Origin of the sequence: Ensifer meliloti (assembly GCF_030064585.1) — a bacterium.
GTDB lineage: Bacteria > Pseudomonadota > Alphaproteobacteria > Rhizobiales > Rhizobiaceae > Sinorhizobium > Sinorhizobium meliloti.
This window is the reverse complement of sequence record NZ_CP120366.1, coordinates 966197-1021497: the sequence shown is the minus strand read 5'-3', so window position 1 is coordinate 1021497 and position 55301 is coordinate 966197. Positions and strand designations below refer to the sequence as shown.

At 61.1% G+C, this 55301-nt stretch carries 57 protein-coding genes and 5 pseudogenes (2 of these 62 running past the window's edge); 22 read left to right on the top strand and 40 right to left on the bottom strand.

The genetic code is table 11. The features are described from left to right. The 3 genes from PZL22_RS29505 to PZL22_RS29495 all read left to right on the top strand — a co-directional run. Positions 1-774: the 3' portion of a CmpA/NrtA family ABC transporter substrate-binding protein gene (locus PZL22_RS29505; protein ID WP_010967301.1), read on the top strand. The gene continues 519 nt to the left of window position 1, outside the view; only the last 774 of its 1293 coding nucleotides appear in the window; the start codon falls outside the window, past its left edge; it ends in the stop codon at positions 772-774. 62 nt (positions 775-836) lie between these two features. Continuing rightward, positions 837-1730, top strand: a complete 894-nt coding sequence (gene ntrB / locus PZL22_RS29500; protein ID WP_010967300.1) for a nitrate ABC transporter permease — start codon at positions 837-839, stop codon at positions 1728-1730. A 13-nt stretch (positions 1731-1743) separates the two neighbouring features. Then, a complete protein-coding gene (locus tag PZL22_RS29495) occupies positions 1744-2544 on the top strand; it encodes an ABC transporter ATP-binding protein (RefSeq protein ID WP_010967299.1) in 801 nt (266 codons plus the stop codon). A 435-nt stretch (positions 2545-2979) separates the two neighbouring features. Here PZL22_RS29495 and PZL22_RS29490 read toward each other — a convergent pair whose 3' ends face one another. Together PZL22_RS29490 and PZL22_RS29485 are read right to left on the bottom strand one after the other, a co-directional pair. Further along, entirely contained in the window at positions 2980-5439 is a 2460-nt protein-coding gene (locus tag PZL22_RS29490) for an adenylate/guanylate cyclase domain-containing protein (RefSeq protein ID WP_127700894.1), read from the bottom strand. A gap of 190 nt (positions 5440-5629) precedes the next feature. Beyond that, the gene (locus tag PZL22_RS29485) at positions 5630-6721 is read right to left on the bottom strand and encodes a branched-chain amino acid ABC transporter substrate-binding protein (protein WP_015445411.1); all 1092 of its coding nucleotides are present in this window, start codon (positions 6719-6721) and stop codon (positions 5630-5632) included. A gap of 406 nt (positions 6722-7127) precedes the next feature. On the opposite strand from PZL22_RS29485, the gene PZL22_RS29480 reads away from it, so the two are divergent. Next, positions 7128-7841 (top strand): 3-keto-5-aminohexanoate cleavage protein, encoded by a 714-nt coding sequence (locus tag PZL22_RS29480; RefSeq protein ID WP_010967295.1) that lies wholly within the window; start codon positions 7128-7130, stop codon positions 7839-7841. A 247-nt stretch (positions 7842-8088) separates the two neighbouring features. Here the strand turns inward: PZL22_RS29480 and PZL22_RS29475 are convergent, their stop codons facing one another. Both PZL22_RS29475 and PZL22_RS29470 read right to left on the bottom strand, forming a co-directional pair. Next, positions 8089-8412, bottom strand: coding sequence for a type II toxin-antitoxin system RelE/ParE family toxin (locus tag PZL22_RS29475; protein WP_010967294.1), 324 nt, complete (start codon positions 8410-8412; stop codon positions 8089-8091). After that, a complete protein-coding gene (locus tag PZL22_RS29470; RefSeq protein WP_080606042.1) occupies positions 8409-8684 on the bottom strand; it encodes a type II toxin-antitoxin system ParD family antitoxin in 276 nt (91 codons plus the stop codon). The genes PZL22_RS29475 and PZL22_RS29470 overlap by 4 nt, the downstream gene beginning before the upstream one ends. Positions 8685-9202: 518 nt before the next feature. Between PZL22_RS29470 and PZL22_RS29465 the strand changes: the two genes are divergently transcribed. Next, the gene (locus tag PZL22_RS29465; protein WP_127700897.1) at positions 9203-11092 is read left to right on the top strand and encodes an adenylate/guanylate cyclase domain-containing protein; all 1890 of its coding nucleotides are present in this window, start codon (positions 9203-9205) and stop codon (positions 11090-11092) included. A gap of 122 nt (positions 11093-11214) precedes the next feature. On the opposite strand, the pseudogene PZL22_RS29460 reads toward PZL22_RS29465, so the two are convergent. The 7 genes and pseudogenes from PZL22_RS29460 to PZL22_RS29430 all read right to left on the bottom strand — a co-directional run. Further along, positions 11215-11622: pseudogene (locus PZL22_RS29460) on the bottom strand (AMP-binding enzyme); the annotation flags it as partial. 285 nt (positions 11623-11907) lie between these two features. Then, a complete protein-coding gene (locus tag PZL22_RS29455; RefSeq protein ID WP_127700899.1) occupies positions 11908-12387 on the bottom strand; it encodes a (R)-mandelonitrile lyase in 480 nt (159 codons plus the stop codon). Between the two features lie 83 nt (positions 12388-12470). Next, positions 12471-13574 carry a PQQ-dependent sugar dehydrogenase gene (locus tag PZL22_RS29450; protein ID WP_127700914.1) on the bottom strand — a complete coding sequence of 368 codons (1104 nt, stop codon included), beginning with the start codon at positions 13572-13574 and terminating at the stop codon, positions 12471-12473. Between the two features lie 65 nt (positions 13575-13639). After that, the gene (locus PZL22_RS29445) at positions 13640-14629 is read right to left on the bottom strand and encodes an aldo/keto reductase (RefSeq protein ID WP_010967289.1); all 990 of its coding nucleotides are present in this window, start codon (positions 14627-14629) and stop codon (positions 13640-13642) included. 10 nt (positions 14630-14639) lie between these two features. Continuing rightward, complete coding sequence (locus tag PZL22_RS29440; RefSeq protein WP_013845058.1) at positions 14640-15014, bottom strand: DUF2255 family protein; 375 nt, start codon at positions 15012-15014, stop codon at positions 14640-14642. A gap of 152 nt (positions 15015-15166) precedes the next feature. Continuing rightward, positions 15167-15946 carry a carboxymuconolactone decarboxylase family protein gene (locus PZL22_RS29435; RefSeq protein ID WP_013845059.1) on the bottom strand — a complete coding sequence of 260 codons (780 nt, stop codon included), beginning with the start codon at positions 15944-15946 and terminating at the stop codon, positions 15167-15169. Positions 15947-15967: 21 nt separating this feature from the next. Next, entirely contained in the window at positions 15968-16360 is a 393-nt protein-coding gene (locus tag PZL22_RS29430) for a putative quinol monooxygenase (protein ID WP_127700903.1), read from the bottom strand. 123 nt (positions 16361-16483) lie between these two features. On the opposite strand from PZL22_RS29430, the gene PZL22_RS29425 reads away from it, so the two are divergent. Next, positions 16484-17371 carry a LysR family transcriptional regulator gene (locus PZL22_RS29425; protein WP_010967285.1) on the top strand — a complete coding sequence of 296 codons (888 nt, stop codon included), beginning with the start codon at positions 16484-16486 and terminating at the stop codon, positions 17369-17371. Positions 17372-18089: 718 nt separating this feature from the next. Here the strand turns inward: PZL22_RS29425 and PZL22_RS29420 are convergent. From PZL22_RS29420 to PZL22_RS31730, 4 genes and pseudogenes are all read right to left on the bottom strand, one after another. After that, positions 18090-18959: a hypothetical protein gene (locus PZL22_RS29420; RefSeq protein WP_234842986.1), complete on the bottom strand. Its 870-nt coding sequence runs from the start codon at positions 18957-18959 to the stop codon at positions 18090-18092. After that, a complete protein-coding gene (locus PZL22_RS29415) occupies positions 18865-19452 on the bottom strand; it encodes an amidohydrolase family protein (RefSeq protein ID WP_234842987.1) in 588 nt (195 codons plus the stop codon). The genes PZL22_RS29420 and PZL22_RS29415 overlap by 95 nt, the downstream gene beginning before the upstream one ends. After that, a complete protein-coding gene (locus PZL22_RS29410; RefSeq protein ID WP_234838793.1) occupies positions 19449-20735 on the bottom strand; it encodes a chlorohydrolase family protein in 1287 nt (428 codons plus the stop codon). Before PZL22_RS29410 ends, PZL22_RS29415 begins: the two co-directional genes overlap by 4 nt. Positions 20736-20743: 8 nt before the next feature. Then, positions 20744-20832: pseudogene (locus PZL22_RS31730) on the bottom strand (DUF1419 domain-containing protein); the annotation flags it as partial. A gap of 248 nt (positions 20833-21080) precedes the next feature. Here PZL22_RS31730 and PZL22_RS29400 point away from each other — a divergent pair. Both PZL22_RS29400 and PZL22_RS29395 read left to right on the top strand, forming a co-directional pair. After that, a complete protein-coding gene (locus PZL22_RS29400) occupies positions 21081-21320 on the top strand; it encodes a FitA-like ribbon-helix-helix domain-containing protein (RefSeq protein ID WP_010967281.1) in 240 nt (79 codons plus the stop codon). Beyond that, positions 21320-21760 carry a type II toxin-antitoxin system VapC family toxin gene (locus PZL22_RS29395; RefSeq protein ID WP_010967280.1) on the top strand — a complete coding sequence of 147 codons (441 nt, stop codon included), beginning with the start codon at positions 21320-21322 and terminating at the stop codon, positions 21758-21760. Before PZL22_RS29400 ends, PZL22_RS29395 begins: the two co-directional genes overlap by 1 nt. Positions 21761-22730: 970 nt before the next feature. On the opposite strand, the gene PZL22_RS29390 is transcribed toward PZL22_RS29395, so the two are convergent. Then, positions 22731-23126, bottom strand: a complete 396-nt coding sequence (locus tag PZL22_RS29390) for a PRC-barrel domain-containing protein (protein ID WP_014528751.1) — start codon at positions 23124-23126, stop codon at positions 22731-22733. 393 nt (positions 23127-23519) lie between these two features. Between PZL22_RS29390 and PZL22_RS29385 the strand changes: the two genes are divergently transcribed. Then, the gene (locus PZL22_RS29385; protein ID WP_041170027.1) at positions 23520-23780 is read left to right on the top strand and encodes a hypothetical protein; all 261 of its coding nucleotides are present in this window, start codon (positions 23520-23522) and stop codon (positions 23778-23780) included. A gap of 475 nt (positions 23781-24255) precedes the next feature. Here PZL22_RS29385 and PZL22_RS29380 read toward each other — a convergent pair whose 3' ends face one another. Both PZL22_RS29380 and PZL22_RS29375 read right to left on the bottom strand, forming a co-directional pair. Further along, on the bottom strand, positions 24256-24618 hold the full coding sequence (locus tag PZL22_RS29380) for a nuclear transport factor 2 family protein (protein ID WP_127700906.1): 363 nt from the start codon (positions 24616-24618) through the stop codon (positions 24256-24258). A gap of 4 nt (positions 24619-24622) precedes the next feature. After that, entirely contained in the window at positions 24623-25036 is a 414-nt protein-coding gene (locus PZL22_RS29375) for a YybH family protein (protein WP_010967276.1), read from the bottom strand. Positions 25037-25075: 39 nt separating this feature from the next. On the opposite strand from PZL22_RS29375, the gene PZL22_RS29370 reads away from it, so the two are divergent. The 3 genes from PZL22_RS29370 to PZL22_RS29360 are packed head-to-tail and all read left to right on the top strand — an operon-like array spanning position 25076 to position 26040. Further along, positions 25076-25387 carry an AsnC family transcriptional regulator gene (locus PZL22_RS29370; RefSeq protein WP_080606022.1) on the top strand — a complete coding sequence of 104 codons (312 nt, stop codon included), beginning with the start codon at positions 25076-25078 and terminating at the stop codon, positions 25385-25387. Beyond that, positions 25318-25557, top strand: coding sequence for an Lrp/AsnC ligand binding domain-containing protein (locus tag PZL22_RS29365; RefSeq protein WP_010967275.1), 240 nt, complete (start codon positions 25318-25320; stop codon positions 25555-25557). The genes PZL22_RS29370 and PZL22_RS29365 overlap by 70 nt, the downstream gene beginning before the upstream one ends. A 51-nt stretch (positions 25558-25608) precedes the next feature. Beyond that, positions 25609-26040 (top strand): SAM-dependent methyltransferase, encoded by a 432-nt coding sequence (locus PZL22_RS29360; protein WP_010967274.1) that lies wholly within the window; start codon positions 25609-25611, stop codon positions 26038-26040. A gap of 700 nt (positions 26041-26740) precedes the next feature. Here the strand turns inward: PZL22_RS29360 and PZL22_RS29355 are convergent. The 16 genes from PZL22_RS29355 to PZL22_RS31725 form a co-directional block, all read right to left on the bottom strand. Continuing rightward, positions 26741-27340: a histidine phosphatase family protein gene (locus PZL22_RS29355; RefSeq protein ID WP_010967273.1), complete on the bottom strand. Its 600-nt coding sequence runs from the start codon at positions 27338-27340 to the stop codon at positions 26741-26743. Then, positions 27337-28383: an ABC transporter ATP-binding protein gene (locus PZL22_RS29350; protein ID WP_010967272.1), complete on the bottom strand. Its 1047-nt coding sequence runs from the start codon at positions 28381-28383 to the stop codon at positions 27337-27339. Before PZL22_RS29350 ends, PZL22_RS29355 begins: the two co-directional genes overlap by 4 nt. Beyond that, positions 28380-30185 carry an ABC transporter permease gene (locus tag PZL22_RS29345; RefSeq protein WP_014528756.1) on the bottom strand — a complete coding sequence of 602 codons (1806 nt, stop codon included), beginning with the start codon at positions 30183-30185 and terminating at the stop codon, positions 28380-28382. Before PZL22_RS29345 ends, PZL22_RS29350 begins: the two co-directional genes overlap by 4 nt. Further along, positions 30182-31297, bottom strand: coding sequence for an ABC transporter substrate-binding protein (locus PZL22_RS29340; RefSeq protein ID WP_014528757.1), 1116 nt, complete (start codon positions 31295-31297; stop codon positions 30182-30184). The genes PZL22_RS29345 and PZL22_RS29340 overlap by 4 nt, the downstream gene beginning before the upstream one ends. 128 nt (positions 31298-31425) lie before the next feature. Then, positions 31426-32268, bottom strand: coding sequence for a MurR/RpiR family transcriptional regulator (locus tag PZL22_RS29335; protein ID WP_010967268.1), 843 nt, complete (start codon positions 32266-32268; stop codon positions 31426-31428). A gap of 357 nt (positions 32269-32625) precedes the next feature. Then, entirely contained in the window at positions 32626-32958 is a 333-nt protein-coding gene (locus PZL22_RS29325) for a hypothetical protein (protein WP_010967267.1), read from the bottom strand. Further along, a complete protein-coding gene (locus PZL22_RS29320) occupies positions 32955-33842 on the bottom strand; it encodes an NAD(P)-dependent oxidoreductase (RefSeq protein ID WP_010967266.1) in 888 nt (295 codons plus the stop codon). Before PZL22_RS29320 ends, PZL22_RS29325 begins: the two co-directional genes overlap by 4 nt. Continuing rightward, positions 33839-34357: a gluconokinase, GntK/IdnK-type gene (locus PZL22_RS29315; RefSeq protein WP_010967265.1), complete on the bottom strand. Its 519-nt coding sequence runs from the start codon at positions 34355-34357 to the stop codon at positions 33839-33841. Before PZL22_RS29315 ends, PZL22_RS29320 begins: the two co-directional genes overlap by 4 nt. 1 nt (position 34358) lies before the next feature. After that, positions 34359-35114, bottom strand: a complete 756-nt coding sequence (locus PZL22_RS29310) for an SDR family oxidoreductase (RefSeq protein WP_010967264.1) — start codon at positions 35112-35114, stop codon at positions 34359-34361. Positions 35115-35183: 69 nt separating this feature from the next. Further along, positions 35184-36215 (bottom strand): L-idonate 5-dehydrogenase, encoded by a 1032-nt coding sequence (locus tag PZL22_RS29305; protein WP_010967263.1) that lies wholly within the window; start codon positions 36213-36215, stop codon positions 35184-35186. Between the two features lie 10 nt (positions 36216-36225). After that, complete coding sequence (locus PZL22_RS29300) at positions 36226-37173, bottom strand: 2-hydroxyacid dehydrogenase (protein WP_010967262.1); 948 nt, start codon at positions 37171-37173, stop codon at positions 36226-36228. Positions 37174-37245: 72 nt separating this feature from the next. Then, positions 37246-37977, bottom strand: coding sequence for an amino acid ABC transporter ATP-binding protein (locus PZL22_RS29295; RefSeq protein WP_014528759.1), 732 nt, complete (start codon positions 37975-37977; stop codon positions 37246-37248). Positions 37978-38026: 49 nt separating this feature from the next. Continuing rightward, complete coding sequence (locus PZL22_RS29290; RefSeq protein WP_234843030.1) at positions 38027-38707, bottom strand: transporter substrate-binding domain-containing protein; 681 nt, start codon at positions 38705-38707, stop codon at positions 38027-38029. Positions 38708-38880: 173 nt separating this feature from the next. Then, a complete protein-coding gene (locus PZL22_RS29285; RefSeq protein WP_010967259.1) occupies positions 38881-39537 on the bottom strand; it encodes an amino acid ABC transporter permease in 657 nt (218 codons plus the stop codon). A 1-nt stretch (position 39538) separates the two neighbouring features. Further along, positions 39539-40225 carry an amino acid ABC transporter permease gene (locus PZL22_RS29280; protein WP_014532010.1) on the bottom strand — a complete coding sequence of 229 codons (687 nt, stop codon included), beginning with the start codon at positions 40223-40225 and terminating at the stop codon, positions 39539-39541. 42 nt (positions 40226-40267) lie between these two features. Continuing rightward, positions 40268-40438 (bottom strand): hypothetical protein, encoded by a 171-nt coding sequence (locus PZL22_RS31725; protein WP_234843031.1) that lies wholly within the window; start codon positions 40436-40438, stop codon positions 40268-40270. A 280-nt stretch (positions 40439-40718) separates the two neighbouring features. Here PZL22_RS31725 and PZL22_RS29270 point away from each other — a divergent pair, with 280 nt between their 5' ends. Beyond that, positions 40719-41618, top strand: a complete 900-nt coding sequence (locus PZL22_RS29270) for a LysR family transcriptional regulator (RefSeq protein ID WP_127701628.1) — start codon at positions 40719-40721, stop codon at positions 41616-41618. A 77-nt stretch (positions 41619-41695) separates the two neighbouring features. Here PZL22_RS29270 and PZL22_RS29265 read toward each other — a convergent pair whose 3' ends face one another. Further along, positions 41696-42364, bottom strand: a complete 669-nt coding sequence (locus PZL22_RS29265; RefSeq protein ID WP_010967255.1) for a helix-turn-helix transcriptional regulator — start codon at positions 42362-42364, stop codon at positions 41696-41698. A gap of 193 nt (positions 42365-42557) precedes the next feature. Here PZL22_RS29265 and PZL22_RS29260 point away from each other — a divergent pair, with 193 nt between their 5' ends. Genes PZL22_RS29260 through PZL22_RS29250 form a run of 3 tightly spaced genes read left to right on the top strand, consistent with a single transcriptional unit; the run spans position 42558 to position 44797 of the window. Continuing rightward, positions 42558-43376: an ABC transporter substrate-binding protein gene (locus tag PZL22_RS29260; protein ID WP_010967254.1), complete on the top strand. Its 819-nt coding sequence runs from the start codon at positions 42558-42560 to the stop codon at positions 43374-43376. Positions 43377-43415: 39 nt separating this feature from the next. Continuing rightward, positions 43416-44114: an ABC transporter permease gene (locus tag PZL22_RS29255; protein WP_010967253.1), complete on the top strand. Its 699-nt coding sequence runs from the start codon at positions 43416-43418 to the stop codon at positions 44112-44114. Further along, a complete protein-coding gene (locus PZL22_RS29250; protein ID WP_127701629.1) occupies positions 44111-44797 on the top strand; it encodes an ABC transporter permease in 687 nt (228 codons plus the stop codon). The genes PZL22_RS29255 and PZL22_RS29250 overlap by 4 nt, the downstream gene beginning before the upstream one ends. Here PZL22_RS29250 and PZL22_RS29245 read toward each other — a convergent pair. Next, a pseudogene (locus PZL22_RS29245) lies at positions 44760-45287 on the bottom strand (amino acid ABC transporter ATP-binding protein); the annotation flags it as partial. The gene PZL22_RS29250 and the pseudogene PZL22_RS29245 overlap by 38 nt on opposite strands. A gap of 61 nt (positions 45288-45348) precedes the next feature. On the opposite strand from PZL22_RS29245, the pseudogene glnQ reads away from it, so the two are divergent. The 4 genes and pseudogenes from glnQ to hisN form a co-directional block, all read left to right on the top strand. Further along, positions 45349-45573 (top strand): annotated as a pseudogene (gene glnQ, locus PZL22_RS29240) (glutamine ABC transporter ATP-binding protein GlnQ); the annotation flags it as partial. Positions 45574-45767: 194 nt separating this feature from the next. After that, positions 45768-46670, top strand: a complete 903-nt coding sequence (locus tag PZL22_RS29235) for an ornithine cyclodeaminase family protein (RefSeq protein ID WP_127701630.1) — start codon at positions 45768-45770, stop codon at positions 46668-46670. A 31-nt stretch (positions 46671-46701) separates the two neighbouring features. Next, a complete protein-coding gene (gene thrC / locus PZL22_RS29230; RefSeq protein ID WP_227692169.1) occupies positions 46702-48189 on the top strand; it encodes a threonine synthase in 1488 nt (495 codons plus the stop codon). 202 nt (positions 48190-48391) lie between these two features. Further along, a complete protein-coding gene (gene hisN / locus PZL22_RS29225; RefSeq protein ID WP_014528764.1) occupies positions 48392-49168 on the top strand; it encodes a histidinol-phosphatase in 777 nt (258 codons plus the stop codon). A 377-nt stretch (positions 49169-49545) separates the two neighbouring features. On the opposite strand, the pseudogene PZL22_RS29220 reads toward hisN, so the two are convergent. Continuing rightward, positions 49546-50120, bottom strand: a pseudogene (locus PZL22_RS29220) (plasmid partitioning protein RepB C-terminal domain-containing protein). Positions 50121-50712: 592 nt separating this feature from the next. Between PZL22_RS29220 and PZL22_RS29210 the strand changes: the two are divergent. Further along, positions 50713-51912 carry an NAD-dependent formate dehydrogenase gene (locus PZL22_RS29210; RefSeq protein ID WP_028005114.1) on the top strand — a complete coding sequence of 400 codons (1200 nt, stop codon included), beginning with the start codon at positions 50713-50715 and terminating at the stop codon, positions 51910-51912. A 365-nt stretch (positions 51913-52277) separates the two neighbouring features. Next, complete coding sequence (locus tag PZL22_RS29205; protein WP_284718729.1) at positions 52278-53612, top strand: ISNCY-like element ISRm17 family transposase; 1335 nt, start codon at positions 52278-52280, stop codon at positions 53610-53612. 209 nt (positions 53613-53821) lie between these two features. Here PZL22_RS29205 and PZL22_RS29200 read toward each other — a convergent pair. The 3 genes from PZL22_RS29200 to PZL22_RS29190 all read right to left on the bottom strand — a co-directional run. Beyond that, positions 53822-54768, bottom strand: a protein-coding gene (locus PZL22_RS29200) for an IS630-like element ISRm2011-2 family transposase (RefSeq protein WP_088895623.1) whose coding sequence is annotated in 2 segments (ribosomal slippage) — positions 53822-54429 and positions 54429-54768 — 948 coding nt in all. Because the reading frame shifts where the segments join, the coding sequence is not laid out codon by codon here. A gap of 136 nt (positions 54769-54904) precedes the next feature. Beyond that, positions 54905-55198: a type II toxin-antitoxin system RelE/ParE family toxin gene (locus PZL22_RS29195; RefSeq protein WP_010967243.1), complete on the bottom strand. Its 294-nt coding sequence runs from the start codon at positions 55196-55198 to the stop codon at positions 54905-54907. Beyond that, positions 55195-55301, bottom strand: the end of a protein-coding gene (locus PZL22_RS29190) for a type II toxin-antitoxin system RelB/DinJ family antitoxin (RefSeq protein WP_010967242.1). 202 nt of this gene lie beyond the right edge of the window; only the last 107 of its 309 coding nucleotides appear in the window; its start codon lies beyond the right edge, outside the window; it ends in the stop codon at positions 55195-55197. Before PZL22_RS29190 ends, PZL22_RS29195 begins: the two co-directional genes overlap by 4 nt.

Here is a 55301-nt window from a genome sequence, read left to right as displayed (position 1 = left end):
AAGGTCGCCATGACCTTCCCGGGCGGTACACACGACCTCTGGATCCGCTATTGGCTCGCCGCCGCCGGCATCGACCCGGACAAGGATGTCGAGACCATCGTCGTCCCGCCGCCGCAGATGGTCGCCAACATGAAGGTCGGCACCATGGACTGTTTCTGCGTCGGCGAACCCTGGAACGAGCAACTCGTCAACCAGAAGATCGGCTACACCGCTGTCAACACCGCCGAGATCTGGGCGGAGCATCCGGAGAAGTCCTTCGCCATGCGCGCCGACTGGGTCGAGAAGAACCCGCGCGCCGTCAAGGCGCTGGTCATGGCCATCGAGGAAGCCGCGCAGTGGTGCGACGATATGGCGAACAAGGACGAACTCGCCAAGATCGTCGGCAAGCGCAGCTGGTTCAACGTGCCGCCAAAGGACATCGTCGATCGGCTGAAAGGTGAATACGACTACGGCAACGGCAAGATCGTGGAGAACAGCCCCCACTTCATGAAATTCTGGCGCGAACACGCGTCCTACCCGTTCCAGAGCCATGACGCCTGGTTCCTCACCGAGAATATCCGCTGGGGCAAGCTTGCATCGGATACGGACATCAAGGGGCTGATCGCCAAGGTCAACCGTGAGGACATCTGGCGCGAAGCGGCAAAGGACCTCGGCATCTCCGACATCCCCGCCTCCACTTCGCGCGGGCCGGAGACCTTCTTCGACGGCAAGGTCTTCGATCCCGCAAATCCCGAAACGTACCTGAAGAGCCTGGCAATCAGCCGCATCGCCTGATGCCGCATCGGCAGCCGGGTCCCTTCCCGGCCGCCTTCGATTAACCCCCCTAGGAGAACGGCATGTCCGTCACCAATCTCAAGCTCAAACCCCAGGCGACTCCGCAGACCGCCGCTCAGGTCATCGCTCTCGGGCAGACGGCGAGCCGCGGCATCGATGGCCGTCTGTCGCGCTTTGTCACCCAGACGGTCACCAACCTCTTGCCGCTGCTCGTCACACTGACGTTCTTCACCCTTGCCTGGCAGCTCATCTGCTCGTCGCCTGAATCGAGCCTTCCGGCCCCGTCGCGTGTCCTCGAGGAAAGCTGGGAACTGATCGCACATCCCTTCTACATCGGTCAGGGTGTCGATCAGGGTCTGTTCTGGCACGTGTTCGCCAGCCTGCAGCGCGTCGCGCTGGGCTACGCGATGGCTGCGGCGGTCGGCGTCGCGCTTGGGACGCTCGTCGGCCAGAGCGCGCTCGCGATGCGCGGCCTCGATCCGATCTTCCAGGTGCTTCGCACCGTGCCGCCGCTCGCCTGGCTGCCGCTTTCACTCGCCGCCTTCCAGGATGGCACCCCTTCGGCAATCTTCGTCATCTTCATCACGGCGATCTGGCCGATCATCATCAACACCGCGGTCGGCATCCGCAACATTCCGCAGGATTACCAAAACGTCGCCAAGGTGCTGCGACTGAACAGCTTCGAATATTTCGGCAAGATCATGCTGCCGGCCGCTGCCCCCTACATCTTCACCGGTCTTAGGATCGGCATCGGTCTCTCCTGGCTGGCGATCGTGGCGGCCGAGATGCTGATCGGCGGCGTCGGCATCGGCTTCTTCATCTGGGATGCGTGGAACTCGTCGCTGATCAGCGACATCATCGTGGCGCTCATCTATGTCGGCATTGTCGGCTTTCTCCTCGACCGCCTCATCGCACTCGTCGGCCGCGCCGTCACCCGCGGCACTGCAAACGCTTAGAGAGGGAAGCCCGATGACCAAGAGCTATCTTTCACTTGAACTGCTGGACAAGAGCTTCGAACGCGGCGGAACACGCACCGAGGTTCTCAAACAGGTCTCACTTACAGTCGACAAGGGTGAATTCATCTCGATCATCGGCCATTCTGGCTGCGGCAAGTCGACCCTGCTTAACATCGTCGGTGGGCTGACACAGGCGACGACCGGCGTCGTCCTCCTCGACGGCAAGGTCGTCGACGAACCTGGACCGGACCGCGCCGTCGTCTTCCAGAACCACTCGCTGCTGCCGTGGCTCACGGTCTACGAAAACGTCCGGCTGGCCGTCGACAAGGTGTTTTCGAGAACCCGCAACAAGCAGGAACGCCATGAATGGACGATGCGCAACCTCGAGCTAGTGCAGATGGCGCATGCCGCCGAGAAGCACCCCTCAGAGGTCTCCGGCGGCATGAAGCAGCGCGTCGGCATCGCCCGGGCGCTTGCCATGGAACCGAAGGTGCTGCTTCTCGACGAGCCCTTCGGGGCGCTCGACGCCCTGACCCGCGCGCATCTGCAGGACCAGGTCATGCAGATTCACGCGACGCTCGGCAATACGGTGCTGATGATCACGCATGACGTCGACGAAGCGGTCCTGCTTTCGGACCGCATCGTCATGATGACCAATGGACCCTCTGCACGAGTCGGTGAAATCCTCGACGTGCCGCTCGCGCGTCCGCGTCGTCGCATTGAGCTCGCCTCCGATCGAACTTACCTGACATGTCGCGAGTCGGTGCTGAAGTTCCTCTACGAACGCCACCGCTTCGTCGAAGCTGCAGAGTGATTATTCCGAACGGAACTCGATCTCGGTAAAGGCTCTCACCAGCGGCAATCTTCTACAGCCTGCGGTATCTTAGTTGTGTCGTCCCCTGCCCTGCAACGATCAACAGTACGCGGCGGTTTGGGTCAGTTTTGGGTGGCGAAGGCTTCCTTCCGGGCCCGATCGGACTGTTCCAGCCGCACCGCGTGCTTCGATGGAGCCATCAAAGGTGCGCTTGTCGGCGCAACCAAACCTGAGCCGCGCAGCCGCCAGACGTCGGCTCTCCAGCTCGCCGACGGCTTCGTTCGCGGTTAGGGCCGAGCTTATCCCTCGCCTTGACCGGGTCCGAACCATGGGCCACTTAAATCTTCCGCACCAGCGCCGGTGGAGGTACCTTTGGTCCTGCGAACAAGCACGCGATTAGCGAGAATCTGGTTCGTTCTGCGCTGGCAACTATGGCTAACGACGGAGTCGGTCGAGTGTTTCGCGAAGGGCGGTTATCGCCACTTCGCGCTCGCCGGTCGACATGAGTTCCGGCTCCGCCTCGAGCCTTAGATGGGGCAGCTCGGTTCGAATGGCATTGCAGCTCTTGGTCAGATTGGCCTTGAAGTCGACGACGCGATAAGTCGCGACCGGATAGGCTATTCCCCTGATCTGGACACGTCCCGTCTCCTCACAGTGGATCAGGTCCTTTACCTGCGCGAAGGTCTCGTAGGAGATGAGCACTGAGCCGGGGGCGGCCTCCTCTTCAAGTCGGGCGGCGAGGTTTACGGCGCCGCCGATGATCGTATAGTCCATCCGGTCCTCGCTGCCGAAATTGCCGACCGTGCAGTAGTCAGTATGAATGCCGATCCGGCAGCGCAGTGGCATCTCTATGCCGACGCTGCGCCAGGTTTCGCCGAGTTCGCCCATCCGCTCCTGCATGGCGAGTGCCATCGAGACACAGGCGATCGCGTCCTCCCTAATGCCGCGTGTTTCGGGGTCGCCGAAGAACATCAATATGGCGTCGCCTACGTACTTATCGATCGTAGCCCCGAAGGACAGAGCAATCTTCGACATTTCCGTCAGATACTGATTGAGGAGTTGGGTCAGTTCCTCGGACTCCATCTTGTCGGTTGTTTCCGTGAATGCCGCAATGTCGGAGAAACAGATCGTCAGCTTCTTCCTCCGGCTTTCGATCCTAACGTCCTGTTTGCCGCTGAAGATCGAGTTATAGACCTGCGGCGCGAGGTATTTGGCAAGCTTGGCGGAGAGCGCCTCGAGCGCAACTGATTTTTCGGAGAGGTCCTGCTCACGGCGCTTGAGCTCCGTGATGTCGGAATAGACCGCGACGGTGCCGCCGCCCGAAATCCGGCGTTCGCTGATCTGGATCCAGCGATCTGGACCGCGCTGCTGAAGGAGTGTTCCGGTCGGATTGCGATGTGCTTCGAGGCGCTCGGCGAGCCATTCTTGCTCCCGCCCGATCGCATCCTCTATCAAGCCACGCTCCGCTGCCGCGCGGATGATCGCCTCGAAATGGGTTCCGGAAACGACTGTGTCATCCATCCCCGGGTAAAGAATGTCGCGATATCGACTGTTGCAGACGAGAAGCCGATCTTCGCTGTCATAAAAGGCGAAGCCCTCCGATATGCTTTCAATCGCGTCGATAAGGCGCTGGCGGGCTTCAGCCACAGTGCGCAGGTTCTTCTCCTCGACCTCGATCGCCGTATCGCGGAATACGCGAAGAGCCTTGGCCATACGGCCGATCTCGTCGCCACGGGTCTGCGGTAACGGCACCCGAAGGTCGCCAGCGGCGATGGCAAGCATGCTATGGCTTAGGCCAGTAAGGCGTGCAAGAAGATTGCGGTCGACATAGAGCCAGACGATCAGGACCGAACTCAAGAGGCTCAGAAGGGCGGAGCCAAGCACGACCCCAGTACCATAGCGCCGAACCGTTGCGGCTTCCGAGCCCGCCTCGGCGATGTCGCCTTTGGCCGCCGCCACCAGGCGGTCCACGGCCAGAGTGAGCTTCCGCGACAGCTTATCGTTCTCCACCACTAACTTCTCGCCCTCTGCCACAACCGCGAGCTCTTCGTTACGCGCGTTCGGGATGCTTCTCTGGCCGTCGATCAGCGCCTCGAACTGGTCTACGAGCTGCTGAAAACGCTTGCGCAATTGCTCATCGAATTCGGGGGTCACCGACTCGAGCGTCTCGATCGAGCGCCGAAGGGGGAATGAAATCAGCGACAGGTCGCCTGGCGTCGGCGCGACAGCGGCCTGCAGAAGCGTGTCATTGATTGCCGCGATCTCCCGCTGCGCGGTCTGCTGTGGGATGTAGGCGGCGATCGCTCGCGCCAGGTCTCTTGTGGCCGCGGCCTCTGCCTCTGGCGTCGTCACTGCATCGGCTGTGGCTGCCCGCCATCGCGGCACTTTGGAATTCATAACGAGAATACCGGGCGCGACGAGGCGCTGGCTAGCATTTGTCGTTGCCGACAGGCGACGCAGAAGTTCCTCCTTGCGTGCGACGGCAGCAAGGCGGACGGTGACGAGCTCGTCGAGAGCATGCAAGTTGCGCCTGAGCCCGACCACCGCGTCTTCGATCTCGCTGACCACCCCCGAGCTCAGTGTCGCTCCCTTTAGAGCCGCTAATAGCTCTTCGAGTCGCGCCATCTCGCTGCCTATCGCGGCCGAGACCTCGCTGTGCCGGGCCCTACTGGTCGAAGCCAGGAAAGCCGGCGCGGTGGCGGCGACACGTTCAGCATGGCGGGAGAGTTCGAGGGACGCGAGCGCGGACGGGGCCCGGCGCTCCGTTACTCGTTCGAGCACCTGACTGAGCTCAAGAAAGGCATACAAGGCGCCTACGGTCGCAAGCACCGCAAAGGCGCTGATGCCGAAGAAAGCGAACAACAATCTGCCACGAACGCCGAGACGGTCAAACATCGCGGCACCCCCTAGCTTCCGGCTGAAGGCGGCCAACATGGTCCGCAAGGAACTCTTCTCATAAGGCGAGCTGCTGCGATCAGCGCCTACAGCGCCGTCGTGTCTTCGGACGCACCGAGCTCGCCGTAGCTTCTTCAGTTGCTACATGTTTTTTACCCTTTGATCGGCTCCAATTAGGCAAACCTGCGGGTTACTCAACAGGCACGTACTCGCCACTTTTCCAAACATACCATACCCAGCTTTGGACTGTGAGATCGCCCTTCTTATCAAAGTCGATCCGGCCCAGCACCGTATCGAATTGGTCTTCGCGCAGCGCCGCTATCACCGCCTGAAGGTCAAGCGAGTTCGCCTTCGTGACCGCTTGAGCCCAGATCTCGGCAGCGCCGTAGCTGTGGAGCGTCCAGGAATCCGGCTCGAAGTTTTCAGCCCTAAAGCGCTCGACGACCTCCGCGGCCTCAGCATTTCGACGCGGGTCGGCGACAAAGGTGAAGAGCGTCCCCTCGGCGGCAGGGCCGGCAATAAGGCCAAATGCCTCGGTCGCGGTGTCGTCGCCCGAGATAAGCTGGACCGGGTAGGCGCGGTCGCGCGCGGCGCGGACCATAAGGGCTGCTTCCGTATGATAACCCCCAAGATAAAGCACCGCGATATGTGCCGTCTGCAACGCGGCGACCTCAACCGAGTAATCGTCCTTTCCGGGCGTGTAGCTTTGATAAACCGCTTCGGTCACGCCCCGCATGTTGAGTTGCTTCTTCGTCTCGTCGGCAAGTCCCTTCCCATAGGTCGTGTTGTCGTGAAGGATCGCAATCTTGCTGTCGCCCCAGTGGTCGGCCAGATAGTTGCCGGCCTTGTGGCCCTGGGCATCGTCGCGACTGCAGACGCGGAAGACATTGGCGTGCCCTTGCTCAGTCAACATCGGATTGGTCGAGGACGGCGAAATCTGCAGAACGCCAGCGGCCGCATAGATCTTCGATGCAGGGATGGAGGCTCCGGAGCAGTAATGCCCGATGACGAAGACTGCACCGTCTGCGACCAGCTTCTCGGCGGCCGCAAGCGCCTGCCGAGGATCGCAGAAGTCGTCGGCCACGATCAGCCGAACCTGCTGGCCGAGCACACCGCCTGCGGCATTGATATTGGCAACGGCCATCTCCGCACCGCGCCTAAGCTGGGTGCCGGTCCAGGCGAGCTTACCGCTCATCGGGCCAGCGACGCCGATCAGGACTTCCGCCTCACTCTGGGATGCAAGCGCGAATGCAAGTGCAGCAGCGGCGAAAAGATGGCGCATGGAGGCCCCTCCCCGTTTGCATTTTACTCTTTACGGATGGGGACCGCCACCGTGCATGACGGCAGTGGTCAAGCGAAGCGGGTCGCAGGATCCGGCTCTTGGCCGATAAGCGTGCTCCGGTGGCTCAAGGGCGGCGGCTCGGTTATGAGCGTTGTCGGCGCTTTCGGCACGGCGCCGACAACGCGCCGGAGCTCCACGAGCAAACCGCTGTTCCAGGCGATACAATATGCGATCTTCTTAGCCCAGAACGTGAACATCCTCGCAACGAGCCGTGCACAGGGCTCGTGACGAACGGCTCCCTTCGCCCGCAAGTGGTCGTCAGCGATGGGCGCAATGAGCGGCTCGAATGAGCCCATTGCAGACCTTCTCTCTACAGCTAACATGCCCACAAATACTGGAGACCAACATGATCGTCCAAGCCTGCCTTAACGGTGCACGTCCTAGCGACTATCACCCGCGGCTACCGCTCACGGCGGATGCCATTGCCCTCGACGGTGCGGCATGCATCTCCGCGGGGGCTGCCGAACTTCACATACACCCCCGCGGCCCGGACGGACGTGAGAGCCTCCTGGCGGTCGATGAGGCGATATACGCCGTGCGGCGCGCTTGTCCGGGAAGTCTTGTCGGAGTGTCAACGGGCGCGTGGATAGAACGCGACGAGAAGCAGACGCGAGACTGCATCTCTGCTTGGCGGCAGCTGCCCGACTACGCCTCCGTCAATATCTCCGAGCGAGATGCTCCAGCGGTTATCGCGTTGCTGCACCGCATGGGTGTCGGCGTCGAAGCGGGATTGGCCACGGTCGCGGATGCCGAGCGATTTGTCACGCTTCCGGATTGCCATCGAGCTTTCCGCATCCTCATCGAGATCGAAGAACAGGACCTCGGAAAGGCTGACGCAATCGCGGATGGGATCGCGCAAGTTCTTGAGCGCGCGAATATCCTACGACCAGTCCTTCTACACGGCTTGGACGCGACCGCTTGGCACTTCGTCAACCGCGCGCATCAACGGCGCTGGTCTACGCGAGTTGGATTGGAGGATGGGTGCCAACTTACGAATGGTGAAATAGCGGGTGGGAACGCCGACCTCGTGGCAGATGCGCTTCAAATCTTTCGCTCGTAACATGCCAGATTGGCCTTCCATTCAGCACGGTAACACCTCGCTCGAATGGCAGCTTCGTCCGCATTTCGGCGGTCCCGTGTGCTGGCCATGGGCGACTTCTCACCACCCATTGCGGTCTCCGAGGTGAGTTTCGATCTCTCGCCTTGAAAGAAGCAGAACCTGAGACCCCCGTCGTTTGACGTCTGACGCAGTTGAGAGGATACGAACCGCCGGCCCACCAATAGCTTCGGCGGGAATGTCCGAGCGGTCAGTGATTGTTCGGCTCCTGCATCCATTGCGGATTGTCTCGCTTGGCATGTAGCACGCGCCACACATCGACATGATCTGGCTGGTCGCGATAGAAAATGAGATAGGGATATCGCTTCAGAGAGACACTCCGTAGGTCAGGCAATCCCAATTCGTATGCATATCGCAACGATCCTGCCTCCGGATGGCTCGCGATCGAAGCGTACGCCGCTTGAAGTGCGCCGATAAATCCGTGCGTGACCTCGGTTCCTGCTTCGCGTGCATAATAGTCAATGGCCGCCTCGACATCGCTGCGCGCCAACTGCCGCGGGATAATAGTCTTCACTTGCTGTGCTCACCACGAACTCGATCGCGCAGACTGGTGAAATAATCCGCGTCGACCGGCTCAGTTGGTGCGGACGAGGCTCCGTCAAGCAACAGCCTGCGTAACGCGAGGCGATCCTGATCTCGACGTATCAACTCCCGAATATACTCACTACTTGTCCCATAACCCCGTCCGGCGACTTGCTCATCGACGAAGCTCTTAAGGTGGTCCGGCAGGGAAATGTTCATTGTGCCCATGCAAGTGACTGTACCGGTTTTGGCAAAAATTGGCAAGACCGCTCGCTTCCCTTCGACCACGAGACCGACGCCGCAATGCCGAATCCGCAGCATGGCAGTGACGCAGGTTCCCGTCGATACATTATGCGATTTCTCTAGCACAACCTTTAAGCTCGACTTGTGACTCCCTTTCTGCTCCATTGGACGCAAGGACGGAGCATTCCGAAAGGGTGGCCCATTTGATCTTGACGTTTCTGGAGCGTCCGTGACCGCTTCTAGCGCTTCTTCGTATTCAGATCGACGTCGGCAACGTGAACTTTCCACCCATTTGCGACGGATGGGAACCGGACAAATCGACCCGTTGCTGTCATTGCCCAAGGCACGCTCCAATGTCTGGTGAAGCCGAAAGTGCGACATTGAAGGGCTAAGAGACTCGCCGTGACCATCTGCCACGCGTGTTGAAGCAGTCCGCCCTTACCGATGCGCAAGTGAGATCGTGTAGGTGCGATGGTCGGGCCAGTCATTTCATTTTGATGCGACCAATCCTATAATGCGCCGGGGAAAGGGCAATCCCGATGGAACGCAAGCTTTGTGCTATCCTCGCCGCCGACGTCGTGGGCTATTCCGCCCTGATGGAGCGCGACGAGGCCGGGACATTCGAGCGTCTTCATGCCGGACGCAAGGAGCTGTTTGAGCCCGAAATTGCCCGCCACCACGGCAAGGTTTTCAAGCTTATGGGCGACGGGCTGCTCGCCGAATTCGGCAGCGTCGTTGACGCCGTGGAATGCGCGGTCTCGCTACAGCGCGGGCTAACGGAGCGGAACGCCGCCGTTCCCCATGATCAGCGGATACGGGTGAGGATCGGCATCAATCTCGGCGAGGTGATTGTCGAGAGGGAAGACCGGTATGGCGAAGGCGTCAATGTCGCGGCCAGGCTTCAACAATTGGCGGAGCCGGGTGGCATCTGTGTCTCGGGAAAGGTAGCCCGGGAGGTCGAGAAGAAGCTGGCCTTCGGTTTCGAGCCAATGGGCGAACAGAAGGTGAAGAACATCATCGAACCAGTGCAAGCGTTCCGCATCACCATCGAACGGCAAGCCAGACGCCGACCGGTGATACGGTTTCAACGGTATTGGGTTGGGACAGGAACAGCGGTGCTAGCCCTTCTTCTTGTTTTGGCAGGCGCAGCCTGGCAGTTTTGGCCGACGGCCACGGTGAGCGGTAAGCCTTCTGTAGCGGTGTTGCCGTTCGACAACTATGGCGGCGACGAGGCAAGCGGACGCCTCGCTGACGGCCTCACCGAAGACATCATCACCGATCTGGCGCGGTTTCCGGAATTTAAGGTCATCGCCCGAAACTCGACCGAGACTTACAAGGGAAAGGCGATAGATGTCCGCGAGATCGGCAAGGCGCTCGATGTCGGCTTTGTGGTTGAGGGCTCGATCGCGCGCGAAGCTGACCGCGTACGCGTCACTGCGCAGCTCATCGACTCGAAGCAAGGCCGCCACCTTTGGTCGCAGCGGTGGGATCGGCCGGACAAGGAGGTATTCGTCATTCAGGCCGAGATCGCCGAGCAGATCGCGAACCGTCTTGGAGGCGGCGCCGGGCTGGTCCAGGAGAGCGGCCGGATCGCGGCCCATCGCAAGGTGCCCGGCAATCTTAACGCCTATGAGCTCTATCTCCTCGGCACCGAAAGGCTGGAGCAGTTAGACCAGGCGAATCTCGAGGCGGCACTCTCGCTCCTCACTCAAGCGGTTCAGTCCGACCCCGGACTCGCCCGCGGCTGGGTCGAGCTCTTCCACACGCACGACCTGCTCGCCGGTCTCGGGATTGAGCCGGAGCGGAATCGGGCCCTGGCTGATGCGGCCGCGGAGCGCGCGCTTACGCTCGATCCAAGCGATCCGGAGGCCCACGCTGTCTACGGCAGCAGTCTCGGCATGCGTGGCGACTTCGCAAGGGCGGAGGCCGAGTATGAAGCGGCCCTGCGCATGGCGCCAAACGCCGCCGAAATCCTGATCTTTTATATCGGCTGGGCGTCTACCTTCGGGAAGCCCGAGCGCGGCGCCGATCTAGTCGAGCGGGCGATCCAGCTCGACCCGAACTACCCCGGCTGGGCCAACAGGCCCTTCGGCCTTGCCTATTTCATGGCCGGGCGCTACCCCGAGGCGGTAACGATGTTCGAACGGCTGGGGATCGAGCGGCACAACCGCTGGAGTTGGGCGGCGCACGCAGGGGCGCTGGCCGCAGCGGAGCGGCGGACGGAGGCGGCAGCGCTCGTCGCACGGGCGATGGCGGCGCATCCCGATCTCAGCATCGAGTTGATAGCGAACGAACCCGGTTGGAGTGACGCCGAGCGTCGTCGCTTCATCAATACGATGCGACTTGCCGGCTTTCCCGCCTGCACCAAACCCGAGGTTCTTGCAAAGATTGAAAAACCGTTGAGGCTTCCTGAATGCGCGTCCCTTTGATCTTCGAGCGACATAATAACTCGCGGTCGTCCTACATAAACGCGAGGCGCAACTTCAAGACGGCCTGACAAACAGGCCTGCCGTGCCGCAGAAGTGTCGCGGCAGCCGTTGTCACTCAAACGCATTGCCACAAACTGGTCAAGCGCTTCCGGATTTGCCAGCGCTTCCTTGTTGACAACAGGGCGACCGTGGTCAACGTCGCGAACCGCCAGTTCGACAATCTTTCCAGACTTCGTCCTTGGAATATCGGACACCTGGACGATCTTTGTCGGAACGTGGCGCGGCGAGGCTCCCGTTCTAATCTTCGCCTTGATCTTGGCCTGAAGCTCCTCTGTGAGGTCAAAGCCATCGCGGAGCAGCACGAACAGTATGACGCGTATGTCATCGTCCCAATCCTGGCCGATACACAGGGATTCGGCGACCTCATGCAACTGCTCGACCTGACTGTAGATTTCGGCCGTGCCGATCCTCACGCCGCCCGGATTCAAGGTCGCATCCGATCGTCCATGGATGACAATTCCGCCGTGCTGGCTAACATCAAATGCGGGCTCGGCGACCTGGTCAATTCGCGCGCTTTCATCACTGTATGAAGATCGAAATTCTAAATATGAAGTCGTCTCAAAGAATGAATTGATACTCAGCCCACGCAGCGAACTCCTCAAGCCGCTCCAATGCCCTTGCCGCGTCCGTGCGAGTCTTTGCCCGAGCCGTATTGCACTTCGAGGAGGGTTCGCAAGTTTGACTCCTGCTTTGCAGGCAATGCTTTCCTCAATGCCGCTTTTAGTAGCTTGATGACGGCCTGATGATCGCCCTGATTAATCTCGCGGCGGAACTTGGCCTACGAACTCCTCATCAGTGACGAGCTTGCCCCATTCGACGTTCTTGCCCTCCTTCATGTAGGAAATCGCGATGTGGCCCATGCCGGTCTTGTTGGTTGCCCCATGCCAGTGATTGACGCCTACCGGAATCCAGACGACATCGCCGGAGTTGATCTCCCGCTTTTCGCCGCCTTCCTGCTGCACCCATCCCTTGCCAGAGGTGACGATCAGCATCTGGCCGGCGGGATGCGTGTGCCAGGCGGTCCGAGCCCCCGGTGCGAAGGTTACATGGCCGCCGGTGCCGTGCGTGAACTCGTTAGCCGGAAACAGCGAGGCGACGACGACCTGCCCACTGAACAGCTTGGCGTCGCCTAGTGCGGATGGCGCCGATGCATTCGGTGTGATCTCGATCGTCTGTGCACGAGCAATTGCGGTCGACAGGATGACAAGCGATGCGGCTGCGATCAGTTTCTTCATCTCGTTTCCTTTCTGGAGCTTAATAGTCCATGATGGTCAAACACCTCGGGATTGCCGAAGTCTCAGGCTGAGCGCAGCGGCCGTCAGTTCTGCGCGGATAGTCTGACCAGTCGGTCCTTCGAAGGTCCTTGTCCTCGTGGTGATCGATTGGTGGTGATGAGCAGGAGATCGTCGCCGACTGGAAGCACATGCCGGACACGCTCACCCAGACTGACGACGGGCTGGAGCGTTCGGGCTTGCCGATCGAGCACATAAAGTCCGCGCCCCTGGAGGGCCGTTACCAGGAGTTCGTTGCCGGCGAACGCTATTCCCGACGGCGCCCAGGTGTCGCCGCCCGAATGGACGAACGGCGGCTGCATACCCTCCTGGGTTTCATCGCCCGAGATGATCGGCCAGCCGTAATTGGCGCCGGGCGCAATCAGATTGATCTCATCGAGAGCGGCCTGACCGTGTTCGGAGACGAACAGCTCACCCTCAGCATTCCATGCCAGACCTTGCGGATTGCGATGGCCAAAGGAATACACCAACGAGCCCTGAAACGGATTGTCTTCGGGAACGCCACCGGCAAGCGTCAGGCGGAGAACTTTTCCGGCGAGACTTTGGAGATCCTGCGGGCGCTCGTAATTTTCGGTCCACCCCGTCGTGACATAGAGACGGTCGTCAGGACCGATGGCGATGCGGCCGCCATTGTATAGTCGATGACCAGGGATGGCGTCGACGAGCACAGCGGTTTCACGCCACGTGTTCCCGTCGAATCTGGCGGCAACGATCCGGTTGGCTGGTTCCGAGCCGGAAGAATAGGAATAATAGAAGAATGCCTGACCGCTATCGGCGAAGTCCGGCGCAAGCGCGATGCCAAGCAGCCCCGCACCGCCTTCGGTTCTCAGCGGATCGGATGTTTGGAGGGTGGACCGCTGAACGTTCCCGCCCTCGATAATCACGACGGTACCAGCTTTTTCGGTGAGGATCAGCCGTTCGCCGTCGCGAACAATGTCCCAAGGGTAGTCAAGGCCGTCGGCCAGGACGCTGGAGCTCCATGCACCCTCACCACGGTCCAGGATAGGTGTGGAGGCATCCTGCGCCATCGATGTGCCAGATAGACAGCATCCCCCCACTAAGATCGACAGTGTGGTGCAAATCAGTCGCTTCCTCATGCGTGTCCTTCTCTTCTCCGGCAAGATGGGCATGCGTAACCCTTTCCCCGCCAAGCAAGCGTGAGGCGGTAGAGCGGTTTCCTCGGGTGCGTTGCCCGCTATCGACCTGATCGCCGCAACATCTCCTCAGGGTATCGCGCCCCTTCGATCCTGATGGCGGCTGCTCCGCTTTCGATTTGCTCGAGGTCGTCGTCCGAGAGCGTCACCGATAGAGCGCCGAGATTTTCTTCAAGCCGTTCGAGCTTGCGCGTGCCGAACAGCGGTACGATCCACGGCTTCTGTGCCATGAGCCAAGCGAGCGCCACCTGGGCAGGCGTCGCACTACGGCGTTCGCCGACGGAACGGATCAGATCGACAAGCGCCTGATTGGCCTCACGCGCCTCTGGCGCGAAACGCGGGATCTGGCTGCGGAAGTCGTTCGCGGCAAACGCCGTGCTCGCGTCGATCTTGCCGGCGAGGAAGCCCTTTCCGAGCGGGCTGAAGGGGACGAGGCCAATGCCGAGTTCTTCCAGCGTGGGGATGATCTCGGCCTCCGGCTCACGCGTCCACAGCGAATATTCGCTCTGCAGCGCAGCCACCGGCTGGACGGCGTGAGCGCGGCGGATCGACTCAGCACCAGCCTCCGACAGCCCGAAATACCGGACCTTGCCTTCGGCTATCAGGTCCTTAACCGTGCCGGCGACATCTTCCATCGGCACGTCGGGATCGACGCGATGCTGGTAGAGGAGATCGATAAAGTCCGTACGGAGCCGCTTGAGGCTTCCCTCGACCGCGCTGCGGATCTGGGTCGGCTTGCTGTTGACGCCACCACCGTGCTCTCCAGTGGACTGGTCGATGTCCCAGCCAAACTTCGTTGCGATCTTCACCTTGTCCCGCATGCCGGCGAACGCTTCGCCGACCATTTCTTCATTCGTCCAGGGACCATAGACCTCCGCGGTGTCGAAGAAATCCATGCCGAGATCGACCGCCCTGCGCAGCAGTTCGATCATCTGTGGCCTGTCAGGGATGTCGCGGGCCTTTCCATAGCCCATGCAGCCAAGAGAAAGGGCTGAAACCTCAAGACCCTGACCGAGTTTGCGCTTTTGCATCTTGGCGTCCTCAATCCTTCGGGGTGATTTTTACGGTTGCCGCGCGGGCGCGTTCACCGATCATCGGCGCGAGATAACGGCTCGTGGCGTATTTGCGGCGGTAGCCTTCATCGATCTGGTCGTTGATTGCGCCTTCGACCGGCTCGAACGAAACCTCCTTCGTCATGCCGGCGGCCGTGATGCGGCCCGCCTTCTGACGGATCGCGGCCTGATACCAACGCGACTGTTGGCCGTTGTAGCCGCGAACATAGAGTTCGCCATCAACCACAACCGACCAGATCCAGGTGAGCGTGCCATAGGTCCTGCCGTTCTCGCGGAACGGGGCGATGTGCAGGTCGTCGCTTTCGGCGATCTGCCGCAATTCGTCCGTGGGCCATATGTTCATTGGAAGCACTCCTGATCATGGGCACAGCAGCGCCTTGCAGCGCGCCGGCGAAGAAGATCCTTCGAGCATCGGGCATGGCATCACGCTGCATACTGCTCGTCTGACACATGCTCGAGGCAGTCCACGACCTTGCCATCCTTGTCGCCGCCAGATTAGCCGCGCCGCTTTTCAAAGACGGCCTTCGCCACCGGCAACGCCGACATCGCGTTGGGCCAGCCTGCGTAGAAAGCCAGATGCGTGATGACTTCGGCGGCCTGTTCTTCGCTCAGCCCATTGTCCAGGGCTTTGTTCAGGTGGAAGGTGATCTGTTCGACCTGGCCAACTGAGATCAGTGCAGCGATTGTCACAAGGCTGCGATCGCGCGGCGCCAGGTCGGGGCGCAGCCATAGGTCACGGAAGAGATAGTCCGTCGTGTACTGAACGAGGCCGGGGGCAACGCTGCCGAACTGGTTGCCGACAGTGGTTGCGCGTTGTGCTTCCGCCTCTTCGTCCAGCGGCAACGGCGTGGATTCGACGGCGGCGAGCTGATCCTGACCGATGCCGCGCTTGGCGAAGGCTTCACTCACCGGACCGACCGTGGCCATGGCTTTTCCCCAACCCGAATAATACGCCAGATGCGTGATCGTCTCCGAGATCTCGGAAGGCTTCACTCCGTTCTCAAGCGCTTGATCGGCGTAGTAGGTGAGAGCCGGGGCTTCTCCCCGCGCAATCAGCGCGGCGATCGTGACAAGGCTGCGATCGCGCCGATTGAGGCCGGGGCGCTGCCAGACGTCGCCATAGAGGCGTTGTTGCGTGTACTGCTCGAGGGCGGGCGCCACCGATCGAACCTGATCGGGCGAGAAACGGCGACCTTCAACATTGGGCTGTTGAGCCCCTGCATTCGAGGTGGTCATCATCATGACTCCCATGAGAGGTGCGATTAGGCGTTTCATCTGGGTCTCCGTTTCACCCGCTCAAAGCAGCTTGGCGCTTAGCTGGAAGTTGTCAGTCTCGAGAAGCTTGCGGGACGTGATCATGTCCTTGGTGGTCTCGACGTATTTCCTAAAATGCGGAGATTCCCGGTGGGACTCGTAGGCGGCCTGATCGGCATACATCTCGAAGAATCTGAGATGGTGGGGCTGGCCCTTGATCGACACCGCATAGAGCGCCAGGACGCCCGGCTCGACGCGCATGGATTCCTCCATCTCCTCTTTCACGGCAGCCGAGTAGGCGGCCATCTGCGCCGGGTCGATTTCTAGTTCCGCGATCCGGATCACGGGACCCTTCGCCTCCTGTGCGACGACCTGTTGGACGGGAAGCGGAGCGATGATCGAAGCAGCGATGATGAGAAGCCTTTTCAAACCCATGACACAGCTCCAAATTGTTTGGTTTGCAAAGACGCCAGAGCTCCTTGCGAGGGAAATATAGACTTCACCGTTTGTTTCGATTAGACGCCAATATGAGATTGTACTTATATCGAGGATCAATAAATGCAGCGGGAAGAACTCGGAGACCTGCTGGCCTTTCTCGCCGTTGCCGAGGAGGAGAGTTTCACGAAGGCTGCGGCCCGGCTTGGCACGTCGCAGTCTTCGCTCAGTCTGATTATCAAGCGTCTGGAGGCACGGCTCGGCGTTCGCCTGCTAACCCGAACGACACGAAGCGTTGCCCCGACCGAAGCGGGAGAACAGCTATTTTCCACCCTCGCTCCAGCGTTCGGCACCATCGAAGCCCAGTTGTCGGCGCTGAGCGAGTTCAGAGACAAGCCGGCGGGGAACTTCCGGATCACTGCGGGCCAGCATTCGATCGACACGATCCTTTGGCCTAAACTATCCGCATTCCTCCTCGCTTATCCCGATATCAAGGTCGAGCTCGTCGCCGAGTCGGCGCTGACGGACATCGTGGCCGAGCGGTTCGATGCCGGAGTCCGGCTGGGCGACCAAGTCGAGAAGGATATGATCGCGGTCCGCATCGGGCCGCCGGCGCGTATGATCGTCGTTGGAGCCCCTTCGTGCTTGAGGGATCGGCCGCCACCGAAGACGCCGCAGGAACTGACGACGCACCGCTGCATCAACCTGCGCCTGCCTAGCTATGGTGGATTCTATGCGTGGGAATTCGAACGCGACGGACACGAGGTCCGGGTCAGGGTCGACGGTCAGGTGGCGTTCAACGGCGTGCCGCAGATCGTGAAAGCCGCCCTGGATGGATTCGGCCTCACCTACGTTCACGAGGACGTCGTTCGGGAGTATCTCAAGAACGGACGGCTTGTGCAGATCCTAGACGACTGGACGCCGCCGTTTCCCGGATATCATCTCTACTATCCCTCGCGCCGGCACCCCTCGCCCGCGTTCACCTTGCTGGTGGAGGCCTTGAAAGAGTGATCGCTCGGCAAAAAGACCAGAAGCGCTCACCCAAAGGCGACGTAGTGGCAACACCGTCAAAACACGGTCGCTGTCAGCTGACAACTCGCGGTGCTACTGGAGCATCGGCCGCGAGATCTCGGCACGCCGGATCACCGAGGATGGGGCGCCCGCGCCATCGATCGGCCCGCCCACCAATCTTCAGCGCGATTTTCCCGAGACAGGGATTTTGCCACGGATATGGCCCTAGGTGTTTGTGCAACAAGTTGTTGCACGATCCGTTCACGCCTCAGCAAAGGCGCATATATATTTGAGGTTCCACAGAGGACTGCCAGCGTTCGTTGTTCCAGGCGATACATTATGCGATCTTCTTGGCCAGACCGTGAATATCTTGGCAACAAGCCGTGCACGGGCCTCGTGGAAGAACGGTTCTCCCCCACGCCTAAGCGACGTCCACGCTTAAGTCTGTGAACGGCAGCCCTGCGCCTTTCAAGTCGTTTCGAACCAGTCTGCCTGGCCCGAAAGCGGCAGTTCATCCGCGGGTGCGGCAAACCGACTACAATGACGAACTGACGGGAATGCTGGCTTTCGACGGATCAATCTGTGCGCGCGAGCTGCGGCTTGAGGGCAAAATCGGTCGAAATGTCGCGGCGACGGACGAAGTACCACTTCTATCCCGCCTGGTTAAGAGGCGATCGAAGAGCACTTTTGGGAGGACCGAACAGGCTGCCGCTGCGCTTCAAAGCGATCGAGAGCCGGCGCTCAATTGCTCGCCCACTCCGCTCGATTCAAGCCAGGGACCGAGCACCTCAGCGGTTTGCTCGATCAGCACTAACGGGTAGCGCTGCGGAGCGCGCAGGCGGGCCAAGGCCTCACCTAGCTCGGCACCGTCGATGGATTCATCTTCTGCGGCGTGGGCCACGGCATTCTGAAGCCACAGTGCCACCTCCTCCATCCGCGCGCCGCCATTGCCGAACCAGTAGGCGAAATGCAGCCAAACGTGCCCGCGCAGCATAGGAAACTCCAGCGCGGCGAGGTATTGGTCGAGATCGAGCGCAAACTCGTAGAACGATGCCATCCCCTCGAGCAGTTGCCAGCGATCGGGCCTCGTCAGCCAACCTCCAAGCCGTGCAGGCTGTTCAAGCACCCGACGGAATTCATCGATATGGGTGTCGAACACATAGAAACCGTCGAGCAATTCGATGAAGTATCCAATCACATCGTTGGAAATGAAGCGAGCGTTAAGGTGGAGGAATTGGCGATAGGCCGCGTCGAAGCCTTCCTGCTCCAGCTCAGCCTGCCACTGCGAACGATAGGTATCGGGTAGCCGCCCGTCTCCTGCGGCACGTAACAACAGCGGCGGCGCGAACGGGTAGTGCCGTTCATAGTAGGCGATCACGGCAGGATGGCACAGCAACTCCCAGACGAACTGGCCCTCAGGATCGCGCCAGATCTCCGCGCCCTCGGCCTGCAGTCCGCCGATATGGAGCGCTGACAGCGCTCCAAGCAGGAGGTCAAGTTGCTCCCGCCAAACCACGTCCTCCCCCTCTACAATGTCGTTCGCGATAGAAGCCGACCACCCCACCACGCCTGAGATCAGCAAGGTCATCTAGGTTGTCGTCGACCAGTCCTCCCCAGAGGGCATAGTCGATATGGCTTTGTTTGGCGGCTGCCTTCTTCATGACGAGTGCAGCGGCGTCGATAGTGGCCGGCTGGGCGTTCAGTGGCATTTCCACAAAGGTCGTGATGCCACCCGCAGCGGCCGCTCGGCTTCCGGTCTCGAAGCCCTCCCAATGACCGCGTCCGGGCTCGGAAAAATGCACATGGGCGTCGACCAGTCCGGGAAGCAACAGCAGACCGCTGGCGTCGATAATCTGCCGGGCGGCGGCGATTTCCCGTTGGCCTACCACCAACTCATCGATTCGGCCGTTCGACACACTGATCCCACCGTCGAACGTGCGCTCCTCAGTAACGACCGTGGCATTGCGGACAAAGAGGTCGCACATAGCTGTACCTTGGAAAGTGGTCATCGCGTCGATTGACGGGTTACCTTTTCTGTCGCGCGCAACCGGCCGTTTGCGCTGAAAATTGGATGAACTCACGTTCTTGTCACTTCATAGCTGGGAGGGAAGATCGATTGAACCGCAGGGTGTCGCCATGTACGGCGCGGATACTGGGCCACCAGTCTCTCGAACTGGGCTCCGGCACGCGCATGGGCTTCGGCGAAATCAAAACCGGGAATTGTACCTTCTGACATGACACGACGCCCGGCGATGAAGACGGTGCGGACGTCGCGCCCGTTCGCCGACGCCACTAGGCCAGCGATGGGGTCCCTCACTTGGCCGAGATGGTGAGCGGCGAGATCGATGACCACGATGTCGGCCGCGGCGCCGGCCTGCAGGCGGCCGAGATCTGGGCGGCCTCGCGCATCAGCTCCGCCCAATGTCGCTACATCGTAGAGATCGGCCGAGCTGGGGCTGTCGAGCTCTCCACCCATTACCCGGCCTAGCATGAGCCCGATCTGCATATTAAGGATCATGTCCGGCGGCCAGGTGTCGGTTCCCATGCCGAGACGCAAGCCCGCTCGCCGCAGATCGCCGAAGTGGTTCAATGCGGCACCGTGGCGCGCCATCACCAAAGGGCAATGCACCACTGTGGCACCCGAGTCAGCAATGATGCGGAGACCTTCACGGTCGGTATGCGTGCCGTGCGGGAGCAGTGCCCGCTCGGACAGGAAGCCGATGTCATGTCGCCATTCAGCCGAGCCCGTTCCGAAGCTGCGGCGAATCGTTTCCACCTCGAACGTAGATTGACAGCAGTGAAGGCGAACTGGCACGCCGAGGTCGCGCGCGACACCAGCCGTCCGTTTCAACAAGTCCGCGGTCCAGTACTCAACGCGATCCGGGGCCAGCATGGCGCGCACCAACCCCCCATGGGTGTTGTCGTGAGCGGCGCAGAAGGCAATTGCCGCGTCCAAGCCGGCGCGTCCCCGAGCCGCGTCGATCTCGACTGTGAGCGTGCCGTCGGCTTCAATGACCGAATGGCCAGCGCGGAACGCCGGACCGAGATACACGCGCAGGCCTAGGTCCGCAGCGCTTTCCGCGGCGGAGGCGAATTCCTCGGGCGTTTCGTTCCAAGCGCGGTAGAAAAGAGAGGCGATTGGCAGCGCCGTGGTGATGCCGTTCCGAATTAAGTGGGCAAAGGCGTAGCGTTTCTGAAATGCAAGCTCCTCGGGCGTTAGCATTTCCACGGGCCCCTCCTCGACATAGTCGCGCGGCCAAACGCGCCCTTTTTTCCAGCCGGGCTGATGGTCGAGGCCAAGAACGCCTGTATCGATGTCGGATAGAGCGTCGAGATCGATGAAGCCAGGCCCAATCAGTGCCATACCCACCCGCCTTCCCAACGATTCGGGCGGCGCGCGTCGCGGTCGAACATTCGGAACATCTGGCGCCGGTCGGCGACGCCTTGGAAACCTTGCGGATGGGAGAGAGGGCAGGCTCGTCGGGCTGGAGCGCGGCTCCCCGCCTCGGGGAACGCCATCTTCGCCTCGTCAGCCCTCGTGACCCCTCCTCCGCGGCCGCCTCTTCATCCGGCCGGGTCAAGGGCCGCGGCACGCGGGCGAAGCCGGATTTTCTTTCGGTCTTCTTTCGTTTCCTCCTCCCTTCCTTCCTTGCGCTGCTTCACTCCAATTGCTATCATTGCTCTCATTGAGACCAATGGAGCCATACCGATGCCCGGAAACCTGCACGTCCGCAATCTGGACGACGACCTGATTTCGAAGCTGAAGATCCGAGCGGCCCGCCATGGACGCTCGGCGGAAGCGGAACATCGCGAAATCCTGCGCCAGGCCTTGGCAAGCGAGGGCGGACCCGATTTCGAAGAACTTGCGGCCGATTTGCGGAAGCTGACCGCATCCCGCAAGCAGACGCCCTCTGAAGTCCTGCTGCGCGAAAGCCGAGACGAGCGCTGATGGAGACGCTCGTCGCCGACGCCAGCATCGCGATCAAGTGGGTCGTGGAGGAGGAAGGAACCGACAGCGCCGTTGAGCTGCGGTCGCGTTTCCGATTTGCGGCACCTGAGCTTCTCATTCCGGAATGCGCCAACATTCTCTGGAAGAAGGTTCAGCGTGGCGAGCTTTCGCGCGACGAAGCCGTGCTTGCCGCAAAGTTGCTCGAGCGTTCCGGCATCGACTTCGTTTCGATGACAGGGTTGCTCGAAGAGGCCACGAACCTTTCCATCGTGCTTTCGCATCCGGCGTATGACTGCACCTACCTGATAGCGGCGCAGAGGACCGGATCAAGGTTCGTCACGGCTGATATGCGCCTGCTGCGCATCGTTTCCGAGCGCGCGCCAGGCGAAATTGCACGGCTGTGTGTATCACTCCCGGATGCCCGGAATGATGCGCATTAGGGGTCGGACCCGTCCGTAATTCGTCTTTCCAGTCGACGTCCTTCGATCGAAGGCGCTCAAAGCTTCGCCATCTCAGGCGGTCCGCATATTTATCGCCCTGGACATTGTTGTCAGTCGCCGCGACCAAGCGCGCCCCTCCGGCTCAAGAGCGCTCGGATCACCGTCACGAGCAGTCGGTCGACGCACACGGCGTCCTCGATCAAGGACCTGCAGACGCTTCTCAGCCAAGAGGCTGGCGATCTAAAGATTATGCGGGAAATCCTCCACCGCATCGAAGGCAGCTTGATGCGGCGAAATTGAAAGGAAGCGCCCCCGGAGGTAGGGCGCTGTCCCGTTCGTCACGCGGATCGATTCCCTGGCTGGCGAAATCGATCTGCTCGTCAGCGTCGATGCCGATTCAATCGACAGTGTCGAGGACGTGCGCCGCAGGTAGCTTCCGTTCCCGGCATTGCGACCGTTACCACCGCGCTTGTCCTGCGTCGCCATCTGTGAGCCGCACGCGCGGCTTGACACGTTATTGTTCCGCCGCTGGCAGCCAAATCGAGAAGGTCGCCGCGCTCGCCGATCTCGGGACGCGTCCCGCACATTCCGTCTGTCCAAGAGCAGACTCCGACGATCAGAACCGTGAGTTAACCTACTGCGCGGGCTGCGTGTTGGGCGGCTGAGTGGTTGATGGTTGCGGCGCCGGCGTCGTTGGGGCTGGCTCGGTCGTCGGAGGAGGAGCGCTCGTCGAAGGTTGAGGAGTCGTCGGCTCAGTCGTGGTAGCCGGCGGTGTCGCTGTTTCCGTCGCATCTTCGTCGGTTCCGGGCATCAGCAACGCGACAGCTACCAAATAATCACGATGCCTATTGCTACCGCGATGTAGGTGTTCCGATTCACGCCGGGTCCTCCTGAGCTGTCTCGGCCTTTGGGACGTCCAATGCGGGCGATGGAGCTCCCGAGCTACCTAGAGCGTAGCCGTCTTTCGGGATTAGCGTTTCCAGCGGCCTTCGTATTTGAACTCGGGGGCCGCCTTGAGCTGATCCTTGGTCGCGTCCATCACAGCCGTCCATTTCTTGTCGTTTTCGACGTAGGTGATTTTGACAGCCTTCGGGCTGACAACCACGTAGCGCTCGCCCATCCCGAGGACACCTCCGACCGACAGGATATATCCGGCCAGCTGACCTTCCGAGAGGACCAGATCCTTGATCTCCCCGATCGACTCGTTGGCAGTGTTGGTGACGTTGAGATTGATGAGATTGTAGCTCAGCACGTCGGTCGGCTTGGCGGTGACGAAGGTTTCGGTGGTCGTGGTTTCCGCCGTCTGTGCGGCAGCCGCTCCAACAATCGTCGTGGTCGCAGCAAGAGCAATCAGAATACGTCGCATGGTCCCAACCCTTTGAGGATGCTCAGGAACCCGGAAACGCCATGATGCAATCGAAAGTTCCAACGACCTCAGCGAATTGGGCAGCCTTCGAGCTGGTCGCGTTTAAATGCCGTTTATGAAGATCACCGGCGCTGTCGATCCCCGAACTGCCACCGGGCAAGATGGACGCTTTCCTCATAGAGAGTGACATTCGATATTCTTATCGTGCCTTCCGCCTCGTGATGACCGACCACCCCAACTTCGGTCATCGAGGCGCGGAAGACAGCGGCTGTGACTGGCGTAGCACAACGACACGAGGCAACGGATCTTTGTACGCGGATCTTTGGATGAATGTCGGCAACTGGAACAACGTTGGTTCCTTAGCGTTTGCTATTTGAGGTTAGGGAGGGTGCCATGGTCCTGGTCACACATGATCCAAGCCGGCAGAGTTGCCAAGGCTCCGACTCGGCGTCCCTCATTGCATCTGTCCGTTGCGCGATTGCATCGGAAGTGCCATTCGCCGTGACGAATTTATCGTACCGTGTTTTGGGCGACAGCATTGTAATCGAAGGCAATGTGATTAAGCGAAGCAACGCCGAGCTGATCCACCGAATTGCCGAGGACATTGCCGGTCACGGGCGTGTAATTTTGGGGGTCGGCGGCATAAACCTCTAGGGCCGCGGTTCAGGTCGGCTTCGGACTCCGATAATCCCCTCAAGTTGACACGGGAAGGGTCGGGATAGACCTAGGTAACCCGAAATGCGCGAACGCACCTGATCAACTCCGCATCTGCTTCAACGAGGGCTTCAGTCCTGCGTTGTTCGCCTTAGCGTTGCTTGGCGTACTTTCAACGCGATGTCCTCAAAGCCAGTCGAGATCGAGCTCTATGACATCGCGCCATGCCCGCTGGGCTTCCTCCCTTGACCAGGCCGCGAAAACGGCGTCAACCGCCGGTCCAGATCCTTCGTCAGATCGACGGTTCCTTCAATGATGCTCATGTTCCTGTCCTTCCGTTTCCGTGTTTCAGACCCGACATTGGACCGGAAGGACGGCGAAGGTCAGCGGCAGACTCGACGGCTGCGGGGCATTTGTGCCAAACTTGGATGGTACCGATACCCCCCACGCCCTACCGGATCCCGGCAAGCCGGGATCAGGCGCTCGCGGTCTGCTGGTGTGCCGCCACGCGCCAACGTCCATCGCGCTCGACGTAGACGGTCAGGCAGTCGACCGCCTCGGCGGTTGGCTGATCGTTCCATCGGGCGTCGGCGTGATACGCCACCAAGCAGGTCCCGGCCGCGACCTCAACCGCCGTCTCGGCCGAGAAAGAGACCTCGGCCCAGTGACGGCCCGCGGCGTTTTCGCCGCGGATCGCCTCGACTGCCGTATCGAGGTCGATGCGGCCGATGCCGGGGAAGATGAGCACGGCCTGCGGCAGGTAGGTGGCGGCATAGACGTCTGCATCGTTACGCCAGAGCCGCCGTTCAATCTCCAGAATCTCGTCCAACAGCGCCATCGCGTCAGCCCACCACCTTCTCGTTGAACGACGTCGGCTCGGAACTGTGTTCGTGGACGATATACCAGCCGTTGGGCGTTTTCGCCAGGCCGAGCGTCAGCCTCAGGGTATATTCGGCGGGTCGGCCGCCTTCGGTGCCGCCGCAGTCCAGGAGGCCGGTGGCAAAGGCGATGTCGCCGCCGGCGTGAACGGAAAGCTCGCGCAACGCGAACTTCCCGGTTCCGCCATGCCAAGGAAAAAACTCGTCCTCCCACGCCCGGCGATAAAGCGCCTTGCCCTCGCGCTGCAATTGCCCCACCACGTCGAAGACGAGCAACGGGTCCGCGTAGCAGACGGCTTCAATGTCGCACGCTGCGACAGCACCCGCCCACGACCGGATCGTATCCTCTGCTGTGATTGGTGCTTTCGTATGTGTCATCGCTTCAGCCTCACCTTCTTGGGGAAGCCATTTTGACCTATGATGCCGCAGGTTTCCGCCAGTAATACGCCGGATGCGCAGGAAAATCGCCGGAGCGAGGACTTGGACGAGAAAGATCTGAAGCTGATATCACTGTTGCGTAGGAACGCCCGCGCCCCGATCGTTGCGCTGGCGCGGCACATCGGGTTGTCGCGCAGCGCCACGCAGGATCGGATGGCTCGTCTGGAAGGAAGCGGGGCGATGGCGGCTATAGGGTCGTCGAGGGAACGCCCGGCACCATCGTGCAGGCCGCACATCTTGTTGCCCGCTTCGAGAGCGGCAAAACGTGCGACCAAATCGCGCCGCGGGTGAAAGCGATCCCGTTCGTCACGCGGATCGATTCCCTGGCCGGCGAAATCGATCTGCTCGTCAGCGTCGATGCCGATTCAATCGACAGTGTCGAGGACGTGCGCCGCCAGGTCGCTTCCGTTCCCGGCATCGCGACCGTTACCACCGCTCTGGTCCTGCGTCGCCATCTGTGAGTCGCACGCGAATGGATGCAATATCTGGCGAGCCAGGCGAAGGAGAGTTGAATGGCTAAAGACCTGTCGCCGCGGCTTCTCGCCATCGTGGATGCGCTGCCGCTGCGGCGGGGCATGCGTGTGCTGGAGATCGGCTGCGGGCCTGGTGCGATGGCCCGCGAGATCGCGGGCCGGATTGGCGACGGGCACGTTCTCGCCATCGACCGATCGGCCAAGGCGATCGCGCAGGCACAAGCCGCATCCCAGGCGGAGATCGGATCCGGAAGGCTGAGCTTGCGCCAGGTTGCCGCTGAGGATTTCGAGCTGGAAGCGGGTGAGATGCCTTACGATATCGCAGTCGCCGTGCGCGTCGGTGCGCTGGATGGACGCCATCCCGAAGCGGGGCGACGGGCCAAACGCCGTGTTGCGGCGGCGTTGACGCCGCAGGGGCAACTGCTCATCGACGGCGGCGATCCCCTGCGCAGGCTCTTGCTAGACGATTGATTGTTCGCTCACCACTGTCTCGCGACATTCGGATTTCGTACAACGCCCAAGTTCTTGCGGCAGGTATTAAGTCAAACCCTCTGCCCTGAGCGACTTTTGTACCGACGGCCGCGCCTCGACCCGCTCGGCATAGGCGGTCAGCCTGTCCGGAAGCTCGAGGCCCGAATCGCGCGACCAGCGAACCATTTCGTACCCAAGCGCGTCGCCAGTGGCGAAAGCGTCGCAGAGCAGATAGTCGCCTTCCAGCTGTTTTCGCGATCAGCGCCGGCGTTCGGCGATCGCCTGGCGCGCTGCCTGTTGCGAGACCGTCCGAGACCGCGTTCAGGCGCAAGGTGCGGTGTCTCTCCCGCGACCCAATCCAAAATCGCTACATTCTCGGTCAGCACCTGACGGCGATGAGATCGTCGCCGTACTCGGTGCGCCGCGTTCGCCACGTTCCAGTTTGACGGCTGAGATCGTCCGGAAGTCAGGCCGCCTGGACGATCTGGTCCAAGCCATAGAGCCTCTCGACCTCATCTTGGATGATGCAGTTAAGTGGCGCGAGTTGATCAGCTCTGACGTAAGATCATCTACTCACTCGAAAGGAATCGATCCGCAGACCACGGGCGGTGAAGAGCCATGTCCCTACGCCAATGGTCGACGCTCGCGCCGGCGGTTCCCTTCAATACAACGCCGACCCCAGAGACATTGCGGGTTTCAATCAATCCGGAGCGTCGAACACGGGGCCATCAGGGCTGAAATTGAAGGTCTCCAGGCGCATGCCACCGGGCTTGTCGGCAAGCACTGTAACACTTGCGGGCCCGACGGGTATGATCCGCTTCGGCGGCAGGCCCAGCAATCCATCAAGCAAGGCGCGAATGACGCCACCGTGGCAAACGACAAGCAGCCTTTCTCCCGGGATGGAAACCGCTTTGCCGAGCCCGGCTGTCACCCGGTCACGGAATTCCTGCCACCTCTCCCCTCCTCTCGGCGCATAGGTGCCCGCGCGCCAGCCAAGATAGGCATCCTGATCTTCAGCCATCAGGTCGCCGATGGCACGGCCGGTCCAATCGCCGACGTCGATTTCGCGCAAGGCCGGGGAAAGCTGCGCATGCGGATACCCCAGAAGCGCCGCCGTATGCCGTGCACGCAAAAGATCCGATGCGATGACATGGTCGGGGCGCATCGCCTCAATCGTAGCGCGCAAGGCGGTTGCCTGCGCCTCGCCTCGTGCCGAAAGTCCAATGTCAGCCTGCCCCTGCAGGCGGCGGACGGAATTCCATGCACTTTCGCCGTGGCGTACCAGAATGATCCGCTTCATTGCGCGCGCACTCCTTCTGGCGTGAAGAACATGGATGGTGCCGGCGGCAGCTGGAAGTGGACCTCGTGGCCCACCGAGAACGATGGCAGGCTGTCGACGATCGCCGTGAGGCGAAGATCGGCACGGATGCCGGTCACCATGACCCGCCCGGCCATGGGGCTCGCCTCGGCATAGTCGAGCGTCAGGGTTCGGTCCGACGGGCTCTCGGCAAGCGTCAGCTCTTCCGGCCTGAACATGGCCGATCCATTGCGACCGGCCAGTGCCGCATCGGCGAGACGGCCGCAATAGGCCCCGTTTACCACGGGCACCAGGTTTGCCGGAGGCGTGCCGACGAAGGTCGCGACGAAAGCGGTCCGCGGGCGGGCCACCAATTCCCCGGGACTGCCGAACTGCTCGATCCTTCCCGCGTTCATGACCGCGACATGAGTAGCCATGGTCATGGCCTCGACCTGATCGTGCGTAACGTAGACCGAAGTCGCCCCCGTCGCGCGATGGACGCGCAACAGCTCCGTCCGCATCTCGACGCGCAATTTCGCATCAAGATTGGAAAGGGGTTCGTCGAACAGCAGGATGCCCGGCTTCGGTGCGATCATGCGGGCAATCGCCACGCGCTGCTGCTGACCGCCGGAGATTTCGTTGGGATAGCGCGCAGCAAGTTGGCCGATGCCGAGTAGATCGAGCACCTCCCCGACACGCGAGCAGCGCTTGTCCCTGTCGAGACCAGCCACCTTCAGCGGCCAGTCGATGTTTCCTGCGACCGTCATATGCGGCCAGAGCGCATATGACTGGAAGACAAGCCCGGTATCGCGCCGGGATGGTTCGATGACCCAGCCTCGCCCACCATCGGAGACCGTGTTGCCTCCGAAGGTGATGGTGCCGGACGTCGGCGCTTCGAGACCGGCTAGCATGCGCAGTATGGTGGACTTGCCGCAGCCGGATGGTCCGACCAGCACCAGAAAAGCGCCTTTCGGGACGGAGAGGCTTACGCCTTGTACGGCTTCATAGCTGCCGAACTGCTTATGAAGGGATTCGATCTGTATCATGATTGCAACCACGGCTGTGACTTGGCCTGCAGGCGATTGGCGAAAAGCGTCGCGGCGACGGAGATGACAAGCACGACGACAGTGAGGGCATTGGCAAATTGGGTGAAGCCGTCCGAGGCATAGCGGTAGGCAAGTACGGACAGCAGCGGCATGGTCGGCGTGAACAGGAGCACGACCAGCGACAGATCGCGGACGATCTTGACGAAGACAATCAGAGCTCCAGCCGATAGTCCGCGAATGGCAAGCGGCACGGTGATTGCGAAAAGGCGACGCAGGAAGCCGGCGCCGGTCATCCGCGCGCTCTCATCGAGGTCGCCCGATACCTGCTGGATCACCGCGCGTCCGGTCTGCACGGCAAAGGGCACCAGATAGGCTGTGGCGGCGATGACCAGCAGTAGGAATGTCCCGTAGAGCGCTGGCAGCGGGCCGATCGGCGCGCCGAGCAACGCGACGTAGGCCGCGCCAAAGGCGATGCCCGGCACGAGCAGCGGCAGGAAACTGATCTGGTTGATCGCGGCCGACAGAAAGCCGGACCGGAAGCGGGCAAGAACGAAGGCCACCAGTAGCCCCACAAGCGAGGCGGAGAAGGCAACCGTCACTCCAAGGCCGACAGTAACGCCAGTAGCCGACAGGATCAGCGGATTGTTCCAGATTCCGGCCTGACCGCGGGCTATCGCCGGATCAGACGCGCCGATCCAGTAGTGCAACGACCAGTCAGAAAATAGCGCTGAGGAGGATGGCGCCAGGCTAGAGGCGATGAGAATCACGACCGGAACGACAGTGGTGAGTACGCAAATGGATGCGGCCGCAACGAACAACGGCAATCGCGCGGTCCCCAGCGCAAAGCGCTTCGACCGACCGCCCTTGCCCGTGATCGTGGCGTAGGACCGGCGCCCCGAAATGACCCGGTTGCCAGCCCATAGGAAGAACGCCGAGACGAGGATGAGCAGAATTGCCAGCACATAGCCGCGCTCCGCTTGACCGATTTCGATCATGCCGTAGAGGCGAGTGGCGAGAGTCTGCATGCGAACCGGCAATCCAAGCAGTGCCGGCGCCGCGAAATTGGAGACTGCCCCGGCAAATGTGAGCGAGGCCCCGGCGACCAGCGCGGGAAGTGCCACCGGCAGTACGATACCGAGAAAGATGCGGCGCCGTCCGGCGCCCGTCATCTGCGCAGCCTCCACCAGGTCGGAATTCACCGTGGCGAGGGCTGCTGCGATGACGGTAAAGGCAAGAGAATAGTAGTGCGCCATGAGAACGACCAGCGTCGGCACCATGCCCCAGGCAAGCCAATCGGGCACAGAAAATCCAAGCCCCTCAAGGAAACCAATCTGGCCTCCCACGCGGGCATTGCGAAACAACGAACCCCAAGCGAGCGCAGTGGCGAAACTGGGAATCATGAAGGGCAGCGTTGCCAGAAGGCCAATCGTGCGTCGGAACGGCACGTCCGTCATGACCACGAGCCAGGCGAGAAAGCCGCCGACGAGCACACAGCCAGTGGCGACACCCGCGCCGAGGATCATTGTATTAGCAAGCGGTAGCCAGAAGAGGTTTCGTGACAGATTGCTTGCAAGCACGTCGGACCAGGCGGACCACGCACCGGGTGCAAGCGTGGCGCCGAAGACCTTCAATAGCGGAGCGGCGACGAGTGCAGTCAGCAGCACCAGCACGGCCGCCTTCAGCCCCAGGCCGGGGCTGAGGAACGCGTCCTTGAACGAGCGATTTCGAGACTGAGTAGACATCAAAATATCCGATAGCGCGGATGCGCCGCGGCCCGAGGGCGACGGCGGCACGCGGATCATTGCAACTGGAGAACGAGGTCACCGACGGACTTGCGGATCGTGGCCGTCGCGGCCGGGTCAACCCGCCAGGCCTTGAAGTCCGCCAGCGGGATCGCATCCGGGTGGCCCTTGATGTCGCTGCGCGTTGGCCAGTCACCCGCCACGTAGAACGGAGCATAGCCCGGTCCGCCAGTCTCGCTGTCATCACCCATCAGGAAGTCGATAGCGAGGCGTGATGCCGCCGGGTTCTTTGTGTCAGCGGTAAGCGCCAGCAGAGCCGGGAATACGATCCCGTTGGAAGGAACGACATCGTTTACGACCTGCAGCGCCCACCCCTCGTCCTCATTGTCGCGTCGGTCGGAATAGCTGGTGAAGCCGACGGGCGGCTGATCCTGACCGAGTTTACCAACCGCCGCATTCACATCGTCCGTCGAGGCGAGCAGAACCAGATCATTCTCGAAAAGATCTACGATGAACTGGTGCCCGGCTGTTTCCACGCCGTCATCCAGTTCGATCGGTTTGCGGAATAGCGCTTCGTACGCCTTAGCCATCTCGTCGGACCTCAGGACGAACTCCGTCATCAGGTCCAGATAATCACCACGCTGAAGCGGATCGACCATCAGCACCTTGCCCTTCCACTCCGGCGTCGTGAGATCCCAGAGGTTCTTGATCGGAGCGCCGTTGGGATAGGCAGCTTCGTTATACATCAGGACCTTGGTCGAAAGGCGTTGGGCAAGGAGCGGAGACTTGAACGCCGTGTCGAGCTTGTCGGCAATGCGGGGCGGTACATAGTTCTTGAGCAAACCCGTTTCCAAGAGATCGCTGAGCACCACCGGAGCGTCGGAAACATAGACAACATCCGCATTGGTGATGCCGGCTGCGGCCTCCGTGCGCAGGCGCGTGATCATTTCTGTCGAGGACATATCAAACCCGATCAGATCGATGCCCGGATACGCTTCCTCGAATGCCTTTTCCACTCGCGCGATACGGCTGGTGAAGGAATAGACCGTCACCTTGCCTTCCTTCTGCGCCAAAGTCAGCAGCGCTTCCGGCGAAAGCGTATCAACGTCTTGCGCCATTGCCGGCGCGGCAAGTGCGACCAGAACAGCGCCAATCATCATCATGCGTTTCATCGTGCTTCCTCCCCAATGGTGGCGGACTTCGCCACCGAATATGCATTTCTTTTTGCACCACTAGCGCGGGACGCAAGTATTCTTGCAGTCTCCAAGCATGCCAAAACGCCGCCACCCCCCTTCGGCGCTCAGCGTCCCTCAAGTTCCCCGATCAGTTCTCCCAATTGTTCCAGGTTGCTCAATGAGCGCACCTCGTCGGATTGTGCCATGCTGAGAATGAGCCCGTTACAAATCGCCATGGGCACCGTCAGCGTCTGGAATGCATCGGCGTCGCCAGCGCGCGGCGCAGCAAGCAGGTGATCGGCCTTCGGCGATAAGGAAGGTCCCACCGTTCCAGAGACGACGACACTAACGGCGCCAACCTTTCCTGCTCGCTCGATCAGCGGCGCATAAGCACGCGGCTGACGGCGAAACGCAAAGACGAGCAGCGCATCATCCGGCCCCATGGACAGGATCTGCTCAGCGATATCGCGGCTATCACCGCAAACCAGCACAGTTTCGAACGCCATTCGGCGCAGACGCCGGTTCATCAGAACGGCCAGTGTTTCCGCATTTCCGCGCGCAAAGATGAAAATCCTTCTGCGGTCGCTCAAGGCGGCAGCAGCGGCAGCGAGGCGCTCCTCGTCGACATAGCTCGACAGTCGGGTCAAGGCCTCGATTTCCTGCTGGACGAGCATTTCCAGCATGCCATGGCCACGGGACGTTTCCAGCGTACGCCGCACGCGCAACGCCGGATCGGTCTTCACGATGAACTCATCCCGGATTGCGTGTCGAAACCCGGCATAGGTTTCGAAACCGAGCTTGCGCGCAAGTCGGGATGCCGTCGCCTCATGCACTCCGGTACGCCGCGCCAATTCCCCGGCCGTCCCTAGCGCCACATCGCGCGGCTTGGCGATGATCTCCTTGACGAGACGGCGTTCAGCAGGCGTCAGCGTATCGGCAATAGTTTGCACACGTTCGGCAATGAGCATCGGTTCCTCTCCCTACCGCCAGCTATACATTCGCATGCGGAATTGCAAGATGTAAAATGAACGCAAGTCGGCTTGCATAAATCAAACGCCAACTTCGCTCACGATTGATTTCTCGCCTGACACGTCTGCCTAAATCTTCCCTCAAAAAGCTACGACATATTTTGACGAGCCGTGGCCCCGCCTTCTCGGCCACCTTCATGGCATAGGCTCTTCGCAAGCGATCACGCGGGCGCATTTGAACGGCTTGGGTTTGGCAGCTCTTTGGAGCCGCTGCGGCTCCAAAGCCGGACGTCTTGGAACCCTACGCCGTCGCTCCATAAGCCAGGAAGGACGGCTTCCCAAATACTCGTGATGACATCACAGCTTGAATTCGCTGGCGGACATCACGTGGTGGTGGATTCGACCCTCGAAGAATTCGGCAAGGACGGCCTCGGTCGCCGCACGGGCCTCGGCGCGCACGGGGCTTGCGAGAGCTTCTTCCACGGCTTCGAGGTCGGGATAGTTGATGGCGAGGATCATGGATAGTTCCGGGGCCCCCTCGTCGCGGCTTTCGGCAAACGAGATGCGCACGTCGGTGGCGTGCGGAAACTGTTTCCATTTCGGCAGGATACGTTCGATGACGGCCTTGCGGAAGGCTTCGGTATGGCCGTCCTTCACTTTGCCCTCGAACAGTGCGTACCGCGTAATCATTTGAAGTTCTCCTTATTCGGTCCACGAAAAAATTCCATCAGCGCCGCCTGATCCTCGCCGCCCAGCCCGGCAGCCGTCAGCATTCGGTGGATCTCGGCACAGGCGGCGGTCAGTGGCATGGCGGTGTTGGTGCGGCGCGCGAGGTCCTGCGCGCCGGCAAGGTCCTTCACCATGTTGTCGATCCGCCCGGTGTGGCGGTAATCCTTCGTCACGAAACGCGGCATGTATTCCTGCAGGATCGCACTGTCTGCCCTCCCGCCCATTAGCGCCTGCGGGATCTTTGACGCGTCGACGCCCGCATCTAGCGCGAGCTGGGTGGCTTCCGCGACAGCGAGGAAGCCGAGGCCGCAGAGTACCTGGTTGATCAGCTTGGTCGTCTGACCCGCACCGACCGATCCCATATGGGTGTAATTGCTGGCGACATGCCTGAGGACGGCATGCGCATCCTTCACATCCTGCGCCGTGCCGCCAGCCATCAGCGTCAGTTCGCCGATCAAGGCCTTGGGCGCGCCGCCGGAAAGCGGGCTATCCACCCACCGCAGGCCCTTCTCGGCCGCGTCCGCCGCCAGTTGCTTGGTCGCGTTCGGGTCTATCGACGACATGTCGATGATCAGTGTGCCCGCCTGCGCGCCGGCCGCCACACCCGCGTCACCGAAGACGGCCTGGCGCACGATGGCGGGGGCGTTGAGGCTGAGTATGACGTAGTCGCTGACGGCGGCGGCCTCCGCGGCCGACGGGGCGGCAAAGGCGCCTTTGTCCACCAGTGCCTGCACCTTATCCGGACCGGGATCGAAGACGGTCAGACGATTGCCGGTCTCCACCAGCCGCGCGCCAATACTGCCACCCATGGCGCCCGCGCCAATCAGCGCAACCCTGTTGGTCATGATGGGGTCTCCTCCAGTTTTACGGCGATTTCGTCGACGAGCACCTCAAGCGGCTGGTCGATATCGACGGTTATGACGTTTTCGTCTGTCGTTGGGGGTTCGAGGGCTGCGAACTGGCTCTCGATGAGGCTCACGGGCATGAAGTGGCCGGCGCGCGCGCCCATGCGGGCGGTGATGAGGACCTTCGTGCCGGAGAGGTGGACGAAGGTGACGGGCGCCCCCGCTTCGTTGCGGATATGGTCACGGTAACGACGCTTCAGCGCCGAGCAGCCGATGATCAGAACGCCGTCAGGGGCCGCGAGCCTTCGTCCGACGAGGGTGAGCCAGGGCCAGCGATCATCGTCGGTGAGCGGTTCGCCGCGGCTCATCCTGGCGATGTTTTCCGGCGGGTGCAGGTCGTCGCCGTCGACATAGGTCGCGCCGAGACGGGTGGCGAGCGCGGCACCGATCGCCGACTTGCCGCAGCCGGCGACGCCCATCAGGACGATTCCCCGTCGAGCGGAATGAGGGGCCATCTCAGAGCGAGGCCGTGATGCCGCCGTCGACATAGAGCACGTGTCCGTTGACGAAGGAGGAGGCGTCCGAGGACAGGAAGATGCAGGCCCCGACCAGTTCCTCCACTTTGCCCCATCGGCCGGCTGGCGTGCGCCTTTCGAGCCAGTCGGAAAAGCTCGGGTCGGCGACGAGCGCAGCATTCAGCGGCGTGTCGAAATAGCCGGGCGCGATCGCGTTGCATTGCAGGCCGTATCTCGCCCAGTCGGTCGCCATGCCCTTGGTCAGGTTGCCGACGGCACCCTTGGTGGCGGTATAGGGCGCGATGCCGGGGCGGGCGAGCGCCGTCTGGACGCTGGCGATGTTGATGATTTTGCCCGCGCCGCGCTTGATCATGTGGCGGGCGACCGCCTGGCCGACATTGAAGACACTGGAGACATTCGTCTTCAGGAGTCGCTCGAAGGCGTCGGCGGGAAAATCCTCCAGCGGCGTGCGGTGCTGCATGCCGGCATTGTTGACGAGGATGTCGATCGCGCCGACGTCCGCCTCGAAGGCGTCGACGGCCTTGCGCACAGCCTGGTGGTCGGTGGCGTCGAAGGCGAGCGTGTGCCCTGCCCCGAGGTCTCTTGCGGCGGCCGCGAGCTTGGCGGCGTCGCGGCCGTTCAGGATGATCTCGGCGCCGGTCGCGGCAAGACCCTTGGCCAGCGCGTAGCCGATGCCCTGCGAGGAGCCGGTGACGAGGGCGCGCTTGCCCGTCAGGTCGAAGAGTTCGGTGCTCATAGTGATGTCTCTTTGTTCTCGCAATTGCGGACGGAAAGCCGCTTCACACTTTTCCTGCGATCGCTTTAGCTAGGCAAAGGCGATCTGCGTCTTCATCGATTGCCCCTTGTCCGAGGCGATCTCGAAGGCTTTCAGCGCCTCGCCAAGCGGCAGCGTGTGGGTGATCAGCGGCTTGACGTCGATCAGGCCGCCCTGCATCAGCTTCACCGCAGTCGCGAATTCCTCATGGAAGCGGAAGGAGCCGCGCAGGTCGAGTTCCTTGGCGGTGATCGCCATCATCGGCAGGGCCATGTCGCCGCCAAGACCGAGCTGGACGATGACGCCGCGCGGGCGCAGTGCCTGGATGCCGGCTACCAGCGCGGGCTGCGCCCCCGAGCACTCGTAAAGCACGTCGAAAGTGCCCTTGTTCTCGCTAAAGGGAACAAGACCGTCGCGGTCTTCCGACAGATTGACCGTGCGGTCAGCACCGACGGCACGGGCAAAGCCGAGCGCGCGTTCGGAAAGATCGGCGGCGACGATCTCGGCGGCGCCCGCCCTTCGGGCGGCGAGGATCGACAGCGTGCCGATCGGCCCGCAGCCGGTGACGAGGACGCGCTTGCCCAGCATCTCGCCGGCGCGCCGCGTGGCGTGCAGCGTCACGGAGAGCGGCTCCGCCATCGCCGCCTCGCCGGCCGAAAGCCCTTCGGCCTTCACGCACTGGCTGGCCTTGGCGACGAGCCGCTCGCGAAAGGCGCCCTGGATATGCGGGAACGGCATGGCCGAGCCGTAGAAGCGCATGTGGAAGCAATGGTTGGGCAGGCCTTTGAGGCAGTAGTCGCAGGCGCCGCAGGGCCGCGAGGGCGAGACCGCGACGAGATCGCCGATGGCAAGGTCCGATACGCCTTCGCCGAGCGCCGCGACATGACCGGAGACCTCATGGCCGAGGATCATCGGCTCCTTGAGGCGCACCGTGCCGAAGCCGCCGTGGTTGTAATAGTGCAGATCCGAGCCGCAGATGCCACCGGCCGCAAGGCGGATCTCCACCTCGCCGGGGCCGGGCTTTTCCACCGCACACTCTTCGACGCGCAAGTCCTTGGCCGTATGGATGACGATCGCCTTCATGGCCTCTTCCTCACAGAACCGGAGTTGGCAACGGCCGGCCGCCGAAATGGGCCGACAGGTTGTCGAAGACGAGCTGGCCCATCGCCTTGCGGGTCTCCGCGGTGCCGGAGGCCATGTGCGGCTGCAGCAGCACATTGTCGAGCGCCAGGAAGCGCGGATTAAGGTTCGGCTCGCCCTCGAAGACGTCGAGCGCGGCAGCACCGAGCACCTTGCTTTCGAGCGCGTCCAGCAGGGCTTCCTCGTCGATGTTGGAGGCGCGCGAGATGTTGATCAGCATGCCGTCCGGCCCGAGCGCCTCGATGACCCTGCGCCCGACGATATGACGCGTCTCGGCAGACGCCGCGAGCGTCACGAACAGGAAGTCGGAGCGGGCGGCAAGCTCGACCGGATCGGCAATGAAGCTCCAGTCCCTGGCAAAATCCTTCGCACCGGTATCGCTATAGGCGATCTCCATGTCGAAGCCGGCAAGGCGTTTTGCCACCTCGAAGCCGATGCGGCCAAGGCCGAGCACGCCGGCGCGCTTGCCGTGGACGCGGCGCTTCAGCGGATAGAGGCCCTTCTTCGCCCAGTCGCCGCTCTTCACCCAGGTCTCGCCGCCGATCATGCCCCGCGCATGCGCCAGCATCATCGCGACGCCGAGGTCGGCGACGTCCTTGGTCAAGACGTCGGGCGTATTGGTGACGCGGATGCCACGCTCACGCGCCGCAGCCAAGTCGACCGCGTCGTAGCCGACGCCATAGACCGAGATGATCTCCAGCCTGGGCAGCGCCTCGATCATCGCCCAGTTGGCACCAAGCTCGCCGCGTGTGGCAATGCCGCGGATGGCTGCGCCATGCTCGGCGAGGAACGCCGCTTTGTCCGCCGCCTCGAAATAGCGGTGCATGGTGAAGTTCGCATTCAGACGCTCCTCGTCCCATGAAGGGTACGGGCCAACCTGCAATAGCTCGATCTTGGGCATGGGTGCTCCTTCGGCAGAGCGTTTCTGCCAATGATGTCAGACGATGGGGCGGACGAAACTGCCTCGCGAGGCTCAGCCTACTTCCGCGTGGAGGAAGGCTCGAAGTTCAGGCGTTTTCGGCGAAGAGAAGAATTCGGCGGAAGGCCCTTCCTCGTGGATGATGCCGTCCCTCATGAAGATCGTCCGATTGGCCACGCGCCGGGCGAAGCCCATTTCATGGGTCACGAGGATCATGGTCATGCCGTCGCGCGCCAGCTTTTCGATGACGGCGAGCACTTCACCGGTGAGTTCCGGGTCGAGGGCCGACGTGACCTCGTCGAAAAGAAGGACCTTCGGCTGCATGGCGAGCGAGCGGGCGATGGCGACGCGCTGCTGCTGGCCCCCGGAGAGCATGTCGGGATAGGCCTCGAAACGATCGCCGAGTCCGACGAGCGACAGACAGCGTTTCGCCTCGGATCGCGCGGCGTCCTTGCCGATTCCCTTCACCTGGACCGGGGCGAGCATGATGTTTTCGCCGGCGGTGAGATGCGGGAAGAGATTGTAACTCTGGAAGACAATGCCGACATCGCGCCGCAACCGGCGAAGCTCGGCCGGTTTGCGCGACATTCGGTGGCCGGCGACCTCGATCTCACCGGAATCGACGCTTTCGAGGCCGTTCAGGCAGCGCAGGAAAGTGCTCTTGCCGGAGCCGCTGCGGCCGATCAAGGCGACAACCTCGCCGCCTTCGACCGTGAGCGATACGCCCTTCAGCACTTGGAGCCCACCGAAGCTCTTTCGAATATTTTTGGCGACGACAACGGACATTTCGGACCTCTTCATGTGGGGGCGCCGCGGGCGCCCCCGGTTCTGTCGATTAGAACGACGGCAGTTCCGGGATGGGCGTCTTCATCCACTTCTCATAGATCGCACCCAACTCCCCGCTCTGCTTGTGGACGAAGAGCACGGTGTTGAGCCAATGCAGGAGGTCCGGATCGTTACGGCGCAGCCCGACGCCGTAGAAGCTCTGGAGATAGGTGGTCTTCTCCTCGAAACCGCGGTCGGGATAGCGCTCCTGCAATTGCGCGGCGATGTAATTTACAGTGCCGATGGCATCGACCTGGCCAGAGACAAGCGCGTTCAGCGTTGTGCTGTCGTCGTCGAAGCGCACGAGTTCCATGCCCTCCACGTTGGCCGCCGAAAGGATCTTTTCATGCGCCGTGCCGCGTGGGACGCCGACACGCTTGCCGGCAAGGTCGGCCAGGCTTTTGATGGTGGCTTCCTTCGGCGCGATAATGATTGACCTGTGGCCGCCATATGGATTGGAGAAGGCGACCGAAAGCGCCCGCTCGGTATAGATGCCGAAGCTTGCCACGACGAAGTCGACCTTGCCGGTCTGAAGCGACGGAATGCGGCTCTGGCCGGTGACGGGCACAAGTTCCAGCTCGACGCCGAGATCCTTCGCGAGCAGCTTGGCGACATCGACGTCCAGCCCGTCCGGCTGCATCTCCTCATTGGTGATACCGAAGGGCGGGACGGACAGGTCGACGCCGATCATCACTTTCTTACGGGCGATAATGTCGTCGAGGGAGGAAGCCGACGCCGTTGCGGCGCCACGGTGATGGCAAGAAGCCCGACGAGGGGCAGAAGAAGGGATTTCAGGCGCATGGTCATCCTCTCAGTTCTGGAGTTCCGGGTGGTTTGGACGGCCTTCTTCGGGCCGTTGGGTGATCAGGTTCGGGCGCCCCGGCAGGCCGTGCGCCGCTCGAGCCAAAGGCTCAGTTGCGTGAGCGGGAAGCAGACGGCGAAGTAGAGGGCGGCGACGCTCAGGAAGGCCTTGAGCGGCTCGAATGTGGCATTGCTGACAAGCTGGCCGGCGCGAGTGATCTCGATGAAGCCGATGATAGAGGCAAGCGAGGTCTGCTTGATGATCTGCACGAGGAAGCCGACGGTGGACGGCAGGGCGAGGCGGATCGCCTGCGGCGCGATGACGAAGCGCAGTGTTTTGTAGGGCGTCAGCGCCAGCGCGTCCGCACTCTCCCACTGCGCCTTGGGAATTGCCCTGAGCGCGCTTTCCCAAATGGCGCCAAGGAAGGCGCTGGAATTGATGGTGAGCGCAATGGCCGCCGCGGTCAGCGCCGCGATCTCGATGCCAAAAAGCGACGGCGCATAATAGCACAGGAACAAGAGCACGAGCAGCGGCAGGCCCTGGATCACCTGCATGTAGAAGGTCGTGATTGCACTGAAGGCCCTGATGCGGGCAATGCGCAGCAGCGCCAGCACGATGCCCATGATGCCGCCGCCGACGAAGGCCAGGACGGTGAGGGTCAGCGTCCAGCGAAGCGCATAGACGATGAACAGGAATTCGGGGGAGCCGAACGTGCGCATCTCAGGCCCTCCCGAGCAGGCGGCGGCGCGACCGCGTGAAGATCATGAGGCCGGCAACGTTGAGCACGGCGCGGAAGACGAAGTTCAAGACCACATAGACCATGGCGACGACCAGGTAGATTTCCATCGTGCGGAACGTTTCGGAGCTTGCGATCATCGCGGCTCCCGTCAAGTCCTCGACGCCGATTGCCGAGACGAGGCTGGTCGACAGCATCAGCAGCACGCATTGCGAAACGACCGGCGTGAACACCTTCTCCAGCGCCGGCGGCAGGATCACGTAACGCAGCGTCTGGAAATAGCTAAGGCCGAGGCTTTCGGCCGCCTCCACCTGGCTGCGATGGGTGGCCTCGATGCCGCCGCGAACGATCTCCGCGACATAGCCGCCATTGTTCAAAACGAGGGCGATGAAGACGGAGGTGAGCGGCGACAGACGGATTCCGATATTCGGCAATCCGAAGAAGATCACGAAGATCTGCACCAGCAGCGGCGTGTTGCGGACCACCTCGACATAGAGGCGGACGAGCAAGCGCGGGATTGGCGAGGACGAGGTCGACATCACCGCGCAGAAAATCCCGAGCGCGATGCCGCCGAAAATGCCGACGAAGGACAGGCCGATCGTCAGCCACAATCCGCTGACGATTTGCGGCAGGTAGTTCAGCAATGGGCCGAACTGGAACGTATAGTCCATCTCTAACCTCGGCTTTCCCTCTTGGCAGTTTTTTACGGCTTCCTACTGCATGCCGATCGGGCGGACGCGCAAGTTCGGGCCGGCGAAACCGATCGTCTCCGGATGGCACAGATCGAGCGCCGCAGCGACATGCCACCAGGCATGGTCGGCCTGACGGATGATGTAGCATTCCGTACTGTGGCCGATATGCGCCCCTTCGAGCGAGTGTCCCATGCAGATATGGCCAATTTCTTCCGGCAGGCCGACCGAGAGGCAAACATGGGTGCCGTAGGCCGAATGGCGGAAGGACGGTTCGCCGTAGCGGTCGCCGCGTTCGCGCCAACGCTTCAGGTTGATCGGATCGAACTCCCAGGTCTTCGAGAATGTGTTCCCGGGAGATGGTTTTGTGCATGGTGTCCCCGCGTCTCTGATGTGGATGTTGAAAACCTACGCGGTCTTGAGATCAAAATCTAATTAGGATACTTAGAGCTATCGATAGAAAAATTCTATTCAAATGACCTTAAGTTTTTCCGCCCTGGAATCCTTCTATTGGGTATCTCAGCTGCGCAGCTTCAATGCGGCGGCCAACAAGCTGAATGTCAGCCAGCCTACGGTTTCTTACCGGATCCGCGAACTGGAGGAGCGGCTCGGCGTGTCGCTCTTCGTGCGCCAAAGGCGGCAACTTGTGCTGACCAGCGAGGGCGAGGCGCTGAAGCACTATGCGGAATCGATGATCGCCATAGCGCGCGACATTGAATCCAATATCAAGACCCGCAACACCCGCCTGCCGACGCTGAGGGTCGGCGTGATCGATAGCTTCGCAGCCGTGTGCCTCCCTTCCCTGCTCGATGAACTCGACATCCGTTTTGCCGGCGCACGCATCGCCGCGACGGTGGACACCAGCCACAAACTTGCTGATCAACTCTCTGAGGGGCTGCTGGATATAGCGGTCCTCTCTACGCCGCCGTCGCACGACAATGTCGCGCTTGAGCTTCTCGGACGCCAGAGCGTCGATTGGATCGCCAGCCACAAACTCGGCTTGCCGCAGACGATCGTCTCCGACGAGGAACTCCTACGTCAGCGCATCTTTGCGACACCCGCACCGTCCAACCTTCATTCGCTCACCACTGGTTTCCTCGCCGCAACGGCTGGTGCCGGGCTGCGGCTCAATGTCTGCAACAGCCTTGGCACGATCCTCAATCTCGTGGAATCGGGAACCGGTATAAGCATCCTGCCCTCGCGGCTGCTTCAAGAGCAGATTCGGCACGGGACAATACAGGTTCTGAAGACCCGGACGACACTACCCTTGCAGGAAGCTTTCATCGGAACAAACAAGGGCGCAATCGTACGCGCACTCCCGCAGGTCTCTCAGATGATCCGCAAGGTCAGCGCAAGCGTGGGCTTCTGCGTGTGAGATCATCTTGGCAGCATCTTGACTGACCTCCGGCATTTGACGGCATGAGATGCCGGGCCGTTTTCAGCATGGCCAACTTACTGCTTACTGTTGCCGCCAGCCACCTTCGCCGCATCACCGTTGAGATAGTTGTATACCGTGGCCCGGCCCATACCGAGGAGTCGACATATGTAGCCTGCCGCGTTTTTCCCGCTAAACGCGCCATCGTCGGCGAGAGCCTGCACGAGTTCCTTCTTCTGTGCGCGCGACAGGTCGGAAATATTGAGCCCGCGTGACGTCGTCCAATGCCGAATATAGCTGTTAATGCGCTCAAACCAGTCATCGCGAAAAAGGCTGTCCAGCTTACCGGCCGTGGCAGGAAGAGAGACGAAGGTCTGCAGCGTAAGAAGGATGTTTTCGAAGACGGAGACGTCGACGTTTATACACAACACACCCACTTCCTTGCCCGAGGCGGTTCTCAGCACCGAGCTGATCGACTTGATCCGCCGACCATCCCAGTTTGTCTTTTCGTATGGCCCGATTAACACATCGGCGGGTTTGAAGTCGATCTCCTCGAGATTTGAGGGGTCGCCGAATTCCCGCTTTGAGAAATTCCCGGCAATGTAGACCACGGATGCACTCGCCATGTCATGCAGCACCACCTCCGCGAATGGGGCGAATAGGTTCGCAATGGCGTCGCAGACGGGGACGAACGGCGAAAGCTCCGGACCTATGCCTTTTCCCAATTCCTGGTCTTTCTTCTTCAACGAACGGTCTCCTTCAGAGGCTGGCGCAGGCGAAATGTAGCTCAAGTGCCATGCGATCGGCATTCACAATATACAGACTGGACAGTCTATTTTGGATGATCTAGTCTATTTCCTATGGTGCTTCCGTGCAAGCAGCTAGAGAGACAACCCGCTGCAACGAGGTTGTGCCGGTACCAGAAAAAACGAGAGGGGAATGAACGCAATGAAAAACTGGCAAACGTCCCTCACCGGACTAATCACAGCAGTGCTCCTCAGTGCTGCGCCGGCGAACGCGGACACGCTTCGCGTCGGCATGGAATGCACCTATGCGCCGTTTAATTATCGAACCTCCGATGGAAAGCTTGAAGGCTACGATGTCGATGTTGCCAAAGGCATTTCTGAAATCATCGGCGTCGATTTCGAGTATGTCTGCCAGGAATGGGACGGCATGATCCCGGCCTTGCTGGCCAACAAGTTCGACCTGATCATTGCCTCGATGTCGATTACCGACAAGCGCAAGGAACAGATTGATTTCTCTTCGCCCTATCGCAACTCGGTCGGCCGCATCGTGGGCCCGGTCGGCAAGGATTTGAAGCTTTTCGACGACAAGGGCCAACCGGTCGTAGGAAATTTCGATGGACTTCGGATCGGGGTAGAGCGCGCCTCGACCTACTTCGAATGGTTCTCGGCCAAGCTGCCGAAAGCCGACCTGGTGTTGTACGATAGCAATGAGGCGATGTATCTCGACCTCAAGAACGGCCGGGTCGATGTGATCATGACCAACCCGATGAAAGCGCATTTGAGCTTCCTCAGCGGCGAGGGAAAGGGAAAGTACGAATTCATCGGTCCCGAGGTCAATGAGCCGAAATTCTTCGGGCCCGGCGTCGGCGTGGGCCTGCGCAAGGGCAACGACGAACTGCGTGATAAGATCAGCGCAGCGATCCGCAAACTCATCCGCGAAGGCAAGCTTAAGGAATACGCGCTGAAAATCTTCCCGTTCCAGATCCACGATGACGCCTGGGCCGAAGAGTAATCATCGGTGGGATGACATCCAAGAACACGGAGTAGGGCATTGGAAGCACTGAACGGCTGGTGGGATGATTATCTGTTGGCGTCGGTAACCGTCGCAAAGGTTTTCGTCTGTTCGCTGATCCTGATGGTGATCTTCGGGCTGCTTGGCGCGTCTGCCAAGCTCTCTTCCAACCGCCTGGCCAACGCTGTCGGCAACGCCTACACCGTGTTCTTCCGCGGGACCCCCGAAATACTCGTCATCCTGCTGTTGTATTTCGGCTCGGCGGTTTCGCTGACGACCATCGCCCGAGTTTTCGACCCGTCCGTTGCTTTTGTCGATATCCCGCCCTTCTGGGCGGGATCGATAGCGATTGCATTGGTGGTCGGGTCCTACGCCACCGAGACATTCCGCGGCGCGTTCAATGGCGTGAAGAGCGGGAGCATCGAGGCCGCACGGGCGCTCGGAATGAATGGACTGCAAACGTTTTTCTACATCCGCATCCCGGAAATGTGGCGAATTGCCCTCCCGCCCTTCGGCAATCACATGCTGTCGCTCATCAAGGACACCGCCTTGATCTCCATCATCGGACTGAACGAGACGCTCTTCGTCGCAAAGCAGGCCGCCAGCACGACGGGAAAACCATTCACGATGTATATCGTCGTCGGGCTTATATACCTGGGCTTCTCAACCGCCATTACTATCTCGGTCCTGCTTCTTGAGGCCCTTGCGAACAGACATATTCAGCGGAGGCCGTCTTGAATATCGGCATCGTATTCGACGCGATACCTCGGATGCTAGGCGGCATCGTGATGACATTCCAGCTATTGCTGCTCTCCCTGGCGATCGGGACAATGATTGCCGTCTTGCTGCTCCTGATGCGGATCAGCGGCCGCTGGTGGCTGTCGTGGCCTGCCCAGTTCTATACCTATGTCTTTAGGGGCACGCCGATCCTGGTGCAGATTTTCATCGTCTACTACGGGTTGCCCCAGTTCGAATGGATTCGCGAAAGCATATTCTGGCCGATACTGCGAGACCCGTTCGGCTGCGCGATTCTGGCGCTTTCGCTGAACACCGGCGCTTACCTCTCGGAAATCTTCCGCGGCGGCGTGCTCGCCGTCGAGCGCGGCCTTCTCGAGGCGGGCGCGGCCCTCGGGATGAGCGCGACGCACCGCTTCATTTATATAACGACGCCGCTTGCCATCCGCATTGCCCTTCCGGCCTATGGCAACGAAGTCATCAGCCTGATGAAATCGACCGCTCTCGCCAGTACCATCACGCTCGTCGACATGACCGGCATCGGGCGGACGATCGTCGCCGAGACCTTTGCCCCCTACCAAGTATTTCTCTCACTGGCGATCGTCTACGTGGCCATAACGTGGATCATCCAACGATCGGTGAAGCGCCTGGGTCCAAGGCCGAGGTGGGTTCGTCGAACAACATGATCTGCGGCTTCATGCAAAGTGCTCGCGCGATTGCAACGCGCTGCTGCTGACCGCCGGAAAGCTGTACCGGGTATTTGCTGGCCTGTTCCGGGATCTTCACTCGCTTCAAATAATGCATCGCGACCTCCTTTGCCTCCTTCTCGGGGGTTTTGCGGACAAGGCGCTGCGCAATGGTCAGATTTTTCAGGATGGTCATGTGAGGGAAGAGATTGAAACTCTGGAACACCATGCCAACTTCGCGCCGCACGGCGTTGATGTCCTTCGTCCTGTCGGTGAGCTCCCGGCCGTCGATTATGATTCGTCCGCTCGTGTGTTCCTCCATACGGTTGATACACCGGATGAGCGTTGACTTTCCGGAACCGGAGGGGCCGCACAGGACGATCTTCTCGCCTCGACGTACCTCGAGACTAACTTGCTTGAGCGCTTCGAACTGACCAAAGCGCTTTCCCACGCCAATCAGCTGAATCATCGTGTCATTGGGTTTATTCATGAATGTCGCCTCAATCATCCTTATTCACGTCAGCGTGCGGTGGACCGGCCGAGGTAAACCTCCGGAAATGATCTCGGAGGTTCTGGACGTCATGGTCGATCTGGCACGGGATGGGATGACGATGATTTGCGTCACCCATGAGATGGGCTTCGCCCGGTCCGTTGCGGATCGGGTAATGTTCATGGATGGCGGCCAGCTGATCGAGGAAGGCGACCCGGAAACGTTCTTCGCTAATCCGCGCAACGAGCGAACCGCGCTCTTCCTCCGCCAGATTCTAAGACATTGAGCGTTTAGGCACCCGCCGAGACGGGTGGCCCCACCGGTGCCAAGAGCGGCGCCGCAACGTAAAAAGACCTGAAACAGCCACGGATGAGCCATGCACGGCGCATTCGGACGAAGCCCTGCGGGCTCATGAAATGACATGAGGCACTAGATGACCAAGGTTTTGGAATTGAAGAAATACGCGCTGCCACGGCGTCGATGGATCTGACGTCGGTGATGGAAGCCGGATTCGTCGCCTACTCCGACGGCAAGGTGGTCGTTCCCCCGGTAGGCGAGCTGCTGTTCGAAGAACCGCCTGGCGACACGCATATCAAATACGGGTACATCCGGGACGACCGGGTCTTCGTGATAAAAATCGCGTCCGGCTTTTACGGCAATGCGGCCTTGGGCCTGCCTTCGAGCTCCGGGTTGATGCTGGTGTTCTCGCAGAAGACGGGCTTCCTTGAATCGGTGCTGCTCGACGAGGGCTATCTCACCAACGTTCGCACGGCGCTTGCCGGCCGGATAGCCGCGCGTTACCTGGCCCCGAAAGAGGTAAAGGCGATCGGCGTGTTCGGCACCGGTACCATGGCCCGGATGCAGGTCACCTATCTTTCCACCGAGACGGACTGCCAAAATATTGTCGCATGGGGTCGGTCGGATGACAGCCTCCGGCGCTATTGCGATGACATGGCGGCGCTCGGCTATCACGTCACCACTACTCGTGACGCGCGCGAAGTGGCCGAGGCGTGCAACCTCATCATCATGACCACCCCCTCGACCAAACCCCTGCTTATGGCGAGCCAGCTGCAGCCGGGCACCCACATCACGGCGATGGGGTCGGACACCCCGGAAAAACAGGAACTCGATAGCCTGATCCTGGCACGCGCCGACATCGTCGTCGCAGACAGCCTCGAGCAGTGCCTGTCGCGCGGAGAGATATTTCACGCGGTCCGCGCAGGCCATATCGCGGCCGCGCAGGTACGTGAGCTCGGCGGCCAGATACGCGCCGGTACGCGGGTGCGCACTTCACAGGACCAAATTACGGTCGCCGACCTGACCGGCGTCGCAGTCCAGGATATCCAAATCGCAAAAGCGGTATGCGAACGCCTGTCATCGTGACGTCGACATACCTGCGTTCCAACACACACATTTGCCGTCCATTTTCACTTCAGGAGGAAAGCCAATGATCAAGTATGTTAGCACGACCGGGGGAATAGAGCCGGTAGGCTTCGACGAAGCCGTGCTGCAGGGCTTTGCAGCCGATGGGGGCCTGTTCGTACCCGATCGAATTCCGGTGATCGACCAGGAGCAGCTGCAGGCATTTTCAACCCTTAGCTTTCAAGACCTCGCCTTCGAACTGGTATCGCTCTACATCGATGCATCGATCATTCCGCGGCAGGATCTCAGACGTTTGATCGACAACAGCTACCGCGAATTCCAGCGCCCCGACATCGTCAATCTCGTGCCTATCCGCGGCAATCGCGACACATACGTACTAGAGCTTTTCCATGGTCCGACCCAGTCCTTCAAGGACATGGCAATGGGCTTCCTGATGCAGGTGGTCGACTATCTTCTCGGGCAGCGTCGGGAAAGACTGAACATCGTGCTTGCGACAACCGGTGATACAGGCCCCGCCGCCGCATGGGCGGCCGCAGGCAAACAGCGCATCGATTGCTGGCCGCTTTACCCGAGAGGAATGATTTCCCGGGAGCAGGAGCGCCAGATGACCACATTGAGGGCGGATAATGTGCATCCCGTCGGGGTCGAGAACTGCCCGGACGGCGGGGACGACCTCGACCTCGTGGTCGCAGAGTTGTTCTCCGACGAAAAACTCAAGCGCACCTTGGCGCTCTCCAGCGTCAATTCCATCAACTGGTGCCGCGTCATGACGCAGACGGTGCACTATTTCTACTCCTACTACCGGGCAGTCGAGCGCGTCGGCGATCCCGTCGTCTTTTCCGTACCGTCCGGTGCGTTCGGTAATTTGTTCGCCGGCTACCTGGCGCGCTCCATGGGCTTGCCGGTCGCCCGTTTCGTCTGCGCCAACAATGTCAACAACGCGCTGCATACCGCGTTTTCGCGGGGGGTGCTGCCCCGTCACGATCTCGTTCAAACGCCTTCGTCCGCCATTGATATCGTGGCCCCTTACAACTTCTGGCGGCTCCTATATTTCGCGACGAACAGAGACACCGCGCGTATCCGCCAGTGGATGAAGGACTTCGCCGCGCGCCGGGAGGTGGTGCTCGACGTCGAAACGACGAAGACCATCCAAGGGGGCTTCATTTCCGCTTCGATATCTGATGAGGAGACACTGGCCACCGTCCGCAGTGTCTACGAAGCGGAAGGCCATTACCTCATTGACCCGCACACGGCTGTTGCCGTTGCGGCGGTTGAAGCGGTCAGGGACAGCCTGCCCGCGGCTGCCGCGATCGTTTGCTTTGCAACGGCGCATCCGGCCAAGTTCCCCGATGTCATCAAACGCGCCCTTGACGTGGAGGAACTGCCGGCAGCAGGGCACCATCCGGTAATCGACGAGGCTCGCGATGCCTGTGAGCACCTGCGTATATGCCAGTTGGAGAACCTCAGATCGAATCTGATTGGTGAGATGACGCGGCAGGTCGCACGCAGAAGAGGTTGATCCTCTCCCCGCGCGATGGCCAAGCAAAGATCGGTCACCGCACAGAAGGGTGATGCCACCCATGCAATTTCTTCGCGCGCGGAGGTCTCCCGCCGACAACCGTCTGTCCATCGGGATCGCCATTCCGACATGCCGACGCTGGACCTGCTCGCCTGCTGGCGGGACGGTGCCCCCAACGACAATCAAAGGAGTGCAGAACTCGATGTTTGATCCGCCGCTCGGAGAATTTGCCAGTTTCGCTCACGACATCGCCGACCTTGCGCGACAAACGATCAGCAGCGCGGCGGGGGTAAGGCGCGAACCTATCGCGAAGTCGGACGCCAGTCCGGTGACGGAGACCGACCGAGCCGTGGAGAAATGCCTGCGCGAGCGCATAGCCGACCACTTTCCCGACCATGGGGTGCTTGGGGAGGAATTCGGCGCCGAAGGATTGGGCAATGAATTCGTCTGGGTTATCGATCCAATCGACGGCACGAAAGCCTTCGTTGCTGGTCTTCCGGTATACGGCACGTTGATTTCACTGACGCGCGGAGGAACGCCCATCCTTGGCCTGATAGACAATCCCATGACAGGCGACCGCTGGCTCGGCGTATCTGGCCAACCGACCACTCTCAACAACGTTCCGATTAGAACGGCCTCCACAACCGCTCTCGCAACAGCTTTCATAGCGAATGGCAACCCGGACGCGTTCAGCCCCGCTGACAAAAGCAGGGTTGAATCTCTCAGAAGGATCACACGCTGGTGCGTCTACGGCGGAAGCTGCATAGCCTACGGCCGTGTAGCCGACGGCAGCGTGGACATCAGCATAGATGGAGGCTTAGACCCCTATGACTATTGCGCGCTTGTTCCCGTAATCACAGGCGCTGGCGGCTGCATAACCGACTGGCAAGGGCGGCCGCTTACGCTCAACTCAGGAGGTTTGTGCGTAGCCACAGCTACCGACCTACTGCACCGACACGTGCTCGAGATATTGGCTTAAGAAGGGGCGCTGTGCGTAAGCGGCACGATAAAGTTTTCAGGATGCGTGCGCCCTCCCCCTGCAGGAGGTGTTCATCGGCACGAACAAGGGAGCAATCGTACGCGCCTTGTCTCAGGTGGCATAGATGGTTCGTAGGGTGAGTGCAGGCGTGGGCTTCTGCGTTTAAAGGCCCTCGTGGGACCCAGGCTGCGGCTGCGGACATAGAAAGCCTCTGCCAAGCCCTGACTTCGTTGGACACCGCACTGATAGTGCGTTGCACACTCAAGGCCTCATGCATCCGGAGTAAGGTTCCGGTGGATACATTATGCAATCCTGGACAAACAAGCCGGCAACGTTTCGTGCTTCCAGTGGGCCACGTCTCTGCCCCATAAGGAATTTTACGCCTCCGGGGCCTCCGGCTGAGGACCGATCGCTTCGATCTCGGCGATTTTCTGAAACTCCCCAAGATATTCTTGGCGGTGATACGAAGGCCACCGGGTGATGCGAGTGTTGGCGAGCAGCTTGGCAACGTATCCGCGTGCGACGGTAAGATGCAGATTGTCGATGCCGTAAGTTTCCTCGACGCTTTTCACTTGAGTCTGAAGTGATGCAGTTCCCTTTCCATCCGGGCAATCTGCTGGCCTGTCGGCGTGGATGCAGCAGCGCCTGTCATCTTTTTGGCTGCGACCAACTGGCTGTCAGGCGTGGCAGCGCGTATCGCTCGCGCGAACATAAGCGTAAAATTGTGCTGACCGATCATCAAATCTGCCGCTTCGATTTGCCGAACGGCGTTCATCTGCCTCAGGACATCGAACACCTTCATCGAGCAGGGCGTATTTTTCAGCATCTCGGCTACCTCGGGGCTGATGCCTTCCAACAGACGGAACCGGCGAATGACGGACTCCACCTGAAGCCCCAATGCGTCGGCTATATCGGCCGAAGAAACGCCACGCTCGATGGCACGAGCAATCATCCTGTGCTCCTCGATCGGGGCCCAGCCGGTTGACCCGCTTGTTGTAAGTGTAGGTGTCGTCGTCAGTCGCAACCAAACACTCGACCTTCGCGAAGCCTAGTTCCTTCAGTGCTTCCAGCCGCAGGTGTCCATCGAGCAGGTACCAGGTTCCCGCGCTCCTTGTATCTGCAAAGACCACCGGTGCCTCGACGAGTCCAATTACCCTGATCGAGCTCAGGACCTGCCCAAACTTCCGGCTCTCGCGAACACCGATCCGCAGGAACTTGTGCGCAACGTCCCGGTTCTTTAGCCCGGAACGTCAACATCCTCGCAACAAGCCGTGCACGGGACTCGTGAAGAACGGCTCCCTTCGACCCAAAGCGAGGTCGTACGAATTCATCTGCCCTCATGCAGCGCTGCGGCCACTTGAAACCTCGCCCGGCTCCTCCATCTTCTCGCGCAGTACTCGCGCCACGAACGTGGGAGGGCCAGGAGCAAGCCTGCTGCCCACAGATCGTCAACAGAGCATGTCGCCCTGCTGTTCGTCCGCATTGACCGGCAGTCTTGAACAGGTCGCGCCCTTCCTCTTCGTTTCCGATGAAGGGAGATGGAAATGGCAAAGGTCGTTTGCGTGCTTTATGATGATCCGGTCGATGGCTACCCGACGGCTTACGCGCGGGATGGCCTGCCGACGCTGGAGCGCTACCCCGGCGGCCAGACGCTCCCCACCCCGAAGGCGATCGACTTTGAGCCAGGCGCCCTCCTGGGCAGCGTCTCCGGCGAACTGGGTTTAAGAAAATTTCTCGAAGGCCAAGGGCATACCCTGGTGGTGACATCGGACAAGGACGGTCCCGACAGCGTCTTCGAGCGGGAGCTCGTCGACGCCGAGATCGTCATCTCCCAACCTTTCTGGCCGGCTTACCTCACCGCCGAGAGGATCGTCAAGGCGGCCAGGCTGAAGCTTGCGATCACCGCCGGCATCGGCTCGGACCACGTCGACCTGCAGGCCGCGATCGACCGCGGCATTACCGTCGCCGAGGTGACCTATTGCAATTCGATCAGCGTGTCCGAGCATGTGGTGATGATGATCCTCAGCCTCGCGCGCAACTATATCCCCTCGTACCAGTGGGTCGTAAAAGGTGGCTGGAACGTCGCCGACTGCGTTGCGCGTTCCTATGACATCGAGGGCATGGACATCGGCACGGTGGGCGCTGGGCGGATCGGCACCGCGGTGCTGCGCCGGCTCAAACCGTTCGATGTCAAGCTGCACTACACCGACCGGCACCGGCTTCCGGACGAGGTCGCGAAGGAGCTCGGCGTTACTTTCCATCAGACGGCGGCGGAAATGGTGCCCGTTTGCGACGTCGTGACGATCAACGCGCCCCTCCACCCGGAGACGGAAAACCTCTTCAACGAGGCGATGATCGGCAAGATGAAGCGCGGTGCCTATCTGGTGAACACCGCGCGCGGCAAGATCTGCAATCGCGATGCCGTCGCACGGGCGCTCGAAAGCGGCCAACTCGCCGGCTATGCCGGTGACGTTTGGTTCCCGCAGCCGGCGCCCAAGGACCATCCGTGGCGCTCGATGCCCCATCACGGCATGACGCCGCATATTTCGGGTTCCTCGCTCTCCGCCCAGGCGCGCTATGCCGCGGGCACGCGAGAGATTCTCGAATGCTGGTTCGAGGGCAGGCCGATCCGCGAGGAATATCTGATCGTCTCCGGCGGCAAGCTCGCCGGCGCCGGCGCCCACTCCTACAGCGCCGGAGACGCGACTCGCGGATCCGAGGAAGCAGCACACTTCAAGACCTGAACGCGGGCGGGCTTTTCTGCGGCCGTGCGGGGCAGCCGCACGGCCAGTTGATGTTTCTCCAGCGGCCGTCTTACAGTTCACCGGTGTGATCTCTGCGATCACCGTGTTCAGCAAGCCGTCAGAATCACTCGGCCTGCCACAAGCATCTGCCGTGGAGATTTGAATCTTGGGCGCCTTGAACGGGATCGAACCTTCGACCTCTTGATAATCGGCGTGCCTAGTCTAGTGCCCGTCCATAAACAGCAAGTATTTGGAATTATTGCGTAAAACGCGCTTTTTGTGCGGGCAAGGCCCGGCGGTTTTAGGTACACTTTAGCATCAAGCCACTGATTCTAAAGACAAACCCGCAACCGCCGGAGCCGACAATGCGCCAAGAACGCACCGTCCAGGGCAGCATATTCGATCTTTTCGCCGAGCACGAGATCGGTCGTGAGTTGGAGGCGATGTCGCAGTGGCTGGACGCCCATCGCGATCTTTTGAATTTGGTGACGTCCGATCTGCGCCGACAGGGGGTCACGGAAACTGGCCGGCAGGGTTTGCCGTCGGAGGCGGTGCTGCGCTGTGCCCTCCTCAAACAGTACCGCCAGTTGAGCTACGAGGAGTTGGCGTTTCATCTGGAAGATTCCGCCTCGTTCCGGGCCTTTGCCCGGCTGCCATGGGGATGGAGCCCGAAAAAGTCGGTCTTGCACAAGACGATCAGCGCGATCCGGGCGGACACCTGGGAAGCGGTCAACAAAATGCTGCTGGCCAGCGCCCGGCAAGAAAGGTTGGAAAGCGGCAGGGTCGTGCGTGTGGACAGCACCGTCACGGCGGCGCTGATCCACGAACCAAGCGACAGCAGTCTTTTGTGGGACTGCGTGCGGGTGATGGTTCGTCTTCTGCAGCAGGCGGATTCGCTGGGCAGCACCATTCCCTGGCACGATCACTGCCGCGCGGCGAAGAAGCGGGCTCGGGTGATCGAGTATACCCGCGGTCGCCCGAAACGGGTTCAGCACTACCGCGCTCTGCTCAGGATCGCCCGGAACACCCTGGATTATCTGCAGCAGGCGGCGGCACAGTTGCCGCTGGCGGCAGGCCCGGCGGGCAAACTCTGGCAGGCCCAGGTTCGCCACTATCAGCCACTGATCACGCAGATCATCGCCCAGACCGAGCGGCGGGTGCTAGCCGGCGAAGCAGTGCCGGCCGGCGAGAAGCTTGTCAGCCTGTTCGAACCGCATGCCGACATCATCGTCAAGGGCAGCCGCGACGTCGATTACGGACATAAGCTCAATCTGACCACCGGCAGGAGCGGACTGATCCTCGATCTCGTCATCGAAGCCGGCAATCCAGCCGACAGCGAGCGGCTCTTGCCCCTACTGGAGCGCCACATCGCCTTCTATGGCGAGGCGCCGCGGCAGGCGGCCGCCGACGGCGGCTATGCAAGCCGTGAAAACCTGCGCCAGGCCAAGGCCTGGGGTGTAGGCGACATGGCCTTCCATAAGAAGAGCGGCCTCAGGATCGAAGACATGGTCAGGAGCCGCTGGGTGTATCGAAAGCTCAGAAACTTCCGGGCCGGCATCGAGGCCGGCATCTCCTGCCTGAAGCGGACCTATGGCCTGGCCCGCTGCACCTGGCGCGGGCTTGACCACTTCAAGACCTACGTCTGGTCCTCGGTGGTCGCCTACAATCTCGCCCTCTTCGCCCGTCTCAGGCCGACCTAACGCCGGTCATCGCGCCGCGCTCCGGAACACGCCGCGAGCGCCGGCCGATGCCACACGACCCTATCGCCGCCAAATCGCCCTTCGATCACAACCTGCAAGCCCTGTGCCATCACGCCTCGCGAAAAAAGACCGCTTCAGCGAGCAAAACACTTCTAAAACCCTGAAAAACAGGCGTTTATGGACGGGCACTAGTCTAGAGCGGTATGTATTTAAGCCCGTTCATATCCCGCCTCTTTGAAGTAGGCTGCGCATTCCTGTGGGGTGACGGCTTGGAGAATGTGGCGCAGTTCGTCATGGATTGCGTCGCGTGATCTGGCCTGTGCCTCACGCAACCAGTGCTTGATTTTGGCGAAGAGCTTTTCGATCGGATTGAGATCGGGGGAATATTTCGGCAGAAAGAACAGGCGGGCGCCGGCCTTACGGATGGCGGCGCGGATCTCCTGACCCTTATGGGAGCCGAGATTGTCCAGGATGACGATGTCGCCGGCTTTGAGTTCCGGCACCAGAACTTGCTGGACATAGATGCGGAAGCGTTCGCCATTGATCGGGCCATCGAGGATAAAGGGAGCGCTGACGCGGTCGGCCCTGAGTGCGGCGACAAAGGTCATGGTGTTCCAATGGCCGAAGGGGGCGTAGCCCACCAGTCGTTCGCCGCGAGGCGCCCAGCCCCGCCGCGGCGCCATGTTCGTCTTCGTCCAGGTCTCATCGATGAAAACGAGGCGGGCGGGATCAATTCCGGGGCAGTGCTTCAGCCATCGTGCCCGGTGGCGGGCGACGTCGGGCCGCTCCCGTTCGCTGGCGACCAGCGTCTTTTTTTATAACTCAACCCCTCTTCGTGCACGAAGGTCCAGACGGCGCGATAATCCACCTTCAGGCCGCGCTCGCTCAACTCGGCGACAAGTCCGTGCAGCGTGAAGTCGCGCTCGCGGCAGCGGCAAAGCAGCCAAGCCCGGTGCGGACCGGAAAGCTTGCGGGGCTTGTGCCCACCCATCTGGCCGGGTGCGGCGCTGCCCGTCTCGCGAAACCGCCGCACCCAATCGATCGCGGTGCTGATGCCGATGCCGAAGCGCTTGGCCGCTGCCCGGCACGATAGGCCCTCGCCCGTCACCGCATCGACAACGCGTTCCCGAAGATCATTCGAAAAAGGTCTCGCCATAAAGGCCGGCCTCCTTCACCGGCCTGAATGGTGAATCTGATTTGCGCAGAAAAAGGAATCCCCTTTCCGATTCCGCCTAAATGCATCCCGCTCTAGGGAATTGCTGGGGCCCACGACGCGATGAGTGAGGCTGCTTCTACCCGTCGTCGAGCTCGCTGGGCCACTTCTGGGCGCCGTGCAGGACACGCAGAATTCGAATTCTATCCTCCATTACCATGTAGGCTGCAATGTAGGGGGTCCGAGGGATAACAAGCTCTCGAGTTCCGGCAATCCGGCCAGGGCGGCCGCTTTCCGGAAAATCAAGCAGACGACGTACCGCGCTGACGATCTCCTCGTCGACGTGGACCGCCGCCCTCGGATTCTCCCTTTCGATGTAACTGAAGATGGTGTCGCGATCGTCAAGCGCATATCGCGCCCAGACGAGCCTCATCGATCACCCGCCGCAGCCTTGCGCAAAGCTGCCGCCCGGCGCTCTCGAAAGTGCGCATCGGCGTCGGCATCGTCGACGTCGGGTCGGGTATCCTCGAGTGCCC

Coding starts and splice junctions, on each gene's coding strand:
- ntrB (WP_010967300.1), top strand. CDS start 837: ATGTCCGTCACCAATCTCAAGCTCAAACCCCAGGCGACTCCGCAGACC.
- PZL22_RS29375 (WP_010967276.1), bottom strand. CDS start 25,036: ATGACACATACGAAAGCACCAATCACAGCAGAGGATACGATCCGGTCG.
- PZL22_RS29370 (WP_080606022.1), top strand. CDS start 25,076: ATGATGCCGCAGGTTTCCGCCAGTAATACGCCGGATGCGCAGGAAAAT.
- PZL22_RS29485 (WP_015445411.1), bottom strand. CDS start 6,721: ATGCGCCATCTTTTCGCCGCTGCTGCACTTGCATTCGCGCTTGCATCC.
- PZL22_RS29495 (WP_010967299.1), top strand. CDS start 1,744: ATGACCAAGAGCTATCTTTCACTTGAACTGCTGGACAAGAGCTTCGAA.
- PZL22_RS29400 (WP_010967281.1), top strand. CDS start 21,081: ATGCCCGGAAACCTGCACGTCCGCAATCTGGACGACGACCTGATTTCG.
- PZL22_RS29455 (WP_127700899.1), bottom strand. CDS start 12,387: ATGAAGAAACTGATCGCAGCCGCATCGCTTGTCATCCTGTCGACCGCA.
- PZL22_RS31725 (WP_234843031.1), bottom strand. CDS start 40,438: ATGGGACACTCGCTCGAAGGGGCGCATATCGGCCACAGTACGGAATGC.
- PZL22_RS29340 (WP_014528757.1), bottom strand. CDS start 31,297: ATGAAACGCATGATGATGATTGGCGCTGTTCTGGTCGCACTTGCCGCG.
- PZL22_RS29315 (WP_010967265.1), bottom strand. CDS start 34,357: ATGGCCCCTCATTCCGCTCGACGGGGAATCGTCCTGATGGGCGTCGCC.
- PZL22_RS29390 (WP_014528751.1), bottom strand. CDS start 23,126: ATGCGACGTATTCTGATTGCTCTTGCTGCGACCACGACGATTGTTGGA.
- PZL22_RS29260 (WP_010967254.1), top strand. CDS start 42,558: ATGAACGCAATGAAAAACTGGCAAACGTCCCTCACCGGACTAATCACA.
- PZL22_RS29355 (WP_010967273.1), bottom strand. CDS start 27,340: ATGAAGCGGATCATTCTGGTACGCCACGGCGAAAGTGCATGGAATTCC.
- PZL22_RS29305 (WP_010967263.1), bottom strand. CDS start 36,215: ATGAAGGCGATCGTCATCCATACGGCCAAGGACTTGCGCGTCGAAGAG.
- PZL22_RS29295 (WP_014528759.1), bottom strand. CDS start 37,977: ATGTCCGTTGTCGTCGCCAAAAATATTCGAAAGAGCTTCGGTGGGCTC.
- PZL22_RS29385 (WP_041170027.1), top strand. CDS start 23,520: ATGGTCCTGGTCACACATGATCCAAGCCGGCAGAGTTGCCAAGGCTCC.
- PZL22_RS29335 (WP_010967268.1), bottom strand. CDS start 32,268: ATGCTCATTGCCGAACGTGTGCAAACTATTGCCGATACGCTGACGCCT.
- PZL22_RS29465 (WP_127700897.1), top strand. CDS start 9,203: ATGGAACGCAAGCTTTGTGCTATCCTCGCCGCCGACGTCGTGGGCTAT.
- PZL22_RS29320 (WP_010967266.1), bottom strand. CDS start 33,842: ATGACCAACAGGGTTGCGCTGATTGGCGCGGGCGCCATGGGTGGCAGT.
- PZL22_RS29205 (WP_284718729.1), top strand. CDS start 52,278: ATGCGCCAAGAACGCACCGTCCAGGGCAGCATATTCGATCTTTTCGCC.
- PZL22_RS29300 (WP_010967262.1), bottom strand. CDS start 37,173: ATGCCCAAGATCGAGCTATTGCAGGTTGGCCCGTACCCTTCATGGGAC.
- PZL22_RS29345 (WP_014528756.1), bottom strand. CDS start 30,185: ATGATCCGCGTGCCGCCGTCGCCCTCGGGCCGCGGCGCATCCGCGCTA.
- PZL22_RS29480 (WP_010967295.1), top strand. CDS start 7,128: ATGATCGTCCAAGCCTGCCTTAACGGTGCACGTCCTAGCGACTATCAC.
- PZL22_RS29350 (WP_010967272.1), bottom strand. CDS start 28,383: ATGATACAGATCGAATCCCTTCATAAGCAGTTCGGCAGCTATGAAGCC.
- PZL22_RS29435 (WP_013845059.1), bottom strand. CDS start 15,946: ATGAAACGCCTAATCGCACCTCTCATGGGAGTCATGATGATGACCACC.
- PZL22_RS29310 (WP_010967264.1), bottom strand. CDS start 35,114: ATGAGCACCGAACTCTTCGACCTGACGGGCAAGCGCGCCCTCGTCACC.
- PZL22_RS29490 (WP_127700894.1), bottom strand. CDS start 5,439: ATGTTTGACCGTCTCGGCGTTCGTGGCAGATTGTTGTTCGCTTTCTTC.
- PZL22_RS29285 (WP_010967259.1), bottom strand. CDS start 39,537: ATGCGCACGTTCGGCTCCCCCGAATTCCTGTTCATCGTCTATGCGCTT.
- PZL22_RS29425 (WP_010967285.1), top strand. CDS start 16,484: ATGCAGCGGGAAGAACTCGGAGACCTGCTGGCCTTTCTCGCCGTTGCC.
- PZL22_RS29420 (WP_234842986.1), bottom strand. CDS start 18,959: ATGACCTTGCTGATCTCAGGCGTGGTGGGGTGGTCGGCTTCTATCGCG.
- PZL22_RS29440 (WP_013845058.1), bottom strand. CDS start 15,014: ATGAACATATGGCCCACGGACGAATTGCGGCAGATCGCCGAAAGCGAC.
- PZL22_RS29280 (WP_014532010.1), bottom strand. CDS start 40,225: ATGGACTATACGTTCCAGTTCGGCCCATTGCTGAACTACCTGCCGCAA.
- PZL22_RS29410 (WP_234838793.1), bottom strand. CDS start 20,735: ATGGCACTGATTGGGCCTGGCTTCATCGATCTCGACGCTCTATCCGAC.
- PZL22_RS29450 (WP_127700914.1), bottom strand. CDS start 13,574: ATGCCCATCTTGCCGGAGAAGAGAAGGACACGCATGAGGAAGCGACTG.
- PZL22_RS29270 (WP_127701628.1), top strand. CDS start 40,719: ATGACCTTAAGTTTTTCCGCCCTGGAATCCTTCTATTGGGTATCTCAG.
- PZL22_RS29195 (WP_010967243.1), bottom strand. CDS start 55,198: ATGAGGCTCGTCTGGGCGCGATATGCGCTTGACGATCGCGACACCATC.
- PZL22_RS29325 (WP_010967267.1), bottom strand. CDS start 32,958: ATGATTACGCGGTACGCACTGTTCGAGGGCAAAGTGAAGGACGGCCAT.
- PZL22_RS29235 (WP_127701630.1), top strand. CDS start 45,768: ATGGATCTGACGTCGGTGATGGAAGCCGGATTCGTCGCCTACTCCGAC.
- PZL22_RS29290 (WP_234843030.1), bottom strand. CDS start 38,707: ATGATCGGCGTCGACCTGTCCGTCCCGCCCTTCGGTATCACCAATGAG.
- PZL22_RS29395 (WP_010967280.1), top strand. CDS start 21,320: ATGGAGACGCTCGTCGCCGACGCCAGCATCGCGATCAAGTGGGTCGTG.
- PZL22_RS29430 (WP_127700903.1), bottom strand. CDS start 16,360: ATGGGTTTGAAAAGGCTTCTCATCATCGCTGCTTCGATCATCGCTCCG.
- PZL22_RS29445 (WP_010967289.1), bottom strand. CDS start 14,629: ATGCAAAAGCGCAAACTCGGTCAGGGTCTTGAGGTTTCAGCCCTTTCT.
- hisN (WP_014528764.1), top strand. CDS start 48,392: ATGTTTGATCCGCCGCTCGGAGAATTTGCCAGTTTCGCTCACGACATC.
- PZL22_RS29380 (WP_127700906.1), bottom strand. CDS start 24,618: ATGGCGCTGTTGGACGAGATTCTGGAGATTGAACGGCGGCTCTGGCGT.
- PZL22_RS29360 (WP_010967274.1), top strand. CDS start 25,609: ATGGCTAAAGACCTGTCGCCGCGGCTTCTCGCCATCGTGGATGCGCTG.
- PZL22_RS29210 (WP_028005114.1), top strand. CDS start 50,713: ATGGCAAAGGTCGTTTGCGTGCTTTATGATGATCCGGTCGATGGCTAC.